Annotated in this window: 60 protein-coding genes and 4 tRNA genes (1 of these 64 only partly in view); 48 read left to right on the top strand and 16 right to left on the bottom strand. The window is 57.5% G+C overall.

The window, feature by feature from the left end:
• The 4 genes from ACKF11_RS14270 to azu all read left to right on the top strand — a co-directional run.
• Positions 1 to 967, top strand: the 3' portion of a protein-coding gene (locus ACKF11_RS14270; protein ID WP_407997609.1) for a DUF3108 domain-containing protein. 149 nt of this gene lie to the left of the window's left edge; the window shows 967 of its 1116 coding nt (coding positions 150-1116); its start codon lies beyond the left edge, outside the window; it ends in the stop codon at positions 965 to 967.
• A 4-nt stretch (positions 968 to 971) separates the two neighbouring features.
• Positions 972 to 2222, top strand: a complete 1251-nt coding sequence (locus ACKF11_RS14265) for an RsmB/NOP family class I SAM-dependent RNA methyltransferase (protein ID WP_407997608.1) — start codon at positions 972 to 974, stop codon at positions 2220 to 2222.
• Positions 2223 to 2231: 9 nt separating this feature from the next.
• Positions 2232 to 3491 (top strand): dicarboxylate/amino acid:cation symporter, encoded by a 1260-nt coding sequence (locus ACKF11_RS14260; protein ID WP_407997607.1) that lies wholly within the window; start codon positions 2232 to 2234, stop codon positions 3489 to 3491.
• 261 nt (positions 3492 to 3752) lie between these two features.
• Positions 3753 to 4202, top strand: coding sequence for an azurin (gene azu, locus ACKF11_RS14255; RefSeq protein WP_309564130.1), 450 nt, complete (start codon positions 3753 to 3755; stop codon positions 4200 to 4202).
• 146 nt (positions 4203 to 4348) lie between these two features.
• Here azu and ACKF11_RS14250 read toward each other — a convergent pair whose 3' ends face one another.
• The 7 genes from ACKF11_RS14250 to ACKF11_RS14220 form a co-directional block, all read right to left on the bottom strand.
• Complete coding sequence (locus ACKF11_RS14250) at positions 4349 to 5755, bottom strand: putative porin (protein ID WP_407997606.1); 1407 nt, start codon at positions 5753 to 5755, stop codon at positions 4349 to 4351.
• 234 nt (positions 5756 to 5989) lie between these two features.
• A complete protein-coding gene (locus ACKF11_RS14245; protein WP_407997605.1) occupies positions 5990 to 9064 on the bottom strand; it encodes an efflux RND transporter permease subunit in 3075 nt (1024 codons plus the stop codon).
• Positions 9061 to 10152: an efflux RND transporter periplasmic adaptor subunit gene (locus ACKF11_RS14240; RefSeq protein ID WP_407997604.1), complete on the bottom strand. Its 1092-nt coding sequence runs from the start codon at positions 10150 to 10152 to the stop codon at positions 9061 to 9063. The genes ACKF11_RS14245 and ACKF11_RS14240 overlap by 4 nt, the downstream gene beginning before the upstream one ends.
• A 104-nt stretch (positions 10153 to 10256) precedes the next feature.
• Positions 10257 to 10841, bottom strand: a complete 585-nt coding sequence (gene ampD / locus ACKF11_RS14235; RefSeq protein ID WP_407997603.1) for a 1,6-anhydro-N-acetylmuramyl-L-alanine amidase AmpD — start codon at positions 10839 to 10841, stop codon at positions 10257 to 10259.
• A gap of 6 nt (positions 10842 to 10847) precedes the next feature.
• The gene (locus ACKF11_RS14230; protein WP_407997602.1) at positions 10848 to 12209 is read right to left on the bottom strand and encodes a sigma-54-dependent transcriptional regulator; all 1362 of its coding nucleotides are present in this window, start codon (positions 12207 to 12209) and stop codon (positions 10848 to 10850) included.
• Positions 12206 to 13807, bottom strand: coding sequence for a sensor histidine kinase (locus ACKF11_RS14225; protein ID WP_407997601.1), 1602 nt, complete (start codon positions 13805 to 13807; stop codon positions 12206 to 12208). Before ACKF11_RS14225 ends, ACKF11_RS14230 begins: the two co-directional genes overlap by 4 nt.
• Positions 13804 to 14022: a PP0621 family protein gene (locus ACKF11_RS14220; protein ID WP_407994535.1), complete on the bottom strand. Its 219-nt coding sequence runs from the start codon at positions 14020 to 14022 to the stop codon at positions 13804 to 13806. The genes ACKF11_RS14225 and ACKF11_RS14220 overlap by 4 nt, the downstream gene beginning before the upstream one ends.
• Positions 14023 to 14169: 147 nt before the next feature.
• Between ACKF11_RS14220 and ACKF11_RS14215 the strand changes: the two genes are divergently transcribed.
• The 3 genes from ACKF11_RS14215 to ACKF11_RS14205 are packed head-to-tail and all read left to right on the top strand — an operon-like array spanning position 14170 to position 15544.
• Positions 14170 to 14760 carry an RNA polymerase sigma factor gene (locus ACKF11_RS14215; RefSeq protein WP_309564138.1) on the top strand — a complete coding sequence of 197 codons (591 nt, stop codon included), beginning with the start codon at positions 14170 to 14172 and terminating at the stop codon, positions 14758 to 14760.
• Complete coding sequence (locus tag ACKF11_RS14210; RefSeq protein WP_407997600.1) at positions 14757 to 15128, top strand: DUF3619 family protein; 372 nt, start codon at positions 14757 to 14759, stop codon at positions 15126 to 15128. Before ACKF11_RS14215 ends, ACKF11_RS14210 begins: the two co-directional genes overlap by 4 nt.
• Positions 15110 to 15544 (top strand): DUF3106 domain-containing protein, encoded by a 435-nt coding sequence (locus ACKF11_RS14205; RefSeq protein WP_407997599.1) that lies wholly within the window; start codon positions 15110 to 15112, stop codon positions 15542 to 15544. The genes ACKF11_RS14210 and ACKF11_RS14205 overlap by 19 nt, the downstream gene beginning before the upstream one ends.
• Positions 15545 to 15587: 43 nt before the next feature.
• On the opposite strand, the gene lptG is transcribed toward ACKF11_RS14205, so the two are convergent.
• The gene (gene lptG, locus ACKF11_RS14200) at positions 15588 to 16658 is read right to left on the bottom strand and encodes an LPS export ABC transporter permease LptG (RefSeq protein WP_309564141.1); all 1071 of its coding nucleotides are present in this window, start codon (positions 16656 to 16658) and stop codon (positions 15588 to 15590) included.
• Between the two features lie 6 nt (positions 16659 to 16664).
• Positions 16665 to 17750, bottom strand: coding sequence for an LPS export ABC transporter permease LptF (gene lptF, locus ACKF11_RS14195; RefSeq protein WP_407997598.1), 1086 nt, complete (start codon positions 17748 to 17750; stop codon positions 16665 to 16667).
• Positions 17751 to 17845: 95 nt separating this feature from the next.
• On the opposite strand from lptF, the gene ACKF11_RS14190 reads away from it, so the two are divergent.
• From ACKF11_RS14190 to ACKF11_RS14180, 3 genes are read left to right on the top strand one after another with little or no spacing between them, the layout of a single operon-like run.
• Positions 17846 to 19336, top strand: coding sequence for a leucyl aminopeptidase (locus ACKF11_RS14190; protein WP_407997597.1), 1491 nt, complete (start codon positions 17846 to 17848; stop codon positions 19334 to 19336).
• A 6-nt stretch (positions 19337 to 19342) separates the two neighbouring features.
• On the top strand, positions 19343 to 19771 hold the full coding sequence (locus tag ACKF11_RS14185) for a DNA polymerase III subunit chi (protein ID WP_309564144.1): 429 nt from the start codon (positions 19343 to 19345) through the stop codon (positions 19769 to 19771).
• 15 nt (positions 19772 to 19786) lie between these two features.
• Entirely contained in the window at positions 19787 to 20338 is a 552-nt protein-coding gene (locus ACKF11_RS14180; protein WP_407994541.1) for a hypothetical protein, read from the top strand.
• A gap of 12 nt (positions 20339 to 20350) precedes the next feature.
• Here ACKF11_RS14180 and gcvH read toward each other — a convergent pair whose 3' ends face one another.
• A complete protein-coding gene (gene gcvH, locus ACKF11_RS14175; RefSeq protein WP_309564146.1) occupies positions 20351 to 20722 on the bottom strand; it encodes a glycine cleavage system protein GcvH in 372 nt (123 codons plus the stop codon).
• A 183-nt stretch (positions 20723 to 20905) separates the two neighbouring features.
• On the opposite strand from gcvH, the gene pbpG reads away from it, so the two are divergent.
• Positions 20906 to 21922 (top strand): D-alanyl-D-alanine endopeptidase, encoded by a 1017-nt coding sequence (gene pbpG, locus ACKF11_RS14170; protein ID WP_407997596.1) that lies wholly within the window; start codon positions 20906 to 20908, stop codon positions 21920 to 21922.
• 94 nt (positions 21923 to 22016) lie between these two features.
• Here pbpG and topA read toward each other — a convergent pair whose 3' ends face one another.
• The 3 genes from topA to ACKF11_RS14155 form a co-directional block, all read right to left on the bottom strand.
• Positions 22017 to 24551, bottom strand: coding sequence for a type I DNA topoisomerase (gene topA / locus ACKF11_RS14165; RefSeq protein ID WP_407997595.1), 2535 nt, complete (start codon positions 24549 to 24551; stop codon positions 22017 to 22019).
• 119 nt (positions 24552 to 24670) lie between these two features.
• Positions 24671 to 25582: a tRNA 2-thiocytidine(32) synthetase TtcA gene (gene ttcA, locus ACKF11_RS14160; RefSeq protein WP_407997594.1), complete on the bottom strand. Its 912-nt coding sequence runs from the start codon at positions 25580 to 25582 to the stop codon at positions 24671 to 24673.
• A gap of 14 nt (positions 25583 to 25596) precedes the next feature.
• Entirely contained in the window at positions 25597 to 26349 is a 753-nt protein-coding gene (locus ACKF11_RS14155; RefSeq protein WP_407997593.1) for a pteridine reductase, read from the bottom strand.
• A gap of 57 nt (positions 26350 to 26406) precedes the next feature.
• Between ACKF11_RS14155 and ACKF11_RS14150 the strand changes: the two genes are divergently transcribed.
• Both ACKF11_RS14150 and trmB read left to right on the top strand, forming a co-directional pair.
• Complete coding sequence (locus tag ACKF11_RS14150) at positions 26407 to 27567, top strand: class I SAM-dependent methyltransferase (RefSeq protein WP_407997592.1); 1161 nt, start codon at positions 26407 to 26409, stop codon at positions 27565 to 27567.
• Between the two features lie 29 nt (positions 27568 to 27596).
• On the top strand, positions 27597 to 28313 hold the full coding sequence (gene trmB / locus ACKF11_RS14145; protein ID WP_407997591.1) for a tRNA (guanosine(46)-N7)-methyltransferase TrmB: 717 nt from the start codon (positions 27597 to 27599) through the stop codon (positions 28311 to 28313).
• Here the strand turns inward: trmB and yihA are convergent.
• The gene (yihA, locus tag ACKF11_RS14140) at positions 28272 to 28895 is read right to left on the bottom strand and encodes a ribosome biogenesis GTP-binding protein YihA/YsxC (RefSeq protein ID WP_407997590.1); all 624 of its coding nucleotides are present in this window, start codon (positions 28893 to 28895) and stop codon (positions 28272 to 28274) included. The genes trmB and yihA overlap by 42 nt on opposite strands.
• Positions 28896 to 29245: 350 nt before the next feature.
• On the opposite strand from yihA, the gene ACKF11_RS14135 reads away from it, so the two are divergent.
• Both ACKF11_RS14135 and ccsB read left to right on the top strand, forming a co-directional pair.
• Complete coding sequence (locus ACKF11_RS14135) at positions 29246 to 31177, top strand: cytochrome c biogenesis protein ResB (RefSeq protein WP_407997589.1); 1932 nt, start codon at positions 29246 to 29248, stop codon at positions 31175 to 31177.
• A 36-nt stretch (positions 31178 to 31213) separates the two neighbouring features.
• Positions 31214 to 32359, top strand: coding sequence for a c-type cytochrome biogenesis protein CcsB (gene ccsB / locus ACKF11_RS14130; protein WP_407994750.1), 1146 nt, complete (start codon positions 31214 to 31216; stop codon positions 32357 to 32359).
• A 73-nt stretch (positions 32360 to 32432) separates the two neighbouring features.
• On the opposite strand, the gene ACKF11_RS14125 is transcribed toward ccsB, so the two are convergent.
• A complete protein-coding gene (locus ACKF11_RS14125; protein ID WP_407997588.1) occupies positions 32433 to 34139 on the bottom strand; it encodes a sensor histidine kinase in 1707 nt (568 codons plus the stop codon).
• Positions 34140 to 34375: 236 nt separating this feature from the next.
• On the opposite strand from ACKF11_RS14125, the gene ACKF11_RS14120 reads away from it, so the two are divergent.
• From ACKF11_RS14120 to tatC, 25 genes are all read left to right on the top strand, one after another.
• A complete protein-coding gene (locus ACKF11_RS14120; RefSeq protein ID WP_407997587.1) occupies positions 34376 to 35038 on the top strand; it encodes a prepilin-type N-terminal cleavage/methylation domain-containing protein in 663 nt (220 codons plus the stop codon).
• A 109-nt stretch (positions 35039 to 35147) separates the two neighbouring features.
• A complete protein-coding gene (locus tag ACKF11_RS14115; protein WP_407997586.1) occupies positions 35148 to 35954 on the top strand; it encodes an ABC transporter ATP-binding protein in 807 nt (268 codons plus the stop codon).
• Complete coding sequence (gene mlaE, locus ACKF11_RS14110) at positions 35947 to 36738, top strand: lipid asymmetry maintenance ABC transporter permease subunit MlaE (RefSeq protein WP_407994552.1); 792 nt, start codon at positions 35947 to 35949, stop codon at positions 36736 to 36738. The genes ACKF11_RS14115 and mlaE overlap by 8 nt, the downstream gene beginning before the upstream one ends.
• Positions 36739 to 36759: 21 nt before the next feature.
• The gene (mlaD, locus tag ACKF11_RS14105; protein WP_309564159.1) at positions 36760 to 37254 is read left to right on the top strand and encodes an outer membrane lipid asymmetry maintenance protein MlaD; all 495 of its coding nucleotides are present in this window, start codon (positions 36760 to 36762) and stop codon (positions 37252 to 37254) included.
• An 11-nt stretch (positions 37255 to 37265) separates the two neighbouring features.
• Entirely contained in the window at positions 37266 to 37865 is a 600-nt protein-coding gene (locus ACKF11_RS14100; RefSeq protein ID WP_407997738.1) for an MlaC/ttg2D family ABC transporter substrate-binding protein, read from the top strand.
• A 14-nt stretch (positions 37866 to 37879) separates the two neighbouring features.
• Positions 37880 to 38179, top strand: a complete 300-nt coding sequence (locus ACKF11_RS14095; protein ID WP_309564161.1) for an STAS domain-containing protein — start codon at positions 37880 to 37882, stop codon at positions 38177 to 38179.
• A 30-nt stretch (positions 38180 to 38209) separates the two neighbouring features.
• A complete protein-coding gene (locus tag ACKF11_RS14090; protein WP_407997585.1) occupies positions 38210 to 39103 on the top strand; it encodes an ABC transporter ATP-binding protein in 894 nt (297 codons plus the stop codon).
• Positions 39103 to 39882: an ABC transporter permease gene (locus ACKF11_RS14085; RefSeq protein WP_309564163.1), complete on the top strand. Its 780-nt coding sequence runs from the start codon at positions 39103 to 39105 to the stop codon at positions 39880 to 39882. The genes ACKF11_RS14090 and ACKF11_RS14085 overlap by 1 nt, the downstream gene beginning before the upstream one ends.
• Positions 39883 to 39885: 3 nt before the next feature.
• Positions 39886 to 40137: a BolA family protein gene (locus tag ACKF11_RS14080; RefSeq protein WP_309564164.1), complete on the top strand. Its 252-nt coding sequence runs from the start codon at positions 39886 to 39888 to the stop codon at positions 40135 to 40137.
• 30 nt (positions 40138 to 40167) lie between these two features.
• Positions 40168 to 40485 carry a Grx4 family monothiol glutaredoxin gene (grxD, locus tag ACKF11_RS14075; RefSeq protein WP_407994554.1) on the top strand — a complete coding sequence of 106 codons (318 nt, stop codon included), beginning with the start codon at positions 40168 to 40170 and terminating at the stop codon, positions 40483 to 40485.
• 3 nt (positions 40486 to 40488) lie between these two features.
• Positions 40489 to 41760 carry a UDP-N-acetylglucosamine 1-carboxyvinyltransferase gene (murA, locus tag ACKF11_RS14070; protein WP_309564165.1) on the top strand — a complete coding sequence of 424 codons (1272 nt, stop codon included), beginning with the start codon at positions 40489 to 40491 and terminating at the stop codon, positions 41758 to 41760.
• Between the two features lie 34 nt (positions 41761 to 41794).
• Positions 41795 to 42439 carry an ATP phosphoribosyltransferase gene (hisG, locus tag ACKF11_RS14065; protein ID WP_309564166.1) on the top strand — a complete coding sequence of 215 codons (645 nt, stop codon included), beginning with the start codon at positions 41795 to 41797 and terminating at the stop codon, positions 42437 to 42439.
• A 13-nt stretch (positions 42440 to 42452) separates the two neighbouring features.
• Positions 42453 to 43760 (top strand): histidinol dehydrogenase, encoded by a 1308-nt coding sequence (gene hisD / locus ACKF11_RS14060; protein WP_407997584.1) that lies wholly within the window; start codon positions 42453 to 42455, stop codon positions 43758 to 43760.
• 2 nt (positions 43761 to 43762) lie between these two features.
• Positions 43763 to 44827 carry a histidinol-phosphate transaminase gene (hisC, locus tag ACKF11_RS14055; RefSeq protein WP_407997583.1) on the top strand — a complete coding sequence of 355 codons (1065 nt, stop codon included), beginning with the start codon at positions 43763 to 43765 and terminating at the stop codon, positions 44825 to 44827.
• A gap of 165 nt (positions 44828 to 44992) precedes the next feature.
• A complete protein-coding gene (gene hxlA, locus ACKF11_RS14050) occupies positions 44993 to 45658 on the top strand; it encodes a 3-hexulose-6-phosphate synthase (protein WP_309564169.1) in 666 nt (221 codons plus the stop codon).
• 123 nt (positions 45659 to 45781) lie between these two features.
• Complete coding sequence (gene hisB, locus ACKF11_RS14045) at positions 45782 to 46369, top strand: imidazoleglycerol-phosphate dehydratase HisB (protein WP_407994557.1); 588 nt, start codon at positions 45782 to 45784, stop codon at positions 46367 to 46369.
• Between the two features lie 28 nt (positions 46370 to 46397).
• Positions 46398 to 47042 carry an imidazole glycerol phosphate synthase subunit HisH gene (gene hisH, locus ACKF11_RS14040; RefSeq protein ID WP_407997582.1) on the top strand — a complete coding sequence of 215 codons (645 nt, stop codon included), beginning with the start codon at positions 46398 to 46400 and terminating at the stop codon, positions 47040 to 47042.
• 20 nt (positions 47043 to 47062) lie between these two features.
• Positions 47063 to 47806: a 1-(5-phosphoribosyl)-5-[(5-phosphoribosylamino)methylideneamino]imidazole-4-carboxamide isomerase gene (gene hisA / locus ACKF11_RS14035; protein ID WP_407997581.1), complete on the top strand. Its 744-nt coding sequence runs from the start codon at positions 47063 to 47065 to the stop codon at positions 47804 to 47806.
• A complete protein-coding gene (hisF, locus tag ACKF11_RS14030) occupies positions 47803 to 48561 on the top strand; it encodes an imidazole glycerol phosphate synthase subunit HisF (protein WP_309564173.1) in 759 nt (252 codons plus the stop codon). The genes hisA and hisF overlap by 4 nt, the downstream gene beginning before the upstream one ends.
• The gene (gene hisI, locus ACKF11_RS14025; protein WP_309564174.1) at positions 48558 to 48950 is read left to right on the top strand and encodes a phosphoribosyl-AMP cyclohydrolase; all 393 of its coding nucleotides are present in this window, start codon (positions 48558 to 48560) and stop codon (positions 48948 to 48950) included. The genes hisF and hisI overlap by 4 nt, the downstream gene beginning before the upstream one ends.
• Positions 48943 to 49263, top strand: a complete 321-nt coding sequence (locus tag ACKF11_RS14020; RefSeq protein WP_309564175.1) for a phosphoribosyl-ATP diphosphatase — start codon at positions 48943 to 48945, stop codon at positions 49261 to 49263. The genes hisI and ACKF11_RS14020 overlap by 8 nt, the downstream gene beginning before the upstream one ends.
• Before the next feature lie 33 nt (positions 49264 to 49296).
• On the top strand, positions 49297 to 49635 hold the full coding sequence (locus tag ACKF11_RS14015; protein ID WP_407994561.1) for a histidine triad nucleotide-binding protein: 339 nt from the start codon (positions 49297 to 49299) through the stop codon (positions 49633 to 49635).
• Positions 49636 to 49652: 17 nt separating this feature from the next.
• A complete protein-coding gene (gene tatA, locus ACKF11_RS14010) occupies positions 49653 to 49871 on the top strand; it encodes a Sec-independent protein translocase subunit TatA (protein WP_309565104.1) in 219 nt (72 codons plus the stop codon).
• A gap of 17 nt (positions 49872 to 49888) precedes the next feature.
• Complete coding sequence (tatB, locus tag ACKF11_RS14005; RefSeq protein WP_407997580.1) at positions 49889 to 50242, top strand: Sec-independent protein translocase protein TatB; 354 nt, start codon at positions 49889 to 49891, stop codon at positions 50240 to 50242.
• Positions 50239 to 50973 carry a twin-arginine translocase subunit TatC gene (gene tatC, locus ACKF11_RS14000; RefSeq protein ID WP_407997579.1) on the top strand — a complete coding sequence of 245 codons (735 nt, stop codon included), beginning with the start codon at positions 50239 to 50241 and terminating at the stop codon, positions 50971 to 50973. The genes tatB and tatC overlap by 4 nt, the downstream gene beginning before the upstream one ends.
• A gap of 35 nt (positions 50974 to 51008) precedes the next feature.
• On the opposite strand, the gene ACKF11_RS13995 is transcribed toward tatC, so the two are convergent.
• The gene (locus ACKF11_RS13995; RefSeq protein WP_407997578.1) at positions 51009 to 52175 is read right to left on the bottom strand and encodes a Do family serine endopeptidase; all 1167 of its coding nucleotides are present in this window, start codon (positions 52173 to 52175) and stop codon (positions 51009 to 51011) included.
• A 43-nt stretch (positions 52176 to 52218) separates the two neighbouring features.
• Here ACKF11_RS13995 and ACKF11_RS13990 point away from each other — a divergent pair, with 43 nt between their 5' ends.
• The 8 genes from ACKF11_RS13990 to ACKF11_RS13955 form a co-directional block, all read left to right on the top strand.
• Positions 52219 to 52965 carry a Nif3-like dinuclear metal center hexameric protein gene (locus tag ACKF11_RS13990; RefSeq protein WP_407997577.1) on the top strand — a complete coding sequence of 249 codons (747 nt, stop codon included), beginning with the start codon at positions 52219 to 52221 and terminating at the stop codon, positions 52963 to 52965.
• A gap of 173 nt (positions 52966 to 53138) precedes the next feature.
• Positions 53139 to 53738, top strand: coding sequence for a glutathione S-transferase N-terminal domain-containing protein (locus tag ACKF11_RS13985; protein ID WP_309564181.1), 600 nt, complete (start codon positions 53139 to 53141; stop codon positions 53736 to 53738).
• A gap of 8 nt (positions 53739 to 53746) precedes the next feature.
• Positions 53747 to 54169 (top strand): ClpXP protease specificity-enhancing factor, encoded by a 423-nt coding sequence (locus ACKF11_RS13980; protein WP_309564182.1) that lies wholly within the window; start codon positions 53747 to 53749, stop codon positions 54167 to 54169.
• Positions 54170 to 54188: 19 nt separating this feature from the next.
• Positions 54189 to 54264: transfer RNA gene (locus ACKF11_RS13975), tRNA-Thr, on the top strand.
• 62 nt (positions 54265 to 54326) lie between these two features.
• A tRNA-Tyr gene (locus ACKF11_RS13970) sits at positions 54327 to 54411 on the top strand.
• 42 nt (positions 54412 to 54453) lie between these two features.
• Positions 54454 to 54529 (top strand) — tRNA-Gly (locus ACKF11_RS13965).
• 26 nt (positions 54530 to 54555) lie between these two features.
• Positions 54556 to 54630, top strand: a tRNA-Thr gene (locus ACKF11_RS13960).
• Between the two features lie 61 nt (positions 54631 to 54691).
• On the top strand, positions 54692 to 55023 hold a 332-nt coding region (locus ACKF11_RS13955), incomplete at its 3' end, for a GTP-binding protein (protein ID WP_407997576.1).

Raw genomic sequence — 55023 nt, 5'->3', positions numbered from 1 at the left:
CGCCGAATCAACCGACCGGGTGCAGCAGGTGCACCTGCAAGCCGCCCCGGTTGCCGAGTTGCCGCCGGCACCCAAGCCCCAGGCAAGGCGTGAGAGAAAAAAGGCTCAACCTGAGCAGGTGACACCGGCAGCGAGCGCTGAAGAGCCGGTATCGTCACAGGAGCCGCCGGCTGAGCTGCCAGCGGTCGGCATGGCAGAGGAAGGCGCCCAGGAGGATGGCGCTGCGATAGATGCGGCCGGGCCTGAGGCATTGGAGCCGCCGGTTGAAGAGGCCGGCATGGCCGATGCAGTGGAGGCGGAGGCGCACGAATTGCCAGCGTTCACCTATGTGGATACCGAGTTCGTCGTGTTGCGCGGCGAGAATGGCAACAAGATCGGCGCGACCAAGGTCAGCTACCGCATGCACGAGGACGGGCGCTATGAGCTGACCAGCACGACCGAAGCCAAGGGCCTGGCAGCCTTGGTGGTGTCGGGCAAACTGCTGCAGCGGAGCGAGGGCCGGGTCACTGCGGACGGCCTGCAACCGGACTATTTCTCTTACCAGTATGGCAAGGGGGACAACAAGAAACAGCAGTCGCGGTTTGATTGGGAGCAACGCAAAGTCACCCTGGAAACGGCCAAAGGCGTAAAAACCGTTGATCTGCCGGAAGGGTCGCAGGACCTGCTCAGCTTTATGTACCAGTTCATTTTCCTGCCGCCGCTGGAGCAGATGACGCTGCATATCAGCAACGGCAAGAAGCTCAGCGAGTACAGTTATGGTTTCGAGGGCGAGGAAACCCTGGAAACCGAGTTTGGCGCGGTGCGTGCCTGGCATATTGCCAGGACCGGAGAGGATGGCAGAGAAAAGACCGAATTGTGGCTGGCGGTGGATTATCACTACTTGCCGGTTAAAATGCGCAAGACGGAAGAGGATGGCAGCGTGATCGAGCAGCTTGCCACCCGGATATCGACAGATTTATTGAAGTGAGTGTATGAACCAGAACATATTGAGGCTTGCCGCCATTGCCCTGGCGGATGTATTGGGCAACCCCGGCCCGGCGGACGCCAAGCTGGGCAAGTTTTTCCGCGATCACCGCGAGCTTGGCAACAAGGAGCGCGCCTGGATTGCCGAGGCGGTCTACGGCGTCCTGCGCCGCAGGTCGTTTCTGGCCTATCTGGCCGGCAATGAAGATCCGCGCCGCCTGCTGGTGGCGTGGCTGGTGCGCGTGCAGGGCAACAGCCTGCGCGAACTGGACGAGTTGCTGAACCAGCAGCAGAAGGAATGGGCGCACGAGATCAAGGCCAAGTCGACGGAGGGCCTGAGCCCTGCGGTCCAGGCCGATTTGCCCGAATGGCTGTGGCAGCGGCTGGAGTCGCAATATGGCGCGGAAGAGGCATTGGCGATCGCGCGCAGCATGCACAAGTCCGCCAGCCTCGATTTGCGCGTCAACCTGGTCAAGAGCAATCGTGATGAAGTACTGGCACGATTCAACAGCGAAAAGGCCGGTGCGGAACCTACGCCATTTTCCCCGACCGGCATCCGCCTGCCGCAGCGTATGTCCATCAACCGCCACCCGTTCTTCGCCGACGGCAAGATCGAGGTGCAGGACGAAGGCAGCCAGCTCCTGGCTTTGCTGGTGGCGCCGCGCCGCGGCGAGATGATCGCGGACTTCTGCGCCGGCGCCGGCGGCAAGTCCCTGGCGCTGGGCGCATTGATGCGCAATACCGGCAGGCTGTACGCTTTCGACGTATCGGAAAAGCGCTTGCACAACCTTGGCCAGCGCCTCAAGCGCTCGGGCCTGTCCAACCTGCACAGCCAGCTTATCAGCAGCGAGAGCGATCCCAAGCTCAAGCGCCTCAACGGCAAGTTCAACCGCGTGCTGGTGGATGCGCCTTGCAGCGGGCTGGGCACCTTGCGCCGCAACCCCGACCTCAAATGGAAGCAGACCCCCGACGACGTCACGGAACTGACCGCGAAGCAAACGGCGATCCTGGCCAGAGCGGCCAAGCTCGTGAAGGCGGGAGGCAGGCTGATTTATGCCACCTGCAGCCTGCTGGCGGAAGAAAACGAGCAGGTAGCGGAAGCGTTCCTGGCCGCGCATCCGCAGTTCACATTGGTCAATGCGGCAGAAATCCTTGCGCAGCAACAGGTTGAACTGGATACTGGGGCCTATCTGAAATTGCTGCCGCACCAACATGAGACCGACGGTTTCTTTGCTGCGGTGTTCGAATTCACTGCTTAAGGAGCCAGCATGAAGTTACCCAGCCTCAACACGCAGATATTGCTAGGCGCAGTATTGGGCGTAGGGTTGGGATTATTGCTGGGCAGCCTGGACCCGGGCTCGACGGCACAGGAAGCCGGGTTGTATGCCAGCACCATGGCCGGCGGCGTTTTCATCGGGCTGCTCAAGATGGTGCTGGTGCCCTTGCTGTTCACCTCGATTGTCGTGGGCGTCGCCAGCCTGCAGGCGCATCAGCAGATGCACCGCGTGTGGATTTCCACCCTCGTGTTCTTCAGCATATCCATGGCGATTGCCGTGCTGCTGGGGTTGGTGGCGACCAATATCTTCAAGCCTGGCGCCGGCATGCACCTCGGCATGTTTGCCGATACCATGCAGAATTTCCACAGTGAAAAGCTGACGGTAGGAGAGTTTTTCAGCAAGTTCTTGCTCGGCCTGTTCCAGAACCCGTTTGCGGCGCTGGCCCAGAGCAATGTGCTCGCGGTGGTGATTTTTGCCCTGATCGTCGGCATTGCCATCGTAATCGGCGGCGAGCGCTACCGTAATTTCCTCAACATCATGCAGGAAGCCTTCGACCTCGTGATGATGGTGGTCGGCTGGGTGATGCGCCTGGCGCCCATCGGCATCATGGCGTTGCTCACCAAGCTGGTGGCAACGCAGGATGCCAGCCTGTTCGCGAGCATGGGCGAGTTCATGCTGCTGGTGGTCGGCATTACCCTGGTGCACGGCGTGATCATCCTGCCCGGCATCCTGTATCTGGTGACGCGGGTGACGCCATGGACCTTCTGGAAAGGCGCGCGGGATGCCCTGGTGACGGCATTTGCCACCAGCTCAAGCTCCGCCACCATGCCGGTGACGATACGCTGCACCGAGCAGCAGTTGGGGGTGAAGCGCGACATCGCCGGCTTTGTGGTGCCGTTGGGGGCCACCATCAATATGGACGGGACGGCGCTGTATGAGGCATCTGCCGCCTTGTTCATTGCCAACCTGGCCGGGGTTGAACTTAATCTGGTCCAGCAGCTCATAGTGTTTTTCATGGCGATGCTGGCGTCGCTTGGCGCGCCGGGCATTCCCAGCGCGGGGATGGTGACCATGGTGATGGTGCTGCAATCGGTCGGCCTGCCGGCGGAAGCGATCGCGATCCTGTTGCCGATAGACCGCTTGCTGGACACCATACGCACCACCGTCAATGTCGAGGGCGACATGATAGGCAGCCTGATCGTGCAGGAAATTGTCTCAACTTCTGACCATAAGCCTGTTGCAGGTGGATGATTTTGTATAGAATTGCCCGCGCTGTCATCCAAATCGGAACTGAGACGTTATATAAAACATGTCACTGATACTGGAAAAAGTGGCCGATTTAATTGATAATGTTTCTCAATTGAAAGTAATGGGAAACAGGCAACATGCTCTGATGCAGCAACATCATAATGAGCATAATAAAAAGCCAAAAGCTGTAGGTTGTTGAGTAGTAACAAAAGAGAAGTTCTATAACACAAGCCGTATGGCTTATTTTAGATGAGGAAAGTAACTATGAAATCCAGCAAAATCGTCGCTCTGTTGTTCGCTTCACTGTTCTCTGGTTCCGTACTGGCAGCTGGCTGCTCGGTGGATGTCGAAGCTAACGACGCTATGCAATTCAACACCAAGAACATCGATATCGAAAAGAGCTGTAAAGACTTCACTATCAACCTGAAGCACACTGGCTCCCTGCCTAAGAACGTCATGGGCCACAACCTGGTGATCACCAAGACTGCCGACTTCAAGGGCGTGATGAACGATGGCGTTGGTGCTGGAGAAGCTGGTAACTTCGTCAAGGCTGGCGATGCTCGCGTGATTGCCCATACCAAGCTGGTTGGCGGCGGCGAGAAGGACAGCGTCAAGGTTGACGTCAGCAAGCTGACTGCAGGCGAAAAGTACACATTCTTCTGCTCCTTCCCTGGCCATGCCACCATGATGCGCGGTACTGTTACGGTTAAGTAACTCTCTATCCGGCAATAATCGGCAGATTATCGGCTAATAAAAAAGGCAGCTGAAAAGCTGCCTTTTTTGTTGCCGACAGCGAGCGGACATCAGAGGACGTGAAAAGCAACCGGTGGACTGCTTTGGTCTGTGATCGCAATCTGGAATTAGAATTTATAGGTAATGTCCATCTGGTACAAATTGAAATGGTCCACGTTGAGCGCTATGTCGCCTGCCGAGGTGACAGACGCCAGCTTGTCGTTCTTGCGGGTGGCATGGCCGGCAGACAGGTTCAGGACGACATTGTCGCGCAACAGGTATTCGCCCTTGAGGACGATGCCTTTCATGTTGACGCGGGAGTCCATGAAATCGGAGTCCACGGTATTCGGATCCAACGCATAGATACCGACGTCCTGATACCAGAGCCTGGCGGACCAGTCGCCTTCTTTCGATTGCTTGCCGATTTGTCTGGACAGTCCGAGGCCAAGCAGCCAGGCCTTGTCGTCGTTGCCGGCCGTGCGAATGGCTGAGCCGTAGCTTGCGGAAACTGCCGAAGCCGCTGCGATTGCCGCGTGGAACCGGTCCTCGCCGTCCAAGTTGCACGCATAATCGCCGAAGGCGGCCAGCCTCATGCCGTCAGCCATTTTGAAGACGAGTTCTGCCGGGATTTCGATGGTGCGGATATCATTGGTTGCGTTCAGGCCGCTGCCTAAGCTGGCACCCTTGCCGGCATTCGACCCCAAACCAGGCAGGAATGTCGAGGCGCCCGCGGCATGATCGTTCGTGAACTTGCTGAAAGTGACGGCTGCCTTGGCTGAAACCGTGTCGGTGATATCAAACTTGGCGCCGCCTTGAAAGGCCAGGATGTCGTTCGTGTCCCTGTCGCTCGTGCTGGTATTGAAGTCCTGGCGGTCACCCAGATACTGGGATTGGGCAAAATTACCAAACAGGCTTACATTGCCCCATTGGTATTCGATTTTTTCAACCAATCCTTCGAAGGTCAGGTCGCCATCCCATACCATGGAAGTGGTGTACAGCGGATTGGCAACGCGGCCGGCTTCAACTTTCAGCCAGTCCGTAACTTTCCACCCCAACAGGGCGCGCTTGATGTAAGCCGCTTCTTTGGTATTTGAACCGTTGGAGCCGTTACCGAAAGTGGAGTTGTCGGAGCGGCCATTGGCGCCCATGGACAATGCGATATCGGAATAAAAATCGCCCGTGCTGGTTTTAAGGCCCAGCACCAGTTTATAGCGGCCCCGTTCACGATCCTCAGTATTGTGGGCAGTGTCCTCACCATCGCGGAATTCATAGCGGGCACGGATATCGCCGTAGAAAGCGGCATTATCGACGGCATCGGAAATCGTGACCTTTCCTCCCGGCTTGCCGGCTTTTTCCATTGCCTTGTCCTCACTGGCTTTTTCACCTTCGCGGCCTTTGCTCAGTAGCTTGCCTTCTTCTTCGGTCAACACGCCTTTGGCGACCAGCGCGTTGACGAGGTCGATCGTGGAATCTGCCATGGCTGTCAGGCTGGTGGTCATCATTGCCGCGATGGGCAACATACGAAATAGTTTCATGCTTTCCTCTTTGCTTTGGAGTTGATATTGCAGAGCAATGAGCCGGCATTATTGGTACCTAATATGACAATTCGGTGTCACAAGGCGAGGAAAAGACTAGAAAAGAGCTATTTTTACAATGACTTACAATAACGAAAAATTCATCATAGAGAATTTTCCGTTGCTAACTGTCTGTCTGCGGACAATAAAAAAGCGACAGCATATGCCGTCGCTTTGGCTGGTGATGATGGGGTGTTAGCGGTGATGGGACATCTTGTTCATGATCAGTGAGTAAGCTGCCGGTACCACCACCAACGTCAGCAGCGTGGAAGAGATCATGCCGCCGATCACGGCGATGGAAAGCGGGCCGTTGGTCTCCGCTCCCGCACCGAGCCCAAAGGCGGCAGGCAGCAGGGCCAGGATGATGGTGAGCGAGGTCATGAGCACCGGGCGCAGCCGGATGGGACAAGCCTCGCGCAATGCGTTATCCACCGACTTGCCTTCCTCATGCAACTGGTTGGTGAGGTCGATGAGCAGGATGGAGTTCTTCGCCACCAGGCCGATCAGCAATACCAGCCCGATCATCGAGAAGATATTGAGCGAGTTGTTGGTGACCCATAATGCAAACACGCCCCCGATAATCGCCAGGGGCTGCGCCAGCATGATGATCAGCGGCTGCAGGAACGAGTTGAACTGGCTCGCGAGCACCATATAGAGCAGCACCAGCGCCAGGCCAAACGCGAATATCATGCTGCTCACGGTTTTCTGCAGTTCTTCGGCCTGGCCCACCAGGTTGAATTGGTATCCGGGCGGCAGTGTTTCCGCCGCCAGCCTGCGCACATGCTCGACAGCGTCGCCCAACGGCATGATGGGGTTGGAGTAGAGGCTGGCGGCATATTGCAGATCGAAGCGCCCGATCACGGCCGCGCCCAATGTCTGCTTGAAGCTCGCCACGCTGTCCAGGCGCACGAGTTCGCCCGTACCGCTGCGCAGGTAGATCTTCTTCAGGTCGTCAGGGGTTTGCAGGCTGCCTTCCTTGGCCTTCAATCGGATTTCGTAACGCTGGCCGTCGCCGGGCTCGTCATTGAAGTCGGCGATGTCGATGCCGCCAGTGTACAGATTGAGCGCCGTGGCCACGTCGACAGCGGAAAGCCCGAGGCTGGCAGCGCGTATCCGATCCACTTGCAGGGTGAGCTGGGGCAGGTCGAGGTCCAAGTCCAGATCTACCTTGCCGATGCCTGGAATATCCCCCAATTTGCGCTGCATGGTCTTGCCTAGCTGGCTGACCTGCTCGAGGTTTGCGCCGGTGATGTTGAACTGCAGCTTCTCCGAGCGCTGCCCGCCGACGATGGCAACGGGCACGGGGAACGCGCGTACGCCCGGAATCAGGTCCAAATCGGCACGGATGGCGCGTATCAATGCCTGCTGGCTCATGTCGCGTTCCCGCCGGTCCTTGAGGCGGATGCTGACCGTGCCTTTATTCACCTGGCCCTGCGCGCCCACGCCTATGGTGCCGAAATAGCTGGCGATCTGGGCGTCGTAGCGCTGCAATACCGCTTCCATTTTCTCCAGGCGACTATTGGTGTATTCAATGCTCGAGCCCAGGGGCGTACGGAAGGAGATCAGGAAGCGGCCTTCGTCCGAGTCCGGGATGAATTCCTTCTGTACCTTGCCAAAGAAGAACCCGCTGCCGACGACCACCAGCAGGGTCAATAGCATGACTTTCCAGCGGTGCCGCAGCGTCCATGCCAGCATGCCGGCGTAGATATGGTCCATGCGCTGGAAGAGGCGGTCCAGCCAGCCATAGAACCGCCCTTCGGGCTCGTGCGCCTTGAGGTAGCGCGAGCACAGCATGGGGGTGAGCGTGAGCGAGACCAGCAGGGAGACCAGCACGCCGAAGGTGACCACCACGGCAAACGATTTGAAAAACTTGCCGATGATGCCTTCCATGAAAATCACCGGGGCGAAAATACAGACCAGCGAGAAGGTGGCGGCAATCACGGCAAAAGCCACCTCTCGGCTGCCCGTGATGGCCGCCGCGCGGGCAATGACACCGGAATCGGCAGCTGGCTCCTGCTGCGCACGCAGGCTCAGGTGGCGGTATATGTTCTCGAGCACGACAATGGCGTCATCCACGACCACGCCGATGAGCAACAGCAAGGCCAGCAGCGTCATGGTGTTGAAGGTGAAGCCGGAGAAATACATGACCGCGACCGAGCCCAGCAGCGACACCGGGATCGCCGTGGCGATGATCAGGGTGGAGCGGACGGAGCGCAGGAACAGCCAGACGATCAATGCCGCCAGCAGGGTACCCTCGACCAAGTGTTCCTGCAACGCTCCGACGATTTCCTCGATGAACAGCGCGTCATTGGTCGAGATGTCCAGCGTCATGCCGGGCGGCAGGCTGGGACGGATTTCCTCGTCCAGCTTGCGCAGCACTTCATCGATGATCGCCACGGTGTTGGCGTTGGAGACCTTGACGATGCCCAGGCCCACTGCGGGTTTTCCCATATAGCGCGCCAATTGGCGGTAGTCGGCGATGCCGTCTTCCAGTTCCGCAATCTGCTTGAGCTTGATCACCGCGCCGTCACGGTAGGCCACGATCATCTCCGCCATGTCGCGAAGGTTGTGGTATTCCATGTCCAGCTTCATGAGGTATTCCGCATTGCTGCCCACCAGGAAGCCGCCGGGCAGTTGCACATGTTCGCGCTTGAACGCATCGATCAAGTCGGTGGCGGTGATGCTGTAGGCCGCCATGCGCTCGGGCAGGACGTTGACGCGGATGGTGCGGTCACGCCGCCCGCCCAGGCGCACTTCGCCAACGCCGTTGATCGTCTCGAGCTTTTTCTTGAGGACGTTGAACCCGTACAGGTTGATTTGCTGGGTCGTACGGTCGCCGCGCAATGCCAGCCACATGATGGGCTGGGCGTTGGTTTCCACTTTCTGCACCTGCGGCGGGTCGGCATCGTCCGGCAGGCGGCGCAGCACCTGGTTGACCTTGGCCTGCACCTCGTTGTAGGCCACGTCGATGTTTTTCTCGAGGCCGAAGGTAATGGTTATGACGGAAACGCCTGGCGAAGAGGAAGACTGGATATGTTCAATGCCAGGCGTGGTGTTGACCGAGGATTCGATGATGCTGGTGATGCTGGCATCGACGATGTCCGGGTTGGCCCCGGTCAAGGTGGTGGTGATCGAGATGACCGGGAATTCGATGTAGGGCAGGCGGTCGACCCCGATGCGCTGGTAGCTGATGATGCCCAGCAGCACCAGCAAGCCGGATACCATCCACGCCAGCACATGGCGCTTGATCGATATTTCCGGCAAGGTCATGGCTGGTCCTGTTGCGAATGGGCCTGGATTTGTACGCGGGTCTGGTCCGTGAGGAAGGCCGCGCCATCGACGGCAATGGTTTCACCGGCCTCCAGGCCTTCGGTGATCTGGATGCGTCCGTCCTGGTAGATGCCGGTCTTGACGATGCGCTGGTGTGCCACATCGTCCTTGATCACATAGACCACCTCGCCGGCCGGGCGCAGCACGATGCTTTGTTCCGGCACCACGAGCGCGGCAGGGTACTCGCCGAGAATGATGTCGCCCGTGACGCTGGCGCCCGATTGCCACCCGGGCTGGTCGACAATGTCCACGAGCACGTCGATTGCCCGGTTATTGCTGCCGATGACGGGCTTGAACTCACGCAATACGCCTTCCGCCTCCTCATCGGCAGTCGGTGTCTTCAGCCTAACTTTCAGCCCGGGCTTGAGCTTGGTGCCCAGGCTTTCCGGGAACGGCAGGTGGGCGCGCAGGCGCTGGTTGCTGATGATCTGCAGGAGGGGGTCGCCAACCTTGACGTAATCGCCGGGCGATACGATTTGTTTCTCTACCTTGCCATCGATGGGGGAAAGCAGCCGGGTCTTGCTGCTGTTGTGCGTGATCGTGTCCAGACGGGACTTTGCGCCCTCGAGCTGGCGCTTCAAGGCGATTTTCTGCGTTTCCAGCTCGTCCAGGGCGTTTTGCGAAATGAAGTTCTTCTCTACCAGTTTCTGGTTGCGCTCCACATTGCGCTGCTGGTTGAGCAGCAATGCTTCCAGCCGCGCGACCTCGCTTTCCGCCTCGCGCTGCTGCAGGTTGTAGTCCTGCGGGTCCAGCAGGGCGATGACTTCTCCCTTCTTGACCACCTGGCCGGGTCGGGCCAGTATTTTCAAGACGCGTGCGGGCACTTCCGCCGCGACGGTGGGATCCATGATGCCTTCCAGCGTGCCGATGGATTGTTCGCGGATCTCCAGCCAGGCAGTTTCCACAGCGGTGACGCTGACCAACGGCAGAGAGGCCGGTTTTGCCGCCTCTTCATTCTTGCTGCAAGCGCTGTTCAATACGGATAACAGGGCCAGCAATGCAAAGACCCCTGAACGATAGACTGACATTTATTCTAGTTTTCCTGATTGAATGCTAAGCATATGCTGGTTGCTCTATCCAGCCAGGGCGCTGTTCAAATTGATGCAGCTCTGTTGCTTTCTGTGCTTAAAATTCAGCAGTTTATACCGGTTTGGCCCGTTGTTGCCAGATTCGGGAAGAGGTTTGCCACGGATTCCCAGTCGAAATGAGGGCCGGGGTCGGTCTTGCGGCCGGGAGCGATATCGGAGTGCCCGACGATATCTCGAATGGGATAGTGGGAGATCAATAGCCTGAGCAAGGCGTGCAGCGTCGCATATTGTGCCGCCGTGAAAGCCTCCGCATCACTGCCTTCCAATTCGATGCCGATGGAAAAGTCATTGCAGCGTTCCCGGCCCTGCCAGCTTGATGCTCCTGCGTGCCAGGCCCTTGCCTCGCAAGGTACAAACTGTTGCAGCCTGCCGTCGCGCCCGATCACGAAGTGGGCTGACACCTTCAGCTGGTGTATGCCGGCGTAATAGGGGTGCTCATCGGGGTCGAGCCGGTTGGTGAACAATTGCGCAATGCCTGGGCCGCCATATTTCCCAGGCGGCAGGCTGATATTGTGGATGACGACCAGGCAGATGTCGGCATCGGCGGGACGCGCATCGAAATTCGGCGAGGCAACGAACTCGGCTTCTGCCACCAGGCCGTGCCGGTCAATGGATAGGCTTGTTTCCATCGCGGATCAATCGCTATCCTTGCTCAGGCCGAGCTTGCTGAGGCGGTAGCGGAAGGTGCGGAAGCTGACGCCCAGCAGTTTGGCGGCAGCGGTCTTGTTGTGCTGGGTTTTTTCCAGGGCGTTGAGGATGGCCGTCTTTTCTATGTGCTCCAGGTAGTCAGGCAACGGCAGGCCTTCATCCTCCAAGGCTGGACCAGCAGAGGATGCGGGAGTACCGGCATCCTGGTCGAGCAACAGGTCCTCGGCCGTGATGGTATTGCCATCGCACAGGGCCAGTGCGCGTTCCAGTACGTTCTCCAGTTCACGCACATTGCCCGCGAAGCTATGCCTTGCCAGCATCTGGCTGGCTTCCGGCGACAATGCCGGCATGGCTCGGCCTTCCTCACGGCATTGCTTGGCAAGCAGGGCGTCGACGAGCAGCGGAATGTCTTCCTGCATGTCGCGCAACGCAGGCAGCTTGAGTTCGATCACGTTCAGGCGGTAGTAGAGATCCTGGCGGAACTCGCCACGCTCCATGAGCACGGACAGGTTCTTATGCGTGGCGCTGATGATGCGCGCATCGACGCTTTCTTCCTGGGTGCCACCGACCATGCGCACCTTTTTTTCCTGGATGGCGCGCAACAGCTTGACCTGCATGGCAAGCGGCAAGTCGGCGACTTCGTCCAGGAACAGCGTGCCGCCCTTGGCGGCATGGAACATGCCTTCCTTGTCCTGGGTCGCGCCTGTGAAAGCGCCTTTCTTATGGCCGAAAAACTCGCTTTCCATTAGGTTTTCCGGGATGGCGCCACAGTTCACGGCAATGAAAGGGCCGTCGCGGCGCGAGCCGTTCTGGTGTATCAGCCGGGCTGCCAGTTCCTTGCCGCTGCCGGACTCGCCGCTGATATAGACGGGCGCCTGGCTGCGCGACAGTTTTTCTATCATGCTGCGCACCTGCTTGATGGCCGCGCTGTTGCCTATCAAGGCCAGGGTGTCGTGGGAGGTCTCTGCCTGCTCTGCAGATGACAGCTTGAGCGCGGATTGCACCAAGGGGCGCAACTGCTTGAGCGAGATGGGCTTGGTCAGGTAATCGAAAGCCCCGGCCTTGAGGGCCGACACTGCATTCTCCGCGCTGCCGTAGGCGGTAATCACTGCGACCGGCAGGCCGGGATAGTCCTGTGCAATGTGTTTGACCAGGTCCAGCCCGCTGCCATCCGGCAGGCGCATATCGGTGAGGCAGAGTCCGTATTGCCCCTGTTCCAGCAGGTGCCGGGCCTCGGCGAGTGTACTGGCGCTATCCGCCCGGATATCCATGCGCTCCAGGGTCAATACCAGGAGTTCGCGGATATCGGTTTCGTCATCGACGACTAGGCAGGCGGGAAACGCACTCATGCAGGTTCAGTTTTCTCAATGTGGATAACAAACGAACAGCCTTGCTCAGCGGCGGCATGTTCAATGGTGGCGCCATTAGCTTCGCATAGTTCGCGGGCGATATAAAGCCCGAGGCCGGTGCCCGTGCTCTCTGTGGTAAAAAACGGCTCGAACAGGTGTGCCTGGGCGCTTTCGGGAATCCCCTTGCCATCGTCATGCACCTCGATCAGCCATTGCTGCGCTTCGCTGCGCAATGACAGCGTCAGGCTGCCATCATGTTGCCGGCTATGGCGCCAGCCGTTGCGGCACAGGTTCCACAATATCTGGTGCAGGTGGCGATGGTCGAACGTGATCGTGGGCTCCCAGACATCCGTGTCCAGTACGAAGCCCTGGGAAGGAATTTTCTCCACCTGGTAGAACTGGTCGTGGAATTCGCGCAGGAAATCGGTCAGCCGGATTTCCTGCTGCTTGGTGCGGTCGCGGCGGTTCAGTTCCAGCACGTCCTTGATCATCTGCTCCATGCGCTGCACATTGTCGCTGATGATTTGCAGCATGCGTTGGCTGGCGCGGTCGTGGGATTCGTCTTCCTGCAATAATTGCGTCGCATGGCTGATGGCGCTCAAGGGGTTGCGGATCTCGTGGGCGATGTTTGCGGTGAGGCGGCCTAGGGCGGCGAGCTTGAGTTGCTGCGCCTGGGTCTGCAATTGGCTCCAGTCTTGTATGAAGATGACGGTGCCCTGCGCATAACTTTCCCCCACTGGCATGAGCTTGAGGCGCAGGTCGCGCTTGCTCAGGCTGAGTTTGATCAGGCCTTGCTGCCTGCCGTGATCCTGCTGGTGCCAGCGCTGCAATAAGGTTGTCAGCTCGGGGGCGTACTCTGCCAGTGGCTGGTTGTTGCGCGCATTGGCCTGGATTCCCACAAGGAAATCGGCTTGCCGGTTGCGGTGACGCAGCGTGAGGGCCTGGTCCACCACAATGACGCCATCATCCATTTCCTGCGTGACCAGCTGGTTGACCTGGGCCAGATTTTCCAGATCGATCCCGCGCTGTGACGCCAGCTGCGCGTGCAGGTTGGCCCGCTTGCTGAAGCTATGCGCGAGCCAGGCAGTCGCAAAGCAGCTAACGCTCAGCATGGCGGCATGCGAATAGTCGCCGAAATCCTCGTTCCAGATCAGCATCTGGTAGGACTGCTCGAGCAGCAGGCCTATGCTGGCAATCGCGGCATAGAATAGCGCGAGCCGCCCTTGGCTGATCAGGCTGGCGGCGGCAATGGTAATGATGAGCAGCAGTCCCAGCCCGCTTTTGATGCCGCCGCTGGCATACATGAGCAGGATGATGAAACCGATATCCATCAGCGTTAGCAGCGAAAGCTGGACGCTGAAATTGGGTTTGCGCAGGACGTTCAGGCATAGCGCCAGGCAGCCGAAGCCCAGGTATGCCAGGGAGAAACTGAGGTAGGCGGTCGGATTGTAGTTAAGCCAGATGCGTGCGTCCTGCAGCAGGAAATACGAGGCAAGGAAGACGATGCCAAGCAGAATGCGGTAAACCCCGAACAGGGCGAGCGGCTGCCAGAAGTCCGTGGCATGGATGCCGCCAGCTTTGGCAGCTTGCCTGGTCATGGCTGGTGTTGCTGGCGATGCGCATCCGAGCAGTAGTGCAGCTCTCCGCTCTTGACGCTTTCACTCCTCGGCAGGTGCACCTGGCAGTGGGCGCATTGCACCATGTCTTCCGGGCTGTTGCGCGAAGGCGGCGGCTGGTCCACGCTGTTGCGGTAGTGCTTGAGGATGGCGTAGATCAGCCAGAATATAACAGCGAGAAGCAGCAGTTTCAGCATGGTGCCCGGTAGGTGGGTGAAGGATGGAGTGATTGTAGCGAAAAGCAGCCCGGGTAACAAAATCAAACCTGTTATACTCAATGCAGATGGCTTATCTGGCCCGCGTGCCGCGGCACTAAATGCAATAAAAAGCATCCAAGCACTTCAATGGCGAGCACACAGGAACTTTCAAATTTTCTAGCGCAAATTGAGCGTCGGGCTTTCAAGCAGACGGCATATGCCGTGCGTGACGATCATGCCGCGATGGACATTGTGCAGGACGCCATGCTCAAGCTGGCGGAAAAGTACGCTGCCAGGCCTGTGGAAGAATACCCCATGCTGTTCCAGCGCATCCTGCAGAACACCATGAAGGATTACTGGCGCCGGCAGAAGGTGCGGGGCATCTGGACGACCTTGCTTTCTTCGCTTGGCGTCAGCCAGCATGACGACGAAGAGCATGACCCGCTGGAAACCATGGCCTCCGATCATGATCACGGCAACCCCGAGCTGCAGTACGAGCAACAGGAAACGATCGCGATCATCGAAGCCGCGATAAAAAATCTGCCAACGCGTCAACGAGAAGCATTTATCATGCGTTACTGGGAAGATATGGATGTTGCTGAAACGGCCGCAGCCATGGGATGCTCGGAAGGGAGCGTCAAGACACATTGTTCCCGAGCGGTCCATGCATTGGCCGCCACGCTTGAAAAATACGGTTTTGCTAAGGAAGTGCTCGACAGGGCTGGGGGCGAGCGATGAATCACGAACGACAGTTTGCAAAAGAAATCGTCCGGCGACTGGACGAAACCACGGAAAATCTCGCGCCAGAGGTGGTGGAACGCCTCGTGGAGGCGCGGCGAAAAGCAGTCCTGCGCATGGCGGCGGCTCATAGCCAGCAGCCGCAGGGCGGCGGGTTGATGGCGCTGCTCGGCAGCTACTTCCTCCAGCATCAACGCAGCTTGTCTCTGGCGGCCCTGATCGCGGCCGTGTTGTTTACATTCGTTGTCACCCAGCAATTGACAGGGCACGGCCATGGCGAACATGGCGACGCCTTCCTGCTGGCTTCTGAACTTCCCCCCGAGGCATATCTTGATCCAGGCTTTTATTCATGGTTAAAACAGCAATAGCAGCCGGCCTGTTATTGCTTGCGATGACAGCAGTCGCTGAAACGGAATCACAGGAGCCCAGCTGGGCGCAACTGAACGAAAGTCAGCGTAAAGTGCTGGCGCCCCTGGCGCAGGAGTGGGATATCCTCAGGCCGTGGCAGCGCGAGAGAATGCTGGATATTGCGCGCGACTACCCCAAGATGACGCCCGAGCAACAGCAGCGCGTGCAAAGGCGCTTGACGCACTGGAGCCGCATGACGCCCTACGAGCGGGAGAATGCGCGCAAGAAATACCAGACATACCAGAACCTGTCGCCCGAGAAAAAAGCGGCATTGCGCAAGAAATGGGAAGAGTACCAGCGCTTGCCCGAGGCCAAACGCGAGGCGCTGCGGCGCGAGAACCCCGACATCGATACTGGCCTGGAAGACCTAGACTGATTCGGGGCCTTTCCTGGTCGCGCTATGCTTGCAGGAGCTTAAACTACCTGCGCTCCACCCAATACAACATGAAAATGCCTGCCGCCATGAAAAGCAATGTGGGCATCACCGCGCTGAACAGCGGCGACCAGTCGTTGAGCAAGCCCAGGTGCACAAACACCCGGTTCAATACCTGGTAGACAATCCCCAGCATGATGCCGGCAAATATCTTGGTGCTGGCTGAGCTCGAGCGCTGCTGCAGGAAGCCGAAAGGCAGCGCGAGGATCACCATGACCAGGCAGGCAAGCGGATAGATCATCTTGGACCAGAGCGCGATCTGGTGGCGCGAAGTCTTCTGTTTGTTGCTTGCCAGGTGATTGATATAGAAGTACAGATTCCAGGCCGACATTTTTTCCGGCACGACCAGCAGCACGTTCAGCAGTTCCGGGCGGATCAGGGATTGCCAGGTGGCTTCCTGGAACACGTTGGTGCGGATTTTCTGTTCTTCAAAATGGGTTTGCGTCACCTGGTGCAGGTTCCAGCTCTTGCCGTCAAAACTGCCGTCCTGCGCATTGCTGATGGTGCGCAGGCGGAATTCGTTGTCGAACTCGTAAATGTGGATGTTCATCAATGAGGCGTCCGGCATGACGTTCTGCACATTGACGAAACTGTTGCCATCCTTGACCCATAGGCCCGAGCGGAAATCCTGCGCTACCACGGAATCCGTGGCTTGGATGCGGATGCGTTGCGCGGCCTTTTCGCTCAATGGCGCAATCAGTTCGCCCACCAGGAAGGTAATCACGGCAAACACCAATCCCACGCGCAGCAGCGAGAATGCGATCTTGCGTATGGAAATGCCGCTCACGCGCAGGATGATGAGCTCCGAGTAGCGCGAGAACTGGCCCAGCGCGTACATGGTGCCGACCAGCACCGCAACCGGCACCACCTCGTAGACATGTCCAGGCGCGCTGAGCAATACATATAGCATTACCTTGCTGATGCCGTAACTGCCCTTGCCCAGGCTTTCCAATTCCTGGATCAGGTCGAAGAAGGAAAACATCGCCAGCAACGCCAGCATGATGAGCATGATGCTGGAAATGATTTCCTGGGACAGGTAGCGGTTGAGTAATTTCATCGCAGGCTATTTACGCCACAAGCGCGGCAGGAAGGGTAACTGGAACAAACGACGGTAGAACATCCAGAATGCCAGCAGCAGGAAGACCGCATGCACTGGCCACAAGCCGACCAACGGGGAAATCTTGCCTTGCGCAAGCCAAGCCTGCATGATGCTGAGCAGGTTGTTGTACACGATATAGATCAGCAGCGCCATCATCAGGTTGGCGGAGCGGCCGGAGCGCGGATCGACGAAGCTCAGCGGGATTGCCAGCAGGATCAGCACGAATGCCGAGATCGGGATGGCAAGGCGCCACTGCAGCTCCGCATTGCTATCCGGGCTGTGTTCGTTGAAAAGTTCCAGGCTGTTCCGGGCTTGCGTATTGGGCGGTTGCTGCTGCACCTCTGCCGGTTCTATGCGGATGGCATAGCGCTCGAACTCGGTGATCGAATATTCCGCGGTATTGGGCGTGCCTTCATAGCGGCGGCCATTCTGCATGACCAGGAAGTTGTCGTCGTTCTCGGCCGTTTCACGGTGGCCGCGCGCGGCTACGATGATGCCGAGCTTCTGGTGCTGCATGGATTGCACGAAGATGTTCTTGACGATATTGCCCAGCTCATCGAAGCTTTCCACGAAGAACACGCGGTCAGCCTGGCGGGATTCCTTGAACACGCCAGGGCTGATGGATGAAAGCTCGTCGCGGCTTTTCAGCTGGTCGCGGAATTCAGCGCCCTTGTTGGTGGCCCAGGGCGTGACGAACAGGCTGAGGAAGGCGATGACGATGATGATCGGCAAGCCGAACGTCAGCACTGGGCGTATCCAGCTGGAGAGCCCTTGGCCGGCACTGAACCAGACCACCATCTCACTGTCGCGGTGCCAGCGCGAAAGCGTCAGCAATACGGCGAGGAACAATGTGAGCGAGAGCATCATGGGCAAAAACTTCAGCATGCTGAAACCCAGCAGCGTGTTGATGGCGTCGCTGGCAAGGCTGCCCTTGGCGGCAATGCCGATGTAGTATGCTACGCGCTGGGCGATGACAATGCCGAACAGCACCAGGAAGCCGCCGATGGCAGTGGTGACTAGCTCTTGCAGTAGTGAGCGTTTGAAGAGCATGTTAGAAAAGCAGGTAGTTCAAATTCCGCAATTGAGGTTGATTTACCGCGAAAACGCGGGATAATTCAGAAGGCTTTAATCTTAAGGATCAAGGAATGGAATTTAGCATAAAAAGTGGGACTCCGGAAAAACAGCGTAAAGATTGCGTTGTGGTCGGCGTGTTTGAAGCGCGTAAGTTTTCCGACGCGGCCGCGGTGCTCGACCGCGCATCCGATGGCTATCTCGGCAATATCCTGCGCACGGGCGACATCGATGGCAAGCCCGGATCCACCCTGCTTTTGCATTCCGTTCCTGGCGTTGCTGCCGGGCGAGTGTTGCTGGTTGGCCTGGGCAAGGACCGCGAGCTCAACGAGCGCAGCTACCGCCAGGCCCTGCGCGCCTCCGTCAAGGCACTAGGCAGTCTGGATGCCGCGGATGCGGCAACATTCCTGGCCGAAGTGCCCGTGAAGAAACGTGATGTCGCCTGGCGCGTCGCCCAAGTGGTGGAGGTGGCTGCAGACAGTACTTACCGTTTCGACCGTTTCAAGACCAAAACAGCCAATGGCAAGAAAGGCATAGCCAAGCTGCAAGTGCACGTTGCCCAGCGCAGCGATGTGGCGGCGGGCGAAGCAGGCCTCAAGCAGGGCAAGGCGCTCGCTGCCGGCGTGAGTTTTGCCAAGGATCTCGGCAATCTGGCGCCGAACTATTGCACCCCGACTTACCTGGCCGAGCAGGCCAAGGCATTGAGCAAGAGCCATGGATTGCAAGTAGAAGTGCTGGAGAAGGCGGATATTGAAAAACTGGGCATGGGGTCGTTCCTGGGCGTGACCCAGGGCAGCGTGCAGCCGCCCAAGCTGATCGTGCTGCAGCACAAGAAAGGCAAGAAGAGCCAGAAGCCGGTAGTGCTGGTGGGCAAGGGCATCACCTTCGATACGGGCGGCATCTCGCTCAAGCCCGGTGCCGACATGGACGAGATGAAGTACGACATGTGCGGCGCGGCCAGCGTGCTGGGCACATTCAAGGCCATTGCCGAGCTGGATTTGCCGCTGAACGTGGTGGGCATCATCCCGACGTGCGAAAATATGCCGGACGGCAATGCGACCCGGCCGGGCGACGTGCTGACTAGCATGTCCGGCCAGACCATAGAGGTATTGAATACGGATGCAGAAGGCCGCCTGATCCTCTGCGATGCGCTGACTTATGCGGAACGTTTCGAGCCGCAGGCCGTCGTGGATGTGGCGACCCTGACAGGGGCCTGCGTGATCGCGCTTGGGCATCACGCCAGCGGTTTGTTCAGCAACAAGGACAGCCTGGCCGAAGAGCTGCTGGAAGCGGGCAATGAAGCGCAAGACCGGGCATGGCGTCTGCCGCTCTGGGATGACTACCAGCCGCAGCTCGACAGCAACTTTGCCGATATGGCAAATATCGGCGGCAGGGCAGGCGGCAGTATCACCGCGGCATGCTTCCTCTCGCGTTTTGCCAAGAAATATGACTGGGCCCACCTCGATATCGCGGGGACTGCCTGGAAGTCCGGCAAGGAAAAAGGCGCGACTGGACGCCCAGTGCCGTTGCTGACCGAGTTCCTCAAGCAGCGTGCCGGGCAGTAAAGACGCATGACCAGGGTGGATTTCTTTTTCAACGTGCCGAACAAGGCCTTCCATGTGGCCAATCTCAGCAGCCGTGCCGCGCAACGCGGGCGGCGGCTGATGGTGTTGACTTCTACCCAGCAGGCGGCGGAGCAATTGGGCACGTTTTTATGGAGCAACCCGCCGATCGGCTTCCTTCCGCACTGCCATGCAACCCATCCCCGCGCGGCCGAAACGCCGGTCATCATAGACTGGCGCCACGAGCCATTGCCGCATGACGATATCCTCATCAACCTGGATAGCCAGTATCCGCCGTTCTTCAGCAGGTTCAGGCGCTTGATCGAGATCGTGGGGCTGGAGGAGGATGACCGTGCCGCGGCGCGCGAACGTTACCGCTTCTACCGGGATCGTGGATATGAAATCAGGACATTCGATGCCAGCGGCGCAGCTTTATGATGAAAAGAGGGGCTCATGAGCGACCAACCTCAAGATGAACTGGCGTTGGTACTGCGTCGCATCAGTTCGTTGAGCAGTCCGGCTGTTCAGCCATCCGACCAGTCAGCCGGGGATGATGTCCCTGTGCTGACCGATGTTTACGAGGGGGCAGGCGCCTTCAGTGCGGTCGAGATCGAGCAGTTGCTGGCTCCGTATTATGCCGATGATGATCCCGCGCCCGCAGCGCAGGAAATACCTGAACCGTCACCATCATCGCCCCCAGAGGCGGTTGCACCCCAAGCCTCGGGCATCAAGTTCTTGCCAGCCGATGTGGATGAGGAAGCGGATCTCGCTGAAGAAGGAGAGCTGTTTACTCAGCCAGAACCGGATCACCCGCAATTGCTCCTGGCGCGCCAGGAGCTTGCCGAGGCAGTGCTTGCGGACATGCAGCCCATGATCGCCCAAGTCATTCAGGATGTCTTGGCGAGGGAAATGCAGGCATTGGTCCCCAAACTCGGCGCCGAGGTTGAGGGCGCATTGGCCGTAACCTTGCGGGAGCGTGTGATCGAGGCGCTTAAAAAGGATTAGTGTAAACGGGTCTTAACCCAGCAAGGCCTTGTATTCAGCCGCGCTCAGCAGGCCTGCAGGTTCGTTCGCCGGCTGGAATGAAAAAATCCAGGCGTCGTAGGGCTTGTCGTTGATGTCTTCCGGCGTGCTTTGCAGCGCTTCATTGATGGCGACGACCGTGCCGTTGAGGGGTGCATGCAGGTCCGAACCGGTCTTGACCGATTCCACCAGTCCGCAAGGCTGGCCTGCGGAAATGCTGCTGCCGGGCTTGGGGGCTTCGACGTAGACGATATCGCCCAGCAAGTCCTGGGCATAGTCGGTAATGCCGGCCAGCCAATGACCGTCTTCATGCTGCCGTACCCACAGGTGTTCGGCGGTATATTGCAGGTTCTCGGGAATTTTCATGAAAAAAGCTCAGGAGAAATAATATCGGCATATTTTCGCACAAAGCGTTCAAGCCGGCGTATAAGGTGATTTTTTTTATCTTTCCCTATTAAGAAAGTTTATAAACTTCCGTTGCTATGTAAATGACAAATCAAACTTTTTTGGATATTATTCTTCTCGACCATTGAACGGGGTGGGCGCGACATGACACGTAAAATCACATTATTGCTGACCATGCTGGCATTGTGCATGCCGCCGGCATTGGCCTATGCAGCGGAAAAAAAACCGCAGAAAACTGCTTCAAGCAAGACCAAGGCAAGCAAGAAGGTAGTCGCCAAGAAGAAGACCAAGACGACGGTAGCCAAGAAAAATGAGGCCAGCGGCCGCATTATCAGCACGATACGCTCCAACAGCGCCGTCGCCACAGCCAGCCCCAGCGTGTTCAAGGATGACGGCACCGGCTTGAAATTGGCTTCCAGCAAGGCGATGATCGTGAATCAGGATTCTGGCGAGATATTGTTTGCCAAGGGCACGGATATTGCCGCGCCGATCGCTTCCCTGACCAAGCTGATGACGGCGATGGTGGTGCTGGACGCCCAGCTGGATATGGAAGAAAAGCTGCGTGTCACGCGGGATGACATCGACACGCTCAAGGGAACCGGTTCGCGCATGCCGATCGGCGCCTCGCTGACGCGTGCGGAAATGCTGCAGCTTGCCTTGATGGCCTCGGAAAACCGTGCGGCTTCGGCACTGGGTCGCCACTACCCGGGCGGCGTGGATGCGTTCGTCGCGGCGATGAATGCCAAGGCGTTGCAATTGGGCATGCTGCATTCGCGTTTTGCCGACCCTACCGGCTTGAACAGCGCCAATGTCTCCACTGCTGAGGACTTGGTGAAGATGGTGCGCGCAGCATACCAATATCCCGAGATTCGCCACGTATCGACCAGCACTTCCTATGCTGTACCGGTCAACGGTGCGCGTGCGCCATTGCAGTATGTGAACAGCAATGTGCTGGTGCGCAACAGCGACTGGGTGATTGGCCTGTCCAAGACCGGCTACATCAACGAAGCAGGGCGCTGCCTGGTGATGCAGGCGCAGGTTGGAGGGCAGCCCTTGATTATTGTCTTGCTGGACTCGTTCAGCAAAAATGCGCGGGTGGGCGATGCGCAGAAAATCCGCAAATGGATCGAGAGCAGCAACAGCCATCGCAATGCAAGCTGAAGCATTCATTTAATAAAAAAGCGGCTTAGAGCCGCTTTTTTATTATCTCGACCAGCCTTGGGTTCGTTGGAGATCGTCTGGGAAGCGTTCCGGGTTATTCGCTCTCGCTGGCAGCCGTCTTTTTCTTGCGCGTCGTGGTCGCCGTTTTCTTGGTGCCGGCTGCTTTTTTCGCAGGCGCCTTGCCTTTCTTGGCCGGGGCGTCCTTTGCCGCCTTGGCTGACAACAGCTCCAGTGCTTGTTCCATGGTCAGGCTTTCCGGCTCCTGGCCCTTGGGCAGGGTGGCGCGCAGTTTGCCATGCTGCACATAAGGCCCGAAGCGGCCGGAGTAGACGGCGATGTTGCCTGTGCCGTCCGGATGGGCGCCCAACTCCTTGATAGGGGCGGGGCCGGAGTTGGCTTGCGCCAATAGTTCGACCGCGCGCGCCATGTCAATATCAAAGACGCTGTCGCTCTTGGGGATGGACTTGAACTTGCCGTCATGGTTGACGTAAGGTCCGAAGCGCCCGATATTGGCGACCACTTTCTTGCCGGTTTCCGGGTGCTGGCCCAGGTCGCGCGGCAGTGCAATCAGCTTTAGCGCCGTCTCCATATCCAGGCTGGCAACGGAGATTTCCTTGGGAATGCTGACGCGCTTGGGCTTCTTCTTGCTGTCTGCCTCGGGCAGGCCGATCTGCAGGTAAGGGCCGTACGGGCCGTTCAGCAGCAGGATATCCTTGCCACTTTCCGGTTCCTGGCCGATGACGGTCGGCTCGTTGCTGTTGGTATTGGCGCTCGGATTGCGAATGTAGTCGCACTCCGGGTAGCCCGAACAGCCGATGAACTTGCCGAAGCGTCCTAAGCGGGATTGCAGAGGCTTGCCGCATTTCGGGCAGGCTTCGTCGAGCACCTCGACGCCGGGACGCTCCACGTTGCTCTTTTCATGGATCTGGTTGTTGAAACCCTGCCAGAATTCGTTGAGCACTGGAATCCACTCGCGCTCGCCTTCGGCAATATCATCCAGCTCGTTTTCCAGGTTGGCGGTAAAGCCGTAGTCGACGTAGCGCGTGAAATGCTCGGTGAGGAATTTGTTCACCACGCGGCCGACATCGGTAGGTGTGAAGCGCTTCTTGTCCAGCAGCACGTATTCGCGGTCCTGCAGGGTGGAAATGATGCTGGCGTAGGTGGAGGGACGGCCGATGCCGAACTCTTCCAAGGCCTTGACCAAGCTGGCTTCCGAATAGCGCGGCGGCGGCTCGGTGAAATGCTGGTCGCCGAATATTTTCTGTACGGCGAGCACTTCGCCGGTTTCGAGGTGAGGCAGCTTGCTCTCGCCTTCCTCCTCCTCGTCGTCCACGCCTTCCATATAGACGGCGATAAAGCCGGGGAACACCAGCGTCTGGCCGGTGGCGCGGAACAGGTTGGCTTCGCTGCCGACGGCAAGGTCGATGCTGACGGCGTCGAACTTGGCCTGAGTCATCTGGCACGCCAGAGCGCGCTTCCAGATCATTTCATACAGCTTGAACTGCTCGTCGGTGAGGAACGCGCGCAAGCTGGACGGCGTACGCGTGATGTCGGTCGGTCGGATCGCCTCGTGGGCTTCCTGCGCGTTCTTGGCCTTGGTCTTGTACATGATCGGCGACCTGGGCAGGTATTCGCTGGCGAAATTCTGCTTGATATAGTCGCGGATCTGCATGACGGCCTCGGCGGCGAGGCTGAAGCTGTCGGTACGCATATAGGTGATCAGACCCACCGTGCCGCTGCCGACATCGATGCCTTCATACAGCTGTTGGGCGACGCGCATGGTGCGGCTGGTGGTGAACCCGAGCTTGCGCACGGCTTCCTGCTGCAGCGTGGAGGTCGTGAACGGGGCGGCGGGGCTGCGGCTGCGCTGCTTTTTCTCTACGCGGGTGACTGTGGTCTTGCCGGCGCTGACTGCAAGCAGCTTGCCGACGATTTCCTGCTGCTGCGCCTGGCTGGTGACGGTGAATTGCTCCACCTTCTTGCCGTCGAGCTGCACCAGCTTGGCATCGAACACATGCTGGTGCTTGGCGGATTCCAGGTGGATGGTCCAGTATTCCTGGCTTGTGAACGCCTCGATCTCAAGTTCGCGCTCGACGATCAGGCGCAATGCGGGACTTTGCACGCGGCCGGCGGACAAGCCGCGGCGGATTTTCTTCCACAGCAAGGGAGAAAGGTTGAAGCCGACGAGGTAATCCAAAGCCCGGCGCGCCTGCTGCGCATTCACAAGCGGCATGGAGATATCGCGCGGTTCGTCGATCGCGTTCTGCACGGCATTCTTGGTGATTTCATGGAACACCACACGTTTCAGCAGCTTGTCCTTGAGCAGTTTCTTGCTCTTGAGGATTTCGGCAATGTGCCAGGAAATGGCTTCGCCTTCGCGGTCCGGGTCGGTGGCGAGGTAGATGGCGTCTGCCGTCTTGACCGCCTTGGCAATCGCATCCACATGGCGCGAGTTGCGGTCGATCACTTCGTACTTCATGGCGAAGTCATGTTCGGGATCGACGGCTCCCGTCTTGGGAACCAGGTCGCGCACGTGCCCATATGAGGCCAGAACCTCAAAATCCTTGCCCAGGTATTTTTTCAGGGTCTTGGCCTTGGAAGGTGATTCAACGATCAGCAGTTTTGACATGGACGCACGATTTGTGGGATGCAGAGCGGCAGATAATAAGAGTAAATCGCTTGCCGCACAAGAAAGCACTGTAAATTTAGGCGCTTGCCGGCAATTTTTTCTGGAGGTCGTGCCGGATGTCAGGCGATATTGCGCTTGAACTCGATGCGGGAGCCTTCGCTGGAAACCAGGCTCAGGGCCGGGTTGTTTTCCTTGTCGATGTCGCCGAACAGCGGATCTTCATCCTCGGCCTTGGTCTGCGACATATGCTTGAAGTCGTAGAGGTCGGTATCGCCGAGGTGGGAGGGTTCGACATTGCAGATGGCGCGGAAGATATTGTTGACGCGGCCAGGCTGCTCGCGCTCCCAGGCATGCAGCATATCCTTGACCTTCTGCCGTTGCAGGTTTTCCTGCGAGCCGCAGAGGTCGCAAGGGATGATGGGGAAGTTCATGCCGCGCGCATAGCTGGCGATGTCCTTCTCCGCGCAATAGGCCAGCGGGCGGATGACGTGGAATTCGCCTTTGTTGGTGGCGAGCTTGGGCGGCATGGCCTTCATCTTGGCGCCGAAGAACATATTGAGGAATAGGGTTTCCACGATATCGTCGCGGTGGTGGCCCAATGCGATTTTATTGGCGCCCAGTTCCTGGGCGGTACGGTAAATGATGCCGCGGCGCAGCCGGGAGCATAGGGAGCAGGTGGTCTTGCCCTCTGGAATCTTTTCCTTGACGATGGAGTAGGTATCGGCCTCGACAATGCGGTGCTCGACGCCCAGTTGTTCCAGGTAGGCGGGCAGGATATGTGCGGGAAAACCGGGCTGCTTCTGGTCCAGGTTCATGGCGATCAGCTTGAAGTCGACTGGCGCGCGCTCCTGCAAGGCCAGCAGCATCATGAGCATGGTATAGGAATCCTTGCCGCCGCTCATGCAGACGAGGATGGTATCGCCGTCCTCCACCATGTTGTAGTCGCCAATGGCCTTGCCGGTGGCGCTGATCAGGCTGTTGCGCAGCTTGAGGAAGCTGTTGGAGGCGTCGTCGGGATAGTGTTTGGTCATGATTAAGCAATACTTTAAAGATTGAGCGAGCGGCCGCCATCGACGGCGATCACGTGTCCGGTAATGAATGGAGCGTCCTGCAGCAGGAAGCGTACGGCCTTGGCGACGTCGTCGCCTTCTCCGATGCGTTTGAGCAATGTTTGCGAGATCACGCGCTGGCGGTACACTTCGTCGAACTGCGGGTTGTTCTCAGGCCATAATACTGGCCCAGGCGCGACGGCGTTGACCCTCACTTCCGGCGCCAGTTCGTGCGCAAGGGATTTGGTAAGCGTCACCAGGCCCGCCTTGGCGACGCTGTAAACGATATATCCCTTTTTCGGGCGCTCCACGTGCATGTCGGTGATGTTGATGATGCTACCGTGGGTTTTCCTGAGTTCGGGCGCGGCGGCTTGCGACAGGAACAAAGGCGCCTTGAGGTTGGGCCCGATCAAGTCTTCCCATTGGTGCTCGTTGATGCTGCCCAGCTCGCTGGGATAATAGCTAGATGCGTTGTTGATGAGCGCGTCCAGGCGTCCGAAGTGCTGCACGGTTTCCTGCACCAGCTTGGGCAGTACGCTCAGCCTCAACAAGTCCCCCTGGATGATGGCGACGGAATTGGGGCGCTGTAGGTTGAGTTCGGATTGCAGGGTGCGCGCTTCGTCATCCGAGCTGCGATAATGGATCATCAGCCTGGCGCCTTCTGCATGTAGCAGGCGGCAGATGGCCGCACCCACACGTTTCGCACCGCCAGTGATTAAAATGACCTTGTTTTCCAGAGAGGAATCCACCAAATGTTCCAGACCGCGTCAAAATTCAGGAATAACGTGACATTATAATCCAATACCATGAATATCTCCGCCTTGCCTATTCCCGATGCCGACGCCATTGCCCATAGCGTCCGATTGCTTGCACTGATCCGCAAGGAGGCGCTGGATGCGGGAGGCTGGATCAGCTTTCCCCGTTATATGGAACTGGCGTTGTATGCGCCCGGCCTGGGCTATTACAGCGCGGGCGCGCAGAAGTTCGGCGAGGCCGGGGATTTCGTGACGGCGCCGGAAATGACGCCGCTGTTCGGCCAGACCCTGGCACGGCAAGTGATCGAGGTGCTGGCGCAAACTGGCGGCAGCGTTCTCGAGCTTGGCGCGGGACGTGGCAGGCTGGCGGCTGCCATGCTGGAAGAAATGCAGCGTGCGGATGCGTTGCCAGCGCAATACCTGATCATGGAGGTCAGCGCGGACTTGAAGGAGGTGCAGCGGCAATACCTGCAATCGACACTCGCGCCAGCGTTGTACGAGCGCGTGTCTTGGCTGGATGCCTTGCCTGCTGAGTTCACAGGCGTCGTGCTCGCCAACGAGGTGCTGGATGCAGTGCCTGTGCATCTCGTGCGCAGGGAGAGCGATCATTGGCAGGAAATAGGCGTAGCCGTGGATGAGGCAGAGGCTTTGATGCTGGATTCCCGGCCCTTGATTGATGCTTCCCTGGTAAGCGGCATTGATGAGCTTGCATTGCCGGAAAACTACCAGACTGAAGTCAGCCCAGCCGCCCAGGCGCTGGTGGCAAGCTTGGCACAGTGCCTGCGGGAAGGCGTATTGCTGTTCATCGATTATGGGTTTTCGCGAGCGGAGTATTACCACCCGCAGCGCCATCAGGGCACATTGATGTGCCATTACCGCCATCATGCGCACCAGGACCCCTTGCTGTACCCAGGCTTGCAGGATGTCACTGCCCATGTGGATTTTTCCGCCATGGCAGAGGCAGGCTTAGGGCAGGGCCTGCAGTTGCTGGGTTATTGCGGACAGGCGCAGTTCCTCATCAATTGCGGGATTACCGAACTGATGTCGCGTGTGCCGGCGGACGATCTCAGGCGGTACGCACCGATGGCAAGCCAGGCGCAAAAACTGCTGTCGCCTGCGGAAATGGGCGAGCTATTCAAGGTGATTGCGCTGGGCCGAGGCATGGGGCCGCTCTCGGGTTTTGTTCGCGGCGACCGCTCGCATACCCTATAATCGCGGTTTTTTTAGTGGTTGAGTCAAGCATGGATCAAGAAACGGCAGGCAAGGAAGACATCAGCAAGGAGGAGTTGGCAAAGCGTCCGATCCGCAGCTTCGTGTTGCGCCAGGGCCGGTTGACCCATGGCCAGCAGCGTGCGCTGGACGAACTCATGCCGGTGTTCGGCGTGCCCTATGCGCCTGCTACCTTGGATATGGACGCGCTATTCGGTCGTGGTGACAGCCTTAAAATCCTGGAAATCGGGTTCGGTATGGGGGATAGCACGGCCAAGATTGCGCAAAACCAGCCGGAACGGGATTTCCTCGGCGTGGAGGTACATACCCCTGGGGTCGGCAGCCTGCTTAAGCAGATCGGTGAGCTGGAGCTCAAGAACCTGCGCATCGTGCAGCACGATGCGGTGGAAGTGTTGAAGCACATGATTGCAGACGCCAGCCTGGACGGCGTGCATATCTTCTTCCCCGACCCCTGGCACAAGAAGCGGCACCACAAGCGCCGGCTGATCCAGGCCGAATTCGTCAAGCTGCTATGCAGCAAGCTGAAAGCGGGCGCTTACTTGCATGTGGCGACCGATTGGCAGGAGTATGCGGAATGGGTGCTGGACATCCTGCAACAGGAGCCGCTGCTCGAGAATACGGCGCAGGGTTATGCGCCCAAGCCGGACTACCGTCCGTTGACCAAGTTCGAGAACCGCGGCATCAAGCTAGGCCACGGCGTCTGGGACATCATCTTCCGGCGCAAATAGCCAGCGCCCGATCACAGCCTCGGCTTCCTCCACACCTTGCTTCTTCAAGCTGGAGAACAATTGCACGCTGCAGTTGCCCCAGTTGGCCTCGAGCTCTTTCCTGACCTGCTGCAATGTCTGGTTGGCGGCCTGGCGCGACAGCTTGTCCGACTTGGTGAGCAGGGCATGGATGGGCTTGCCGCTCGGGCTGTACCAGTCCAGCATTTGGCGGTCCAGCGGGGTGAGGGGATGGCGGCAGTCCATGACCAGCACCAGCCCGCCAATGCAGGGGCGTTGGCTCAGGTAGCTGGCCAGCGTGAGCTGCCAATGCTTGCGCATGGCTTCCGGCACCTTGGCGTAACCGTATCCGGGCAGATCCACCAGGAAGCGGTCGTTGCCCAGGCTGAAAAAATTGATGAGCTGGGTACGCCCGGGTTGCTTGCTCACAAAGGCAAGGCGGTTGTGGTTGGCCAATGTATTCAAGGCGCTGGATTTTCCGGCATTGGATCGTCCCGCGAACGCGACCTCCACGCCGGCAGGGGGAGGCAGTTCGCTCAGCTTGTGGGCGGAAATATGAAAAGTGGCGTTTTGAAACAAGGGCATGAAAAGGAGAGGGCCGTCGACGGAAAGGGAAAAATATTAGCACGAAGTAGGGTTTTTTATATAAAATGCGGCCCTATTCGCAGTATTGGTATCCAGAAAGTTGAGAGTTTGCCAGCGCGCTACGTTGAGTCAGGCCGGGAATTGTAAGTAAACCGAGTTGTTTTTGCTTCGCCTGACAACCGAAAGCCTCATATAAGCGTTAAGGGTGGCATTAGCCGCCCTTAACTTTTTATATTGCCAGGCTTGCAACCAACCATAGGCATGATGGACTCACCTCAAATTTTTTAAATGGTCTTGTTTTGAATTCCGTACAGTCCACCAGGCACAGGCTATATGAGCTGCTGAGCTCCATGCGTTTTGCAGTCAGCGTGCTGGTCGTGCTGGGCATCGCCTCCATTATCGGCACCGTGCTCAAGCAGAATGAGCCGTATACCAACTACATCGTGCAGTTCGGCCAGTTCTGGTTCGAGTTCTTCGAGTTCCTCGGGCTTTACGACGTTTACCATGCTGGCTGGTTCCTAGTCATCCTGGTCTTCCTGGTGCTTTCCACTTCGCTCTGTATTTACCGCAATTCCCCGCTCATGCTGCGGGAGCTGCGCGCATTCCGCGAGAACGCCAAAGAAACTTCCTTGCGCAGCTTCAGCCACCATCACGAATACCACACCCCTTACTCGACCGGGGAGACCGCATCCCGCCTGGCGCAGTTCCTTTCGGCACACGGCTTCCGCTATAAGACCGTGACGCAGGAGGATGGCGGCAACCTGTTCGCCGCCAAGGCGGGCAGCTATCAACGGTTGGGCTATATCCTCACCCATGCTGCGATCGTCATCATCTGCATTGGCGGCCTCATGGACGGCAACCTGGTGTTCAAGGCGCAGGAGCTGCTCGGATACAAGGTGGTGGAGACGCGCGACATTCCCGAGCGCAAGGTGCCGCCGCAAAGCCGCATGTCCCCGGCCAACATTTCCTTCCGCGCCAATATGACGCTGCCTGAAGGCGCCGGCGCCAATGCGGCCTTCCTGCGCGTGCGGGACGGATACCTTGTGCAGGACTTGCCGTTCAGCATCGTGCTGAAGGCTTTCCGTATCGAGCATTACGATACCGGGCAGCCCAAGTCATTCGAGAGCGATATCATGATCATCGATCCCGAACGCGAGGACCCTATCACGGCGACGATCAAGGTCAACCATCCCTTGATCTACAAGGGCATTGCCATCTACCAGTCCGATTTCGGCGATGGCGGCTCCAAGCTGGACTTCAAGGTATGGAACCTGTTGGGCAGCCATGCGGACAATATTCCGTTCAGCGGCAACGTATTCAATAAATATGACGTCAGCGGCGGCAACAATCCGTTGAGCGTGGAATTGTCCGATTTCCGCCTGTTCAACATCCTGAACCTTTCCGTCGACGGCAAGGGCAAGCCGCGCAACGTGGGCCCCAACGTCACCTTCAAGGTGCGCGATGCGGAAGGGCAGGCACGCGAATATGTGAACTACATGAACCCGCTGCTGCTGGATGGAAAGCAATATTTCCTTTCCGGCATGCGCTCCATGCAGCAGGACAGTTATCGCTACCTGCGGATTCCTGCGGATGAAGAGGGCGGTATCGAGGGCTATATGAACTTCCGGGCGGCGATGTTTGACCAATCGTTGTATCCAGAGATCGTGCGTCGCGTCTCGCAGTTGGCCTTGTCCAACCATGGCGACATCGACACGGAAACCAGGACCAGGTTTGAAGCCAGCGTCAGGCAGCTGTTGCAAGCGTTCGGCCAGGGCGGTTTCAGCAAGGTGGCCGAGATGATAGACGAGGCGGTGCCGGAAGCGCAGCGCGCGGGCGCGGCGCAGGCATACCTCAAGATAGTGACGACGGCCGCCTTCAATGCCTATGCGATCAGCCGCGAGCGTGCAGGGCTGCCGCCAACCGGCAATAGCGAGGAATTGCAGGCTTTCATTGAGGACAGCCTGCATGCGATCAGCGATAGCTTCCATTACGGCGCGCCGCTATATTTGCAATTGACCGGGTTCGAGCATCGCCAGTCCAGCGGGCTGCAATTGACGCGCTCGCCGGGCAAGGTGCTGGTCTATTCGGGTTCGGTGCTGCTGGTGCTTGGGATTTTCTCCATGATTTATATTCGCGAGCGCCGTATCTGGCTGCTGGTGAAGCCGGAAAACAACCGCGTGTTGTTTGCCATGTCGGCCAACCGCAAGAACCGCGATTTCGATATCGAATTCGACAACATGCGCGACAAGCTCGCGCGCCTGCTGGAAAACCAGCAAGTGTGACATCGGTCACGTAACCAACATGTATTGGGGTTGATGATGAAGACTGCCTATATGGAAGATGTGCCGGAACCGTTGTTCAAGCGCCTGAGCTTGGCGGATTGGGGATATGCCCTGCTGCTGCTGCTGGGCGGGCTGTTCGCATTCCGGCAATATGCCGAATTCATGGATGCGTACGAAGTGGGCATCCTGTTCGGTTCGATAGCCTTGTTCAGTTGGCTGGGATGGCAGTGGAAGCCCATGCGTGCTTTGTTGCTGGTTGTGGCGGGCATCAGCCTGGCATCCATCCAGCTCTACGATGGCAGCCAGGCGAATGTGGAGCAGGTGTTCCTGCTCAAGTACCTGTTTTCCAGCCAGTCCGCCATCATGTGGATGAACGTGCTGTTTGTCCTGGCGATGCTGGCTTACTGGCTGGGCCTGATTGCCCGCTCTGCCTTTGCGGCCAAGGTCGGTTCGGGCCTGGTCTGGTCTGCCGTGGTCATGGGGTTTGTTGGCCTCATGGTACGCTGGTACGAATCCTACCTGATCGCCCCGGATGTCGGGCATATCCCGATCAGCAACCTGTATGAAGTCTTCATCCTGTTCTGCCTGATCACCGCGCTGGCGTATCTCTACTACGAAGGCCGCTATGCCACCCGCCAGCTGGGCGGTTTCGTGCTGGTCGTCATCAACGCCGCCGTCGGTTTCATCCTCTGGTATACCTTCGATCGCCAGGCCTATGAAATTCAGCCTTTGGTGCCTGCCCTGCAATCCTACTGGATGAAAATCCATGTGCCGGCCAACTTTATCGGCTACGGCACATTCGCCCTGGCGGCCATGGTCGGGTTGGCCTATTTGCTGGTGGACAAGGGCATTCTTGCATCCCGCCTGCCGAGCCTGGAAGTGCTGGATGACGTGATGTACAAGGCCATTTCCGTCGGGTTCGCCTTCTTCACCATTGCCACCATCCTCGGCGCCATGTGGGCGGCGGAGGCGTGGGGCGGCTACTGGTCGTGGGATCCCAAGGAGACCTGGGCGTTGATCGTCTGGCTCAACTATGCCGCCTGGCTGCACCTGCGGCTGGTCAAGGGGTTGCGCGGCCCCATCCTGGCCTGGTGGGCGTTGGTTGGGCTGCTGGTGACCACCTTTGCCTTCCTAGGAGTGAACATGTTCCTGTCCGGATTGCATTCCTACGGCGAGCTGTAGAACGCTGAATAACTAAAAAAGGCCGCGCTGCAATGCAGTCGCGGCCTTTTTATTTGGCGAGCCTGGATTGCGGCTATTTCATCTCCAGCCTGAAACGTACCGTGCCAGGCTGGTTCTCCACCAAGGCAAGCTGGTAGCCAGCCTGTTGCGCCTGGCGTCCTGCCTGATAAAGCCCGATGCCGAGCCCGCCTTCCGAGCGGATGCGTTTGCGGAACAGGCTTGCCGCCACCTCTTCCGGCATCGGATTGCCGCTGTCGGTGATTTCGACAAAGATTTGACTGCCGATTACCAGGGCGGCCGAGATATTGATGCCAGGCTCGTGCCGGGCTTTTGCAAGGGCATTCTGCAATAAGTTGTCCACCACGCTATCCCATACTTCGCTGTCTATCCTGGGGTCGGCTTCCGTCGTGATGATTTCGCTGAAACCGATGCGGGTGCCTGTATAACGTTGTTGCAGGTTGTCCCACCATTCCAGCAGCGGCAGCATGCGCGTGTTCTCGTCGCGCGGGGCGCCCAGCTTGTCCAGCGTCAGCGCCAGGCGCTGGTTGAGCAGGGGCAGCTGCTTGCGGATCAGTGCGACCAGCCGTTCATTGTCTGCCTCGGTCGCTTGTTCGGCCGCGCTGCAAAGCGCGCTCATGGATTGCACGATGTTCTTCATGTCGTGGGTAAGGCGCGCACCAGTTTCGTAGATGGCCTGCATATAAGTATTCTGCAGCAAGGCTTCCTCGCGGCGCTTGGCTTCGTGGAACTCGCCCAGTATCTGTGTCAGTAGTTTGAGGTGGATCGTGAGGGCAGGCGTGAGCGGCCAGCGGCTGTACAGGGTCAGGTGGAAATCATGGAAGTCAAGGTCGGCATAGTAGGGCGCCTGGGTGCCGAACTCTCCCTGGTCGTCCTCGGTCTCCCACTTGCCGCCCGCCACCCAGGGCAGGGTTTCAACCTCGCTCATCGCTGCATGCATGAATTCCTTGGCGCTGGTTTCGCGCTCGGCAAGCTCGGCGATATTCTTGATCCAGCGCTCGAACGGCAAGCCTACGCTCAGGAGATAGCGCGACAGCAACTGCCCGATGCCGCTGAAGCCCGCACGCGGGTTCCATAGCCAGCTTGCCAGCAACAACGCCGCAGCCAGGCCGAATACCACCCATACCACCACCTCGGCATAATCGGCCTCGGTAGTACGCGAAATCGTGAAAATGCTGAGGATCAGCGTGACCGAGAGCAGAAACAGCAGCAGAGTGTAGAAAAAATCGAGTATAGGCGCATGCTGGTGGGTTTCCTGCTTGACGCGCAGGAACAGGATGACCAGCGGCAGCATGGGCAGCAGGTAAAGCATGAGGAGTTCTGTGACCTGCAGCGCCGTGTCCGCATCCAGCAGGTGCGGGATTACCCAGAGCAGCAGGACGGAAAGCAGGTAGGTGGCGGCAAACAGGTAGCTTTGGCGCGATGCGCGCGCCGTGGCGGAAAAAATGCGCCCGCCCAACAGGCCAAATAAAGCCGAGAGCCAAATGGCCAGCAGCCACCAGCTGACGAATACGGTAAGCAGGATGCCGCCCGCGGCGAACAGCAGGATAGCTTGGGGAGAAAGTTTTTCCTTGGTTTGCCAGATCGGCTGCCAGATCAGGAACAAACCGTAATGGCAGAGCAGCAGACCTTTCTGTAGCGGGTCCTCGAAACCCCATAGCAATACCCCATGGAAGCTCAATAGCATCAGCCCCAGCATCCATTGCTGCAAGGTTGATGCGCTTGGCCGGTAGGAATTAGTGCGGGTGCTCAGGGTGGCCATGGAATGATGTGATCTCTAGTAGCATGTGTCGTAATTTTGTCACTATGGACGAAATCTCAACACTTTGGCTATGTTTTGGCAAGCATGGAATTCGGCCAAATCTGGTTGAAACCTGCGCCGTTATTGGGTTTATCTTTAATTTGGGCTGGGTGTTAATTGGCATGAGAGTTGCATATCTCATACCAACTTATTTATTTTGGGGCTGCCATGCCGGCAACCTCGCGCAAGGATAGCATATGAAAAAAACATCCGGCTTCACGCTGATCGAGCTGGCGATAGTCCTGGTGATTATCGGCTTGCTGCTGGGCGGCGTGCTCAAGGGGCAGGAGTTGATTAATAGTGCCAAGGCGAAAAATATTGCCAATGATTTAAAAAACGTACAGATATTGCTTTATGGGTATCAGGATAAGTATAGAGCATTGCCTGGGGATGATGCGGCTGTTGCTATGCATATAACCAATGGGACACCAGCGGCGGCCGCTAGTCGTGGTAATGGGCGAATTGATGGACATTGGAATTCTGTTACGCAGACAGATGAGTCTTACTTATTCTGGCAGCATGTCCGGCTGGCGGGTTTGGCGACAGGTTCGACGCAAGTTGGAACTGATGCTTATATTCCAAGGAATGCAGACGGCGGACGTATTGGAGTGCAAAGCCTGAATGGGTTCAATACGATTCAGGATGAAGCCAATCCTATGGTGGGTACCTTTGTTGTGTGTTCTGAGGGAATTACTGGGCGGCTAGCAAAGCAGATTGATGTGTTGCTGGATGATGGGTTGACAAACAACGGAGCTGTGCGTGTTGCTACTACTCCTGCCGCTGTTGGTACAGCTGGCAACTCGTTGGAGAATGGAGATGTTCCTGATGGTGGTACTTTTACTGTTTGTATGTCTTTCTAATATGGATGTTTGAAGTAAAAGCCCGCATTTGCGGGCTTTTACTTTTCCAGCGTTATGAAGTAAACCGCTTTTGCATTAAAATAGCCTGCTAATCAGAAAAGTAGCGATCATGAGCGACAACATCGTCGAAATCGACAATCTATCCTTTGGCTACAAGACGCGCTTGCTGCACAAGGGCATCAACATGAAGTTCCCGCGCGGCAAGGTGGTGGCCATCATGGGCGGCAGCGGTAGCGGCAAGACCACGTTGTTGCGCCTGATCGGCGGGCAGTTGAAGCCGTCGGGCGGCGAGGTGCGCGTGGCGGGCGAGGTAGTGCATAAGCAGGACCGCAAGGGCTTGCAGAAGCTGCGCCGCAAGATGGGCATGCTGTTCCAGCAAGGCGCCTTGTTCACCGATCTTTCCGTTTACGAAAACGTGGCATTCCCGATCCGCGAGCATACCGACCTGCCGGAATCCATGATCCGCGACCTGGTGATGATGAAGCTCAACGCTGTAGGCTTGCGCGGCGCGCGCGATCTCAAGGCGACCGAGCTTTCCGGCGGCATGGCGCGGCGCGTGGCATTGGCGCGGGCAGTCGCCCTTGATCCTTCCATCATCATGTACGACGAGCCGTTTGCCGGGCTGGACCCGATCTCGATGGCGGTGATCTGCAACCTGATCCGCAGGCTCAATGATGCGCTGGGTGCGACTTCCATCATCGTGACGCATGACGTGCAGGAAGTATTCGCCTTTGCCGACTACGTCTATTTCGTGGCGGATGGCGTCGTCGCTGCCGAAGGCGCGCCGGAGGATCTGCGCAAGTCCGAGCTGCCATTTGTCCATCAGTTTGTGCATGGTGAGGTGGATGGTCCGGTGCCGTTCCACTATAGAGCGCCTGACTATAGACAGGATATCTTGAGGAGCGCGAATGTTTAGTGCTATGGCGAATGTGCTGCGCGGAATCGGCCATCGCGTGATTGATAACTTGTGGCGGTTCGGCGCCAGCGTCCGTTTTTTCTTTTACGTGTTGATCTACTCGGGTGAGAGCTTCCGCAGGCTACACCTGACCATACGCGAGATTTATTTCACTGGCGTGTTGTCGTTGATCATCATCCTGGTGTCGGCGTTCTTCGTCGGCATGGTGCTGGCCTTGCAGGGTTACAACACTTTGCAGCGCTACGGCTCTTCCGAGGCGATCGGCGTGCTGGTGGCCTTGTCGCTGGTGCGCGAGCTGGGGCCGGTGGTAACCGCCCTGCTGTTTGCTGGGCGCGCCGGTACCGCGATTACTGCGGAAATCGGCCTGATGAGGGCGACCGAGCAGTTGTCCGCGATGGAGATGATGGCTGTAAGCCCTATCGCCCGCGTGGTGGCGCCAAGGTTCTGGGCCGGCGTGTTCTCCATGCCGTTGCTGGCAGCCTTGTTCTCCATGGTCGGGGTGCTGGGCGGCTACTTGGTGGCGGTGCCCTTGATCGGCGTGGATGCGGGCGCGTTCTGGTCGCAGATGCAGGCCAGCGTGGATTTCCGGGAGGATATTGTGAATGGGGTGATCAAGAGCGTGGTGTTCGGCATTGCCTGCACCATGATCGCCTTGTTTGAAGGGTTTGATGCGCCGCCGACTGCCGAAGGCGTGAGCCGCGCGACGACGCGCACGGTGGTGAATTCCTCACTGGCGGTGCTGGGTCTCGATTTTGTAATGACTTCGTTCATGATTGTTGCGTAAGCGCAACACACTGGAGAAAAGATGGAACGTACAACAATTGATCTTTGGGTCGGTGTTTTTGTCGCTGCAGGGGCTGCGGCGCTGTTTGGTTTGGCCTTGAAGGTCGGCAATTTCAACAGCGCCACCCTTGGCGAAACCTATAGCGTGACGGGAGCTTTTGAGAATATCGGCAGTCTCAAGCCACGGGCGCCCGTGAAAAGCGCCGGCGTGGTCGTGGGGCGGGTGGACAGCATCAAGTTCGACCCTGAAACCTATGAGGCGCAGGTGACAGTCAAGGTGGACAAACGGTATCCTTTCCCCAAGGATACGTTTGCCAATATCTATACTGCCGGCCTGTTGGGCGAGCAATATATTGGCCTTGAAGCCGGCGGCGACGACAAGATGCTGCAGGACGGCGACAAGTTTGTTAAGACGCAGGATGCCGTGGTGCTGGAAAAGATGATCAGCCAGTTCCTTTACAGCAAGGCGTCCGAGTCAGACGACGATAAGTCTAACGATAGTAAAGAGGCGGAATAAGCATGCAAACAATGATGAAGTGGATGGCCGCGATGGCGTTTGTCGGCTGTGCAAACCTGGCCATGGCGGAAGTCGCGCCTGACGCGCTGGTGAAGAAGACTGCCGAGGATGTGCTGGCGGTCGTGAAGCAGGACAAGGATATCCAGGCCGGCAACCAGAGCAAGATTTTTGCCTTGGCAGAAGAGAAAATCCTGCCCAACTTCAATTTCGACCGCGTGTCGCGCCTGGTGCTGGGCAAGGCCTGGACCAAGGCCTCTCCCGAACAGAAAAAGGCTTTCCAGGACGAGTTCCGCAGCCTGTTGTTGCGTACCTATGCCACCGCATTGTCCAAGTACCGCAACCAGACCATCGAATACAAGCCGTTCCGCGCGCAGCCGGGCGACACCGACGTCAAGGTGAAGACGCAGATCCTGCAACCGGGCGGCCAGCCGGTCGCTGTCGATTACAGCCTGGAAAAGAATGGCGAGGACTGGAAGGTATACGACATCACCATAGAAGGCGTGAGCCTGGTGACCAACTATCGCGGCCAGTTCAGCAACGAGATCCGCCAAGGCGGCTTGGACAGCCTGATCAAGAAGCTGGCTACCAAGAACCAGGAATCCAACAAGTAAGCAAAGAGTAGAACTTGGCACAGATTCAACAACAAGGAAACCGCTGGCTGGTCAGCGGCGACATGACCGTCAATCAGGTCGATGTGCTGCTGGCTGAAAGCAAGGCCTTGCAGATGCCTGGCACATTGGAGATCGATCTCTCCCAGGTGGCGGAGGTCGATACTGTGGCGCTCAGCCTGATTTTCGAGTGGTTGCGCCATGCCGCTGCAAGCAAGTCTGCTGTCAGCCTGGCGAACTTGCCGGCTAACCTGGCCAGCCTGGCCACGCTGTACGGCGTGCTTGAGCTGATTCCGCAATCCAGCCCCAGCCATTGAGCATTGGGGCCTAGGCCCCAGTTTTCATCGATGATTCCCGCGATCAATATCCAGCAGGTGCACAAGCGTTTTGGCGATTTACACGCGCTGAAAGGCATAGACTTGTCCATTGAGCAGGGCGAGTTTTTTGCCTTGCTCGGGCCGAACGGCGCGGGTAAGTCTACGCTGATCAACCTGCTGGCAGGGTTGTCGCGGCCCAGCAGCGGCAGTCTGCAGGTGATGGGCTTCGACGTCAATGTCCAATATGCCGAGGCGCGTCGCGCCTTGGGCGTGGTGCCGCAGGAGTTGGTGTTCGACCCATTCTTCAATGTGCGCGAGATGTTGCGGTTCCAGGCCGGGTATTTCGGGCGCGGGCGCAGCAATGACGCCTGGGTGGATGAGATCATCGAATCCCTGGGCTTGGCGGACAAGGCGCATACCAATATGCGCCGCCTGTCGGGCGGCATGAAGCGGCGTGCGCTTATCGGCCAGGCGCTTGCGCACAAGCCGCCCGTGATCGTATTGGACGAGCCGACTGCGGGAGTCGATGTCGAATTGCGCCAGACCATGTGGGAATTCATCCGCAGGCTCAACCGCGAAGGCCATACTATTATTTTGACCACGCATTATCTGGAAGAGGCGGAAACGCTCTGTAGCCGCATTGCCATGATGAAGCAGGGCGAGATCGTGGCGTTGGACAGTACGCGCAACCTGTTGAATCGCGTGCCTGGAAAGCGCCTGCGTCTCAAGCTTTCCGCTGCCTTGCCCGCGCCGTTGAGCCCCCTGGTTCGGGAAGAGCAAGGGGATGCCTATGTCCTGGCAATTGCCGATGTGGCGCAACTGGAATCCGTCCTGGCCGAATTGCGGGTTGCGGGCGTGACGGTCGAGGATATGCAATTGATCGAAGCCGATCTCGAAGATGTGTTCGTGGAGATCGTAAGTTGATGGCGAATTTGCTTAGCCAAAATCTGCGCGGTCCGTGGACCTTGTTCAAGAAGGAACTGCTGCGCTTCTGGCGCGTGAGTTTTCAGACGGTCGCCGCGCCGGTGATGACCGCGCTGCTTTATCTGCTGATCTTCTCCCATGTGCTGGAAGGCCGCGTGCAGGTGTATCCCGGCGTGGGCTACACTGCATTCCTGATCCCGGGCCTGATCATGATGTCGCTGTTGCAGAATGCTTTTGCCAACAGCTCGTCCAGCCTGATCCAGTCAAAGGTGATGGGCAACCTGATCTTCATCCTGCTGACGCCGATTTCCTATTTTGGATTCTATCTGGCGTTTCTTGCAGCCTCCGTTATTCGCGGTCTGGTGGTCGGCCTGGGGATTTACTTGGTTGCCATTCTCTTCATCGACTTACCGGTCGCGCATCCCGGCTGGATATTGACGTTTGCGTTGCTGGGCAGCGCGTTGCTGGGCACTTTCGGCATTATCGCCGGCATTTGGGCGGAGAAGTTCGACCAAATGGCAGCTTTCCAGAACTTCGTCATCATGCCGCTTTCGTTCCTGTCCGGCGTATTTTATTCGATACACTCGTTGCCCCCGTTCTGGCAGCAGGTATCGCATCTCAACCCGTTTTTCTACATGATAGACGGTTTCCGCTACGGCTTCTTCGGGGCAGGGGATATTTCGCCCTATATCAGTCTGGGCGTTGTTGCAGGATGCTTTTTTGCCCTATCATTCATTACTTTACAGATGCTGAAATCCGGCTACAAATTGCGAGGCTGAACCGTGTTAAGTGCAGAAGCGTTGAAAAACTATATTGCCCATGGACTGGCCTGCGACCACGTGCAGGTGCTGGGCGACGACGGGCAGCATTTCGAGGCCATCATCGTCAGCCCGCTGTTCGCAGGCAAGAACATGGTGCAACAGCATCAATTGGTATATCAGGCTTTGGGCGATCGCATGCGCGAGGAGATTCATGCCTTGTCCATGCGGACATTCACCCCGGAAGCCTGGGCCAAACTCAATGCCACGCTTTGATGGCGAACCGACTTAAATTAAGGACAGAACATGGATACACAAGCGTTGATCAAGAACCAGGTGACAAGCAACCCGGTGGTGCTCTACATGAAGGGCAGCCCCAAATTTCCGCAATGCGGTTTTTCCGGGCTGGCCGTGCAAATCCTGCAAGCCAGCGGCTTGAAGGATTTCGTCGCGATCGATGTGCTGGCCGACCCTGCCATCCGCGAGGGCATCAAGGTCTACGCCAATTGGCCGACCATCCCGCAGCTTTATATCAAGGGCGAGTTCATCGGCGGTGCGGACATCATGCGCGACCTCTACCAGCAAGGTGAATTGCAGAAACTGTTGCAGGAAGCCCAGGCATAACACGTGGATAAGCTAGTCATCCAGGGCGGCGTCCCTTTAAACGGTGAAATATCGGTTTCCGGCGCCAAGAATGCCGCTTTGCCCATTCTCTGTGCGAGTTTGCTGACTGCCGAGCCGTTGACGCTGGGCAATGTGCCGCAGTTGCACGATATCGCCACCATGCGCAAACTGCTCGCTCACATGGGGGTGAAGATTGCTGAGCTGGGCGATCATCGCCTGAGCCTGGATGCCAGTGATATCCATACCTGCGAGGCGCCGTACGAGATGGTGAAAACCATGCGCGCTTCCATCCTCGTGCTGGGGCCGTTGCTTACAAGGTTCGGCCGTGCGCGGGTGTCGTTGCCTGGCGGCTGTGCCATCGGTTCGCGTCCGGTCGACCTGCATATCAAGGGCTTGCAGGCGATGGGGGCGGAAATCCATATCGAGCATGGCTATATCGAGGCCAAGGCCGACAAGCTCAAGGGCGCGCGCGTCTTCATGGATATTGTCACGGTAACGGGCACGGAAAACCTCATGATGGCGGCCGTCCTGGCAGATGGCGTGACGGTGTTGGAAAACGCGGCACGTGAGCCCGAGGTTGTGGACCTGGCGGAATGCCTGACCAAGATGGGCGCCAGGATTGAAGGCGCAGGCACCGACGTGATTACGGTGACGGGTGTTGCCAGCCTGCATGCGGCCAGCCATGATGTGGTCTGCGACCGGATTGAAGCGGGCACTTACATGGTGGCGACTGCCATGACCGGGGGAGAAGTCAAGCTCAATAATGCTCGCGCCGACCTCTTGGATGCCGTGATCGACAAATTGCGTGAAAGCGGCGCCGAAGTCGGATATGCCGGCAACAGCATTACCATACGGAGCGAGGGCGTGCTCAAGCGCAAAGGCGCGCTGAAATCGGTCAGCATCCGCACAGCGCCGCATCCGGCGTTCCCCACCGACATGCAGGCCCAATTCATGGCGCTGAATACCGTGGCGGACGCAGTGGCCACTGTGACGGAAACCATTTTCGAGAACCGTTTCATGCATGTGCAGGAGATGCAGCGCCTGGGCGCCAGTATCGAGGTCGAAGGCAATACGGCCATCGTGCGCGGCCGCGAGTTTCTCGAGGGGGCGACCGTGATGGCGACCGATTTGCGCGCTTCGGCCAGCCTGGTGCTGGCAGCGTTGGTCGCGCGTGGCGAAACGGTCATCGAGCGTATTTACCATCTGGACCGCGGCTACGAGCGGCTGGAAGAAAAACTGGGACAGCTGGGCGCACGCATCCAGCGGATAAAATAAAGCCCCGGCAGTCCAATAAACAAGAAAGACAGCAATGATTACTATCGCCCTTTCCAAGGGACGTATTTTTGAAGAAACCGTGCCGCTGCTGGCAGCAGCAGGGATTGCTGCGCTGGAAGACCCGGAAGCTTCGCGCAAGCTGATCTTGCCGACCAACCGCCCCGATGTGCGCCTGATCATCGTGCGGGCGACCGATGTGCCGACTTACGTGCAGTATGGCGCGGCCGATCTCGGGATCGCAGGCAAGGATGTGCTGGACGAGCACGGCGGCGAGGGTTTGTACCAGCCGCTGGACCTGAACATTGCGCGTTGCCGCATGATGGTCGCGGTGCGAGAGGATTTCGACTATTTCGGTTCCATTCGCCGCGGCGCACGCCTCAAGGTCGTGACCAAGTACGTCAAGACCGCGCGCGAGCACTTCGCTGCCAAGGGCATGCATGTCGACCTGATCAAGCTGTATGGTTCGATGGAGCTCGGGCCGTTGGTCGGTTTGGCTGATGCCATCGTGGACTTGGTCAGCACCGGCGGCACCCTGCGTGCCAACCACCTCAAGGCGGTGGAGGAAATTACCGACATCAGTTCTCGCCTCGTCGTGAACCAGGCGTCGCTCAAGCTCAAGCGCGACCAATTGCAGCCCATCATGGATGCGTTTGCCCAGGCCGTCGCGGCCAATCAATAACCAGGTTGAAATCATGAATATCAGATGTTTTTCTACAAGCGATGCAAGTTTTGATCAGGACCTGAAGGCCTTGCTTGCATTCGAGACCGCGCAAGACGACAAGATAGACAACGTAGTGGCGGATATCCTGCGCAATGTCAAAACCCGCGGCGATGCCGCCGTGCTGGAATATACCCAGCGCTTCGACCGGTTGGATGCGCAGTCCGCGCAATCCATGTCCCAGCTCGAAATCGGCAAGGCCGAACTGCACGCTGCCCTGGACGGCCTGCCTGCCGAGCAGCGCGAAGCCTTGCAGCAGGCGGCGCAGCGCGTTCGTGACTACCACGAGAAGCAACTGATGTCCTCCTGGACCTATACCGAGGAAGACGGCACTTTGCTCGGGCAGCAGGTCACGGCGCTGGACCGCGTCGGCCTCTATGTGCCCGGCGGCAAGGCGGCCTATCCTTCGTCCGTGCTCATGAACGCGATTCCTGCCAAGGTGGCGGGAGTGCAGGAGCTCATCATGGTCGTGCCTACGCCCGGCGGTGAAAAGAACCAGCTGGTTCTTGCCGCGGCGGCAGTATGCGGCGTCGACCGCGTCTTCTGTATCGGCGGCGCCCAGGCAGTTGGCGCGCTGGCCTATGGTACGGAAACCGTGCCGCAGGTCGACAAGATCGTCGGCCCCGGCAATGCCTATGTGGCGGCAGCCAAGCGCCGCGTGTTCGGCGTGGTCGGCATCGACATGGTGGCCGGCCCGTCTGAAATCCTCGTGATCTGCGACGGCAAGACCAATCCAGACTGGGTGGCGATGGATTTGTTCTCCCAGGCCGAGCATGATGAATTGGCGCAAGCCATCCTGCTGTCGCCCGATGCGGCGTTCCTCGATGCCGTACAAGCCAGTATCGAGAAACTGGTCGAGGAAATGCCGCGCAAGGAGATCATCCGTACTTCCCTGCAGAACCGCGGCGCCTTGATCAAGGTGAATGACCTGGAGCAGGCGGCGGAGATCGCCAACTATATTGCGCCCGAACACTTGGAGCTGTCGGTGGACGATCCGCTGGCATACAGCAAGAAAATCCGCCATGCAGGCGCCATCTTCATGGGGCGTGATACCTGCGAGGCCCTGGGAGACTACTGCGCTGGCCCGAACCACGTCCTGCCGACGTCCCGCACGGCACGTTTCTCGTCGCCGCTCGGTGTCTACGATTTCCAGAAACGTTCCAGCCTGATCATGGTGTCCAGCGCTGGCGCGCAAAAACTTGGACGCGTGGCGGCTACCCTGGCCTACGGCGAAGGCTTGCAGGCGCACGCCCGTTCCGCCGAATTCCGCTTGAAAGGCTGACCTTGAGCAAGTTCTGGAGTGCCATCGTGCATGAGCTGACGCCCTATGTTCCCGGGGAGCAGCCCAAGCTGACCAACCTGGTCAAGCTCAACACCAATGAAAATCCCTACGGCCCTAGCCCCAAGGTGCTTGCCGCGCTTGAAGCGGAGGCCGCCGACAGCCTGCGCCTTTACCCTGACCCGACCTCGGACAGGGTAGTGCAGGCGGTAGCGAAATTCTACGATGTGCCAGATACGCATGTATTTGTCGGCAACGGCTCCGATGAGGTGCTGGCGCATACTTTCCACGCGCTGCTCAAGCACGATGCGCCGATCTTGTTTCCCGACATCACCTACAGCTTCTACCCGGTATATTGCGGGCTGTATGGTATCGAGTACCAGACGGTCGCTCTGGACGGCGAATTCGAGATCAATGTGGATGATTACAAGCGCCCCAACGGCGGCATCATCTTTCCCAACCCGAATGCGCCGACCGGGCGCGGCTTGCCGCTTGCCGAGATTGAACGGCTCCTCAAGGCGAATACTGAATCGGTCGTGGTGATCGACGAGGCCTATGTCGACTTCGGCGCCGAGTCCGCGGTAGGGCTGGTCGAGCAATATCCCAACTTGCTGGTGACGCATACCTTGTCCAAGGCGCGTTCGCTCGCAGGCCTGCGCGTCGGTTATGCCATCGGCCAGCCGCATCTGATTGAGGCCTTGGTCAGGGTCAAGGACAGCTTCAACTCCTATCCGCTGGATCGTTTTGCGATCAGCGGCGCTGCCGCTGCGATTGAGGACCGGGCGTATTTCGAGGAAACCTGCCGCAAGGTGGTTGCGACCAGGGAAGCGCTGGTCAAGGAATTGCAAGCGTTGGGTTTTGTCGTCCTGCCTTCGGCTGCCAATTTCATTTTTGCCAGGCATGGCGAACGCAGCGGCGCTGAACTGGCCGCCGGTTTGCGCGAGCGCAGCATCATCGTGCGCCATTTCAGCAAGCCGGCCCGCATCAGCGATTTCTTGCGGATTACCATCGGCACGGACGCACAGTCGCAAGTGTTGGTTCATGCATTGAAAGAGATTTTAACCCCTTAAAACTGATGCATTTGACGTGCTATGGCATTGATTTGCCGATCAATTAAGAGAATACTGCACCATTACTTCCCTTAATCATTGGAAAAAATGTATCATAGCGCGGTCAGTACATCATAATTCTGTAATTAAAGCGGAGGAAGCATCGTGGCAAAACCATTAGTTCAAATGGCATTAGATTCACTAGATTTCGATCAGACTGTAGCGCTTGCTACGACTGTTGCACCACACGTTGATATTCTTGAAATCGGCACACCCTGCATCAAGTACAACGGTATCAAACTGCTGGAAACTCTGCGCGCAAAGTTCCCTAACAACAAGATCCTGGTTGACCTGAAGACCATGGATGCTGGCTTCTACGAAGCTGAGCCATTCTACAAGGCTGGCGCCGACATCGTGACCGTACTCGGTACTGCCGACATCGGCACCATCAAGGGCGTGATCGACGTTGCCAACAAGTACGGCAAGAAGGCACAGATCGACCTGATCAACGTGGCTGACAAGGCTGCACGTACCAAGGAAGTAGCCAAGCTGGGCGCGCACATCATCGGCGTTCATACTGGCCTGGACCAACAAGCTGCCGGTCAAACTCCGTTTGCCGACCTGGGCTTGGTTTCCGGCCTGAACCTGGGCGTGGATATTTCCGTGGCTGGCGGCGTAAAGGCGACTACTGCCAAGCAAGTGGTTGATGCGGGCGCGACTATCGTTGTTGCCGGTGCGGCTATCTACGGTGCTGCTGATCCTGCCGCTGCTGCCGCTGAAATCAGCGCCGCTGCCAAGGGTACACAAAGCAGTGGTGGCCTGTTCGGCTGGCTGAAGAAGCTGTTCAGCTAATTGAAGCTTGTTGCGGCATGCCTTCCGGCGTGCCGGCCGAGCTTGTCTGGAAACCGTTGCAAGACTGCGTGGACTGTTTTGCAACGGTTTTGATTTTATGACTCATGATTTTGAATGACTGCCATGCGTAACGCTGAAGTGAGCCGCAATACCCTGGAAACCAAGATTGCCGTTGCCATCAACCTGGATGGCACCGGGATATCCAAGTTGAATAGCGGGGTTGGTTTTTTCGATCATATGCTGGACCAGATCGCACGGCATGGCATGATGGACATCAATGTCGAATGTCAGGGCGACCTGCATATCGACGCGCACCACACCGTAGAGGATGTGGGCATCGCCCTGGGCCAGGCTTTCAGCAAGGCGTTGGGCGATAAAAAAGGCCTACGCCGTTACGCGCACGCCTATGTGCCGCTGGACGAGGCGTTGTCACGAGTCGTGCTGGATATTTCAGGACGTCCTGGGTTGGAGTTCAACGTGGAGTTTACCCGCGCGCGCATCGGCGAGTTCGATGTCGATCTGGTGCGTGAATTCTTCCAGGGGTTTGTCAATCATGCCGCCATTACGCTGCATATAGATAACCTGCGCGGCAAGAATGCCCACCACCAGGCAGAAACCATTTTCAAGGCGTTTGGCCGTGCTTTGCGCGCCGCAGTTGAACTCGACCCCCGTATGGTGGGTATAATGCCTTCAACTAAAGGCAGTTTATAGATATTTTCCGGTTTTCTACCGACCTACCATGACAGATATAGCCGTTGTTGATTATGGCATGGGCAATTTACGCTCCGTGTCCAAGGCGCTGGAGCATGTCGCCCCCAACCAGACCGTGATTGTGACCAGCGACCCGGCACAGATTGCCGCGGCCAAACGCGTCGTATTTCCCGGCCAGGGCGCCATGCCGGACTGCATGCGCGAGCTCGATGCCCGCGGCTTGCGCGCGGCTGTTATTGCCGCTGCTGCAGAAAAGCCGTTCCTGGGTATCTGCATCGGCCTGCAATTGTTGTTCGAGCATAGCGAAGAAGGCGATGCCGCCGGCCTGGGCATACTGAAGGGCAGAGTCAAGCGTTTTGCAGCGGCAGACATGCACGACGAGCACGGAGCAAAGCTCAAGGTGCCGCACATGGGCTGGAACCAGGTCTACCAGAGCCTGGAGCACCCGCTATGGCATGACGTTGCCGATGGCGAACGTTTCTATTACGTACATAGTTATTATGTCTCGCCAGATGATGCTGGTCTGGATGCGGGCTATAGTGAATACCCCAAGCGTTTCACCAGTTCTATCGCTCGCGGCAACCTGTTTGCCGTCCAGTTTCACCCGGAAAAAAGCCACGACGCGGGCCTTAAGCTTCTTTCAAACTTCGTCCGATGGGACGGGGTGTTTTAATCGTTTAATTTGTCAATATCATGCTGATTATTCCTGCTATCGACCTGAAAGACGGTCATTGTGTTCGTTTGAAACAAGGCTTGATGGAAGATGCTACCGTATTTTCCGAAGACCCCGGCGCCATGGCCCGGCACTGGGTTGACCAGGGCGGCAAGCGCTTGCATCTGGTGGATTTGAATGGCGCTTTCGCAGGCAAGCCAGTCAATGAGGGCGCTATCAAGGCGATTGTGAAGGCGGTGGGCAATGACATTCCCATCCAACTCGGTGGCGGTATCCGCGACCTGGATACGATAGAGCGCTACCTGGATGATGGGATCAGCTACGTGATTGTGGGGACTGCCGCGGTCAAGAGCCCGGGTTTCCTGCACGAGGCTTGTTATGCGTTCCCGGGGCAGATCATGGTGGGCCTGGATGCCAAGGATGGCAAGGTCGCTGTGGATGGTTGGTCCAAGCTGACCGGTCATGACGTGATCGACCTTGCCAAGAAATTCGAGGATTATGGCGTCGAAGCTGTGGTGTATACCGATATCGGCCGAGACGGCATGCTGACAGGCGTCAATATTGAAGCGACCGTGGCCTTGGCGCAGGCGCTGACCATTCCGGTGATTGCCAGTGGCGGCGTGACCAACCTGGATGACGTGCGCCGTCTTGCCGAGGTCGAAAGCGAAGGCGTGATTGGCGCCATTACAGGCCGTGCAATTTACGAAGGTACGTTGAATTTTACCGAAGCCCAGACGCTTGCGGACGAGCTGAGCCGGATATGAGCTTAGCCAAGCGCATTATTCCCTGCCTGGATGTCACTAACGGCCGCGTGGTCAAGGGTGTCAATTTCCTGGAGTTGCGTGATGCGGGCGATCCGGTGGAAATTGCGCGCCGGTATGACGAGCAGGGCGCCGATGAGCTGACCTTCCTTGATATTACTGCCAGTTCGGATAACCGTGGCCTCATCCTTGGCATCATCGAGCAAGTGGCCTCGCAGGTGTTTATCCCGCTGACGGTGGGCGGCGGGGTGCGCGAGGTGGAAGATGTACGCCGCCTGCTCAATGCCGGCGCTGACAAAGTCAGCATCAATACGGCGGCCGTAACCAACCCGCAGCTGGTGGCGGATGCCGCGGCTCGTTTCGGGTCGCAGTGCATCGTGGTGGCGATTGATGCCAAGCAGGTGGGTGATCACTGGGAAATCTTTACCCATGGCGGGCGCACCCCTACTGGCCTGAATGCCGTTGACTGGGCGCGTAAAATGGTCGAGCTCGGCGCCGGGGAATTGTTGGTGACCAGCATGGATCGCGATGGTACCAAGATGGGCTTCAATCTCCCGCTTAACCGTGCAATCAGCGAAGCAGTGGATGTGCCCATCATCGCGTCCGGCGGTGTTGGCAATCTGGTGCACCTGGTCGAAGGCGTCAGGGAAGGGGGCGCTGATGCGGTACTGGCCGCCAGCATCTTCCATTATGGCGAATATACGGTGCGCCAAGCCAAGGAATACATGCGCGAGCAAGGAATAGAGGTGCGCTTATGAGCGAGTCGTGGCTAGATAAGGTAAGCTGGACGCCAGATGGCCTGGTGCCCGTGATCGCACAGGAAGCCGGTACGAACAAAGTATTGATGTTCGCTTGGATGAACCGCGAAGCGTTGCGCCTCACGGCGGAAACGGGTCAGGCGGTGTACTGGTCGCGTTCTCGCGGCCGCCTTTGGCACAAGGGCGAAGAATCCGGCCATGTGCAGAAGGTGCACGAAATCAGGCTGGATTGCGACGAGGATGTCATCCTTATCTTGGTTGAGCAGGTAGGCGGTATTGCATGCCATACTGGCCGCCACAATTGCTTCTTCCAAAAGTTGGAGCAGGATGATTGGGTCACTGACCAGGCTGTCATCAAGAATCCCGAGGATATTTATCACCATGAGTGATGTGCTGGACAGGCTTGCTGAACTGTTGGAACAGCGCAAGGGCGCAGATCCGCAGTCATCTTACGTTGCCAGGCTGTATGCCAAGGGCACGGATGCCATTTTGAAGAAAATTGGCGAAGAGGCGGCTGAAACCATCATCGCCGCCAAGGACGGGGATGCGGAAAAGATAGTGTATGAAACCGCCGATCTCTGGTTCCATAGCTTGGTCATGCTGGCGCATGCCGGCCTGGGCCCTCAAGACGTGCTGCGGGAGCTCGCAAGGCGCGAGGGCTTGTCGGGGCTTGAGGAAAAAGCCTCCCGTCCGGTAGAGTAACGAATAAGCGTTTTTGAATTGAATGGAATATCGATGAGTGCTGATTGTATTTTCTGTAAGATAGTGGCGAATGATATTCCTTCAAGCAAGTTCTATGAGGATGAAGAGGTTATTGCGTTTCACGACATTCGTCCGATTGCCCCGGTACACTTCCTGATAGTGCCCAAGGGCCATGTGGAAAGCTTGGCGGGCTGCGATGCTTCGCACCAGGCGCTGCTGGGGAAGATATTGTTATTGGCGCCCAAGCTCGCTGCCCAGTTAGGCTTGAAAGGATTCCGCACCATGATCAATACCGGGCGTGAAGGCGGGCAGGAAGTATTTCATTTACACATCCATGTATTTGGTGGTGGCGACACCTTACCAAAGATTTAAAATTAGGAGAGCTGGTGATGGGTTCATTCAGCATTTGGCATTGGTTGATCGTACTTGCAATCGTGGTGCTGATTTTCGGTACCAAGCGCTTGCGTAATCTTGGCAGCGATGTCGGCGGAGCCGTCAAAGGTTTCAAGGAAGCAGTCAATGAAGGCAAGTCTGGCACGGCCGCGCTTGATGACGATGTCAAGGGGCAGACTGTAGAGAACGACGTCAGGCAAAAGGAAAAGCAGTAGACTGAACGGGCCTGCCTGTGTTTGATATTGCCTTTTCTGAGCTGGTCGTCATTGGGATCGTGGCACTTGTGGTCATCGGGCCAGAAAAGCTGCCCAAGGTTGCCCGCACGGTGGGCCTGTTGTTGGGCAGGGCGCAGCGCTATGTCAATAACGTCAAGTCGGACATCAGCCGCGAATTGCGTTTCGAGGAGCTGCAGCGATTGCAGGCAGACATCCGGGATGCCGAGTCGGCTTTTAAGCAGGCTGGTACCGATATAGAGCAGGAAATGCAGAAAATAGCTTCTCCTGGTCAGGAAAGTCCAGATTCGGAACCTCGGATCTCTGGCCAGAATACGGACGACGCCTTACAAGATCGCGGCAGGCCAGATTGAATACCCCTTCAGATACCTTCGTCTCGCACCTGATCGAGCTGCGGGACCGTTTGTTGCGCATCATTATCGGCATCGTGCTGATTACGCTGGTCCTGTTTCCGTTCGCCAACGACATCTACCACTTCCTGGCCCGGCCTTTGTTGCAGAGCCTGCCTGTCGGCGGGCAGATGATTGCGACCGATGTCACGACGCCATTCTTCGTACCCATGAAAGTGGTGTTGCTGGCGGCATTCATGCTGTCCCTGCCTCATACCCTTTACCAGATATGGGCATTTGTCGCCCCAGGGTTGTATACGCATGAAAGGCGCCTAATCGGGCCGCTTGTGTTTGCTAGCACCATGTTGTTCCTGGTTGGAATGGCGTTCGCTTATTTTCTGGTATTCCCCGTCGTATTCGGCTTCATTACGCACACCGCACCCGCAGGGGTGGCGGTCATGACGGACATCGGCAAATACCTGGATTTTGCCATTACCCTCTTTATTGCCTTCGGATTGGCATTTGAAGTGCCGGTCGCGGTTGTATTGCTGGTGAGCGCTGGTATCGTCAGTGTCGCATCCTTGCGCGAGGCCCGCTCATATGTGATTGTCGGGGCGTTCGTCATTGGCGCGATCTTCACGCCGCCCGACGTGATTTCCCAGGTGATGCTGGCCGTGCCGTTATGGGTGCTGTATGAGGCTGGCATCCTGGTGGCGAGCATGATCCAGAGAAAAAGCCAGCAACAGCTACATTGATGCGGCTGCCGGCCCGGTGGGAAGCTGGCTATCCCTCATTCGCGGCTGTTGGCAAGCTGAGGGGTGGGGCGCTTGCCGATGACGATGGGCAATACCAGTTCGTTCTGGTTGCGCGCAACCTTGATCAGCACTTTCTTTTCAGGCTTCAGGTTGGAGATCACGTTCAGCATCGTGGAGCTGTCGATAACCTCCCGGCCATCGATCTCCAGCAGGATATCGCCAGGGCGCAGCCCGGCCTTGTCTGCGGGGCTTCCGCGCACTACGCCTGCTACCAGTGATCCGCGCACTTGCTTCAGGCGGAATGATTCCGCCAGTTCGGGCGTAATGTCCTGTGCTTCTATGCCGATCCAGCCGCGGGTCACGCTGCCTTGGCGGATAATCTGTTCCATGACTTGCTTGACCAGGCTCACAGGAATAGCGAAGCCTATCCCCATGGATCCGCCGCTGCGGGAATAAATCGCGCTATTGATGCCTACCAGGTTGCCTTCGGTATCGATCAGGGCGCCTCCGGAATTGCCGGGGTTGATCGGCGCATCTGTCTGGATGAAGTTTTCAAAGGTATTGATGCCAAGATGGCTGCGGCCAAGCGCGCTGATAATGCCTTGCGTGACGGTTTGCCCGACGCCGAAGGGATTGCCGATGGCGAGTACGACATCGCCCACGCTGATATTGCCGGGTTGTGCAAACGTGATGGCCGGCAGGTTGCGGACATTGATCTTGAGCACGGCAAGATCGGTTTCGGGATCGGTGCCCACGATACGGGCAGGGAAGGTCCTGCCGTCCGGCAACGCGACCTCGATCTCGTCAGCGGATTCAATGACATGGTGATTGGTCAGGATCAGGCCCTGGCTGTTGACGATGACGCCCGATCCCAGGCTGTTCTCGCGCTGGCTTTGCTGCTCGTCCAACTGGTCGCCGAAAAAGTGGCGGAACAAGGGGTCATCCATAAAAGGATTGCCCATGGGCTGATTGGATTTTTTCGAGGTGAAGATGTTGACGACGCTGGGCATGGCCGCCTGGGCTGCCTGGCGGTAGGACCCTGGCTGGGCCTGGCCGGCGTCGCTGTAAGTGGGCGCTTCCTTAACGGCGGCAACGGGCTTGTCGTTCAAGGGAAGCAATTGCGGGTAAAACAACTGCACCACAAAAAGAGCAGCAAGACTGATGGTGACTGTCTGTGCAAAAATAAGCCAGAGTTTGCGCATGTTGGTTTCGACGTGGTGCGAGTCTAAATGTTGGAGAGTGTAAATGAAGCTGAAAGAACTGGTTGATTATACCGGACAATTCCTTGAGGTTGAGCGCTTCAAAGATTATTGTCCGAATGGCCTGCAAGTGCAGGGGTGTGGTGAAGTCAATAAGCTGGTAACGGGCGTAACAGCCAGTCTGGCCTTGCTCGATGCGGCACAGGAAGCTGGCGCCGATGCCATATTGGTACACCATGGTTATTTCTGGCGCAATGAATCTCCAGTCGTCACAGGCGTCAAGCATGCGCGCTTGAAGTTCTTGTTGCAGCATGACATCAGCCTGCTTGCATACCACTTGCCGCTCGATGCCCACAAGGAACTTGGTAACAACGCGCGGCTAGGCCAAATCATGGGCATAACGCTGGAAGGGTGGGCTGGCGACCAAGGATTGATCGCGTATGGCGCCCTGCCGGCTGAAGCTACATTGGGAGCATTTTCTTGTGCGCTGGCAAACCAGTTGCGCCGTACCCCGCAGGTGTTCGGCGACTTAGAAAGAAAAGTGCGCCGCGTCGCTTGGTGTAGCGGCGGTGCACAAGGCTATTTCGAGATGGCAATCAGTCTTGGCGTAGACCTTTACATCAGCGGAGAGGTGTCCGAGCAGATATTTCATCTGGCACACGAAACGGGAGTGGCCTACATCGCCGCGGGACACCATGCGACGGAACGTTATGGGATAGAGGCGCTGGGGATGCATCTGGCAGAAAAGTTTGCATTGGAGCATGAGTTTATCGATATTGAAAATTTAATATAACTTGATGATTATTAAGTTAAAAATAAACATTATCTTTCATTTTGTCCGCACTTTCTGTACAATCTTGCCCTTACTTTGACCGGTTGTGTGCATGATCCGGCTGAAAGCTTTCTTTATTCCCTGGCAGAGTTCTATCCATCCTGCTGGGCATTCTTCAAGTGAGATAATGAATTATGATGACCTTGTATTCCGGTACTACCTGTCCTTATAGCCATCGTTGCCGTATTGTGCTGTTCGAAAAGGGCATGGATTTCCAGGTGATAGATGTGGATATGGCAAACAAGCCGGAAGACTTGGCCGTGATCAATCCGCATAACACGGTGCCTGTGCTGGTTGAGCGTGACTTGGTGCTCGAGCAGGCCAATATCATCAACGAATATATCGATGAGCGCTTCCCGCATCCGCAATTGATGCCGGCCGACCCCGTGATGCGCGCCCGCGCCCGCTTATTCCTGCATAACTTCGAAGAGCAGCTGTTCAGCCATATAGACGATATCGAGTCTGGAAATGCCAAGGCTGCGGACAAGGCGCGCGCGACGATACGCGACAACCTGACCCAGATCGTTCCCTTGTTCAGCCGCCAGGAATACATCCTGGGCGACGAGTTTTCCATGCTGGATGTCGCCATCGCCCCGCTGCTCTGGCGCTTGGGCCATTACGGTATCGAGCTGCCGAAGCAAGCCGCCCCTTTACTTAAGTATGCGGAACGTATATTCTCTCGCCCGGCTTACATCGAAGCGATGACGCCCTCCGAAAAAGCGATGCGGAAATAGGTGGTCCAATGAGCGCAATTACCTCGACCAAGCCATATATGGTGCGCGCTATTCACGAGTGGTGCACGGATAACGGATTGACGCCGCATTTGCTGGTTGTCGTCAATGCGCAAACGATAGTGCCCATGGCCTATGTGAAGGACGGGCAGATAGTGCTGAATATTAATTACAGCGCTACAAAAAGTTTGCATATTGGAACAGATGCTGTTACATTCTCAGCCCGTTTCAATGGTGCATCGAATGAGCTGTATGTGCCGATGAGTGCGGTGCGAGGAATTTTTGCTCGCGAGAATGGACAAGGCATGTTTTTCGAAGAGGATTCTCCAGATATGGATCCCGATGAAAAAGGTGCTCAAGGCGGTGAGGCGAGTATTGGGAGTTCGCCTGATGCGCCGGTGGTAAAAAAGCCATCATTAAGGGTGGTGAAGTAGTAATAAAAGTTTCAGTTGTGCCGGATTAGCTCAGTTGGTAGAGCAGCGCACTTGTAATGCGAAGGTCGTCAGTTCGATTCCGACATCCGGCACCATTTCTTTTTGAAAATGCGTTTGACACTAAGTCAAAATATACGCATAATCCCGGGTTCTGTTTGGAGGGGTGGCCGAGTGGTTAAAGGCGACGGACTGTAAATCCGTTCTCTCAGAGTACGAAGGTTCGAATCCTTCCCCCTCCACCAGCATAGAATTTGGGGCCAGGGCATAGATTTCTGGTTAGATGTGCGGGTGTAGCTCAGTTGGTAGAGCACTTGCCTTCCAAGCAAGATGTCGCGAGTTCGAACCTCGTCGCCCGCTCCATTTAAAATTCAGAATTTAAGAAAAATGCCCATGTGGCTCAGTGGTAGAGCACTCCCTTGGTAAGGGAGAGGTCGCGGGTCCGATTCCCGCCATGGGCACCATTTGGTGCTTGGATATTAAACGCACTCATTAACTTGATAAAGTCGGTTAAAGGAAACGGAAATGGCAAAAGGTAAATTTGAGCGGACGAAGCCGCACGTAAACGTAGGGACGATTGGACACGTTGACCACGGCAAGACCACACTGACAGCTGCGATCACCACCGTATTGACCAAGAAATTTGGTGGCGAAGCCAAGGACTACTCCCAGATCGACAACGCGCCGGAAGAAAAGGCTCGCGGCATCACCATCAACACCTCCCACGTAGAATACGAAACAGAGACTCGTCACTACGCTCACGTTGACTGCCCAGGCCACGCCGACTACGTCAAGAACATGATTACCGGCGCAGCCCAAATGGACGGCGCTATCCTCGTCGTCTCCGCTGCTGACGG

The sequence above is a fragment of the Methylobacillus draconifructus genome (assembly GCF_045984385.1).
GTDB lineage: Bacteria > Pseudomonadota > Gammaproteobacteria > Burkholderiales > Methylophilaceae > Methylobacillus > Methylobacillus flagellatus_A.
This window is presented reverse-complemented; position numbering and strand designations above follow the sequence as displayed.

Bases quoted from the DNA above. Each gene is read 5' to 3' on its own strand.
- gcvH (WP_309564146.1), bottom strand. From the start codon at position 20,722: ATGAAAATTCCCGAGAACCTGCAATATACCGCCGAACACCTGTGGGTA.
- lptG (WP_309564141.1), bottom strand. From the start codon at position 16,658: ATGAAATTACTCAACCGCTACCTGTCCCAGGAAATCATTTCCAGCATC.
- ACKF11_RS13995 (WP_407997578.1), bottom strand. From the start codon at position 52,175: ATGCGCAAACTCTGGCTTATTTTTGCACAGACAGTCACCATCAGTCTT.
- ACKF11_RS14150 (WP_407997592.1), top strand. From the start codon at position 26,407: ATGAATATCTCCGCCTTGCCTATTCCCGATGCCGACGCCATTGCCCAT.
- mlaD (WP_309564159.1), top strand. From the start codon at position 36,760: ATGGAACGTACAACAATTGATCTTTGGGTCGGTGTTTTTGTCGCTGCA.
- ACKF11_RS14245 (WP_407997605.1), bottom strand. From the start codon at position 9,064: ATGACCTTGCCGGAAATATCGATCAAGCGCCATGTGCTGGCGTGGATG.
- ttcA (WP_407997594.1), bottom strand. From the start codon at position 25,582: ATGACCAAACACTATCCCGACGACGCCTCCAACAGCTTCCTCAAGCTG.
- ACKF11_RS14215 (WP_309564138.1), top strand. From the start codon at position 14,170: ATGGCGAGCACACAGGAACTTTCAAATTTTCTAGCGCAAATTGAGCGT.
- lptF (WP_407997598.1), bottom strand. From the start codon at position 17,750: ATGCTCTTCAAACGCTCACTACTGCAAGAGCTAGTCACCACTGCCATC.
- ACKF11_RS14180 (WP_407994541.1), top strand. From the start codon at position 19,787: ATGAGCGACCAACCTCAAGATGAACTGGCGTTGGTACTGCGTCGCATC.
- ampD (WP_407997603.1), bottom strand. From the start codon at position 10,841: ATGGAAACAAGCCTATCCATTGACCGGCACGGCCTGGTGGCAGAAGCC.
- ACKF11_RS14210 (WP_407997600.1), top strand. From the start codon at position 14,757: ATGAATCACGAACGACAGTTTGCAAAAGAAATCGTCCGGCGACTGGAC.
- ACKF11_RS14085 (WP_309564163.1), top strand. From the start codon at position 39,103: ATGGCGAATTTGCTTAGCCAAAATCTGCGCGGTCCGTGGACCTTGTTC.
- ccsB (WP_407994750.1), top strand. From the start codon at position 31,214: ATGAAGACTGCCTATATGGAAGATGTGCCGGAACCGTTGTTCAAGCGC.
- ACKF11_RS14020 (WP_309564175.1), top strand. From the start codon at position 48,943: ATGAGTGATGTGCTGGACAGGCTTGCTGAACTGTTGGAACAGCGCAAG.
- ACKF11_RS13980 (WP_309564182.1), top strand. From the start codon at position 53,747: ATGAGCGCAATTACCTCGACCAAGCCATATATGGTGCGCGCTATTCAC.
- ACKF11_RS13990 (WP_407997577.1), top strand. From the start codon at position 52,219: ATGAAGCTGAAAGAACTGGTTGATTATACCGGACAATTCCTTGAGGTT.
- ACKF11_RS14100 (WP_407997738.1), top strand. From the start codon at position 37,266: ATGATGAAGTGGATGGCCGCGATGGCGTTTGTCGGCTGTGCAAACCTG.
- ACKF11_RS14185 (WP_309564144.1), top strand. From the start codon at position 19,343: ATGACCAGGGTGGATTTCTTTTTCAACGTGCCGAACAAGGCCTTCCAT.
- topA (WP_407997595.1), bottom strand. From the start codon at position 24,551: ATGTCAAAACTGCTGATCGTTGAATCACCTTCCAAGGCCAAGACCCTG.
- ACKF11_RS14190 (WP_407997597.1), top strand. From the start codon at position 17,846: ATGGAATTTAGCATAAAAAGTGGGACTCCGGAAAAACAGCGTAAAGAT.
- ACKF11_RS14220 (WP_407994535.1), bottom strand. From the start codon at position 14,022: ATGCTGAAACTGCTGCTTCTCGCTGTTATATTCTGGCTGATCTACGCC.
- trmB (WP_407997591.1), top strand. From the start codon at position 27,597: ATGGATCAAGAAACGGCAGGCAAGGAAGACATCAGCAAGGAGGAGTTG.
- ACKF11_RS13985 (WP_309564181.1), top strand. From the start codon at position 53,139: ATGATGACCTTGTATTCCGGTACTACCTGTCCTTATAGCCATCGTTGC.
- ACKF11_RS14265 (WP_407997608.1), top strand. From the start codon at position 972: ATGAACCAGAACATATTGAGGCTTGCCGCCATTGCCCTGGCGGATGTA.
- hisG (WP_309564166.1), top strand. From the start codon at position 41,795: ATGATTACTATCGCCCTTTCCAAGGGACGTATTTTTGAAGAAACCGTG.
- hisI (WP_309564174.1), top strand. From the start codon at position 48,558: ATGAGCGAGTCGTGGCTAGATAAGGTAAGCTGGACGCCAGATGGCCTG.
- ACKF11_RS14225 (WP_407997601.1), bottom strand. From the start codon at position 13,807: ATGACCAGGCAAGCTGCCAAAGCTGGCGGCATCCATGCCACGGACTTC.
- ACKF11_RS14135 (WP_407997589.1), top strand. From the start codon at position 29,246: ATGCGTTTTGCAGTCAGCGTGCTGGTCGTGCTGGGCATCGCCTCCATT.
- mlaE (WP_407994552.1), top strand. From the start codon at position 35,947: ATGTTTAGTGCTATGGCGAATGTGCTGCGCGGAATCGGCCATCGCGTG.
- ACKF11_RS14205 (WP_407997599.1), top strand. From the start codon at position 15,110: ATGGTTAAAACAGCAATAGCAGCCGGCCTGTTATTGCTTGCGATGACA.
- ACKF11_RS14260 (WP_407997607.1), top strand. From the start codon at position 2,232: ATGAAGTTACCCAGCCTCAACACGCAGATATTGCTAGGCGCAGTATTG.
- ACKF11_RS14230 (WP_407997602.1), bottom strand. From the start codon at position 12,209: ATGAGTGCGTTTCCCGCCTGCCTAGTCGTCGATGACGAAACCGATATC.
- hisH (WP_407997582.1), top strand. From the start codon at position 46,398: ATGACAGATATAGCCGTTGTTGATTATGGCATGGGCAATTTACGCTCC.
- yihA (WP_407997590.1), bottom strand. From the start codon at position 28,895: ATGCCCTTGTTTCAAAACGCCACTTTTCATATTTCCGCCCACAAGCTG.
- ACKF11_RS14115 (WP_407997586.1), top strand. From the start codon at position 35,148: ATGAGCGACAACATCGTCGAAATCGACAATCTATCCTTTGGCTACAAG.
- hisD (WP_407997584.1), top strand. From the start codon at position 42,453: ATGAATATCAGATGTTTTTCTACAAGCGATGCAAGTTTTGATCAGGAC.
- hxlA (WP_309564169.1), top strand. From the start codon at position 44,993: ATGGCATTAGATTCACTAGATTTCGATCAGACTGTAGCGCTTGCTACG.
- hisA (WP_407997581.1), top strand. From the start codon at position 47,063: ATGCTGATTATTCCTGCTATCGACCTGAAAGACGGTCATTGTGTTCGT.
- hisF (WP_309564173.1), top strand. From the start codon at position 47,803: ATGAGCTTAGCCAAGCGCATTATTCCCTGCCTGGATGTCACTAACGGC.
- ACKF11_RS14240 (WP_407997604.1), bottom strand. From the start codon at position 10,152: ATGTCAGTCTATCGTTCAGGGGTCTTTGCATTGCTGGCCCTGTTATCC.
- grxD (WP_407994554.1), top strand. From the start codon at position 40,168: ATGGATACACAAGCGTTGATCAAGAACCAGGTGACAAGCAACCCGGTG.
- azu (WP_309564130.1), top strand. From the start codon at position 3,753: ATGAAATCCAGCAAAATCGTCGCTCTGTTGTTCGCTTCACTGTTCTCT.
- ACKF11_RS14125 (WP_407997588.1), bottom strand. From the start codon at position 34,139: ATGGCCACCCTGAGCACCCGCACTAATTCCTACCGGCCAAGCGCATCA.
- ACKF11_RS14250 (WP_407997606.1), bottom strand. From the start codon at position 5,755: ATGAAACTATTTCGTATGTTGCCCATCGCGGCAATGATGACCACCAGC.
- hisB (WP_407994557.1), top strand. From the start codon at position 45,782: ATGCGTAACGCTGAAGTGAGCCGCAATACCCTGGAAACCAAGATTGCC.
- tatA (WP_309565104.1), top strand. From the start codon at position 49,653: ATGGGTTCATTCAGCATTTGGCATTGGTTGATCGTACTTGCAATCGTG.
- pbpG (WP_407997596.1), top strand. From the start codon at position 20,906: ATGACACGTAAAATCACATTATTGCTGACCATGCTGGCATTGTGCATG.
- ACKF11_RS14120 (WP_407997587.1), top strand. From the start codon at position 34,376: ATGAAAAAAACATCCGGCTTCACGCTGATCGAGCTGGCGATAGTCCTG.
- ACKF11_RS14090 (WP_407997585.1), top strand. From the start codon at position 38,210: ATGATTCCCGCGATCAATATCCAGCAGGTGCACAAGCGTTTTGGCGAT.
- ACKF11_RS14015 (WP_407994561.1), top strand. From the start codon at position 49,297: ATGAGTGCTGATTGTATTTTCTGTAAGATAGTGGCGAATGATATTCCT.